The sequence below is a fragment of the Pseudoalteromonas sp. RWi3 genome, assembly GCF_054960735.1.
In genome coordinates, this window is sequence record NZ_JBHNYL010000003.1 from 57,672 (window position 1) to 115,342 (window position 57,671).

Below are 57,671 nucleotides of genomic sequence, written 5' to 3' on the forward strand. Positions count from 1 at the left end.
GTGCGTGAATTCTTAAATTGCCAAACGAGTAAACTATGCTTAAATTTATCGTCAAACTTCATCCTGAAATAGCTATTAAGAGCCGTTCAGTTCGTAAACGTTTTACAAAAGTGTTAGAAAATAACATTAAAATCGTGCTACGAAAGCTAGACGAGAAAGTGCAGGTTAAAAATAACTGGGATAATATTTCGGTTGTCACAAAAAGTGATAGTGCGCAGATGCGCCTTGACTTTATCGACGGTTTGCAACGAATTCCAGGCATCGTTCAGTTTATTGAAGTAACAGAAACCCAGTACGATAACCTTCATGATATTTACGAAATTGCGTATGACTTAATTGGCCACACCATTGCAGGCAAATCATTTTGCGTGCGTTGTAAACGCCAAGGTAAACATGAATTCACCTCTACAGATGTTGAACGCTATGTCGGAGGCGGGCTAAACCAGCATGTTGAAGGTGCTCGCGTACAACTTAGTCGCCCTGAAGTGACTATCCGCATCGAAATTAAAGATGATAAAGCCTACATTGTTACGCAAACTCACTTTGGTATGGCAGGCTTCCCATTACCTACGCAAGAGGATGTGCTATCACTTATGTCAGGTGGTTTTGATTCGGGTGTTGCTAGTTACCAAATGATCCGTAAAGGTGCGCGCACTCACTTCTTATTCTTCAACTTAGGTGGTGCCGCCCACGAGATTGGCGTAAAGCAAGCCAGCTACTACATTTGGAAGCAGTTTAGCTCTACACACAAGGTAAAGTTTGTTAGTGTAGACTTTGAGCCTGTGGTTGCTGAAATTCTTGAAAACGTTGAAAACAGCCAAATGGGTGTAGTGCTTAAGCGAATGATGATGCGTGCTGGTAGCAAAATAGCCGAGAAAATGGGTGTTCAAGCACTAGTCACCGGTGAAAGTATTGGTCAAGTTTCAAGTCAAACCTTGGCTAACTTAAGCGTGATTGATCGTGTAACAGAAACGCTAATTTTGCGCCCGCTCATTCAGCACGATAAACAAGAAATTATCAATATTGCACGTAAAATCGGCACAGCAGAAATGGCTGAAACTATGCCAGAGTATTGTGGTGTAATTTCTAAAAAGCCGACTGTTAAAGCAAAAGTACAAGTCATTGAAGCAGAAGAACAAAAGTTCGATTTTGATGTGCTTGATACCGTTGTTAGCAATGCACGTGTGATGGATATTCGTGATATCGATGTAGAAGCCAAGCAAGAACTTAAAGAGGCTGAATCAGTATCCGAGCTTCCCGCAGGAGCTGTTGTTTTAGATATTCGTTCACCAGAAGAAGAAGATGCAAATCCGTTAGAGATTGACGGTACTGAGGTTGTGCATTTACCCTTTTTCCGCTTAGCAACTAAGTTTGGGGATTTACCGCAAGATAAAGACTACTACTTGTATTGTGCAAAAGGGGTAATGAGTCAATTACAAGCCCTTATAATGCATGAAAACGGCTTTGCTAATGTAAAAGTCTATCGCCCATAACGAGTACAGCAACTTATTGTGAAAGCGCGAATTAATTCGCGCTTTTTTTATGCCTGATTACATCCAAGTAATATTGATTGTATGGTGTTTTTATACCGAACAACTCAGCTTGTTGGCAAATATAGCCGCACATAGCATCAATTTCAGTAGGGCGATTATGCATAATATCCTGATGCATGGATGAAAAGTTATTTGCAGTCGCACTCATTACCTTATAAGCGCTTTCTAATGAGTAAGGTAGTGTTACAGCAATGCCAAGTTTATTGGCTACTAAGCAAGCTTCGCTGAGTAAGTTGAAAATATCACTGTTGTATTTAGGTGAGTTAAGCTCTCCATTTTTCACATTATAAAATCCACTTAGTGGATTAATCGCTATATTTATTAATAATTTCTGCCAGCGAATAGTGTCAATCTGCTTGCTGTAGCTAAGGTCAGGAATTGCGCAAAGAGTTGATACCAATTCGCAATATTGTTGATCGGCAGGGCTATTATAGGCCCCTAAAATACTCTCGCCGTTTCCAGTATGTATCACCGTTGTTGAGTTTGCCTTGAAGCCCGCTAATCGTGTTGTTAAAAAATAAATAGGTTGGTTATTTAATGTGTTGTTCATAATAGGCGCTAAATCAGTCATCCCATTATGAGATAAAACCACTTTACATGCATCATTTAGGTAAGGGGATAATTGACTTAAAGCAATCTCAACTTGGTACGCTTTAACCGCAATAATAACAATGTCAATATTGGTTAAGCAGGCTAAGTGCTGATTATTGAGAGTTTTAATATTGATTAAATATTTGCCACTGCTGCCTTGATAATAATATTGCTTGCCTGACTTTTCGCTACGGGTGATTAAAGTTACATGGTTTGAAGTACTTAAAAAATAACTATATAACAGCCCTATAGCGCCATCACCCACAATAACAACATTACTCATGGCTCGGCTTTTTTCCAATATGAAATGCTAACTTGATAACAAAATAACTGGCGGCCCCAGCAAAGTCAGCAATAAAATCGGCCACAGAGGCTTGGCGGTAAGGGAGCATACCTTGCATTACTTCAATGGCAGCACCATATCCGGCAAGCAAAAATATTTGCACCCATAAAGGTAGTTTAAATGCTTTGTCCATTACGACAGCAAGGGCAAAAAAGATTCCAAAGTGAGCTACTTTATCAACATGCGGAAATAAGCTTGCAGCGCCTTTTATTTCTTTGGCAAATAAAAAAGTAAAGGCCACTATGCTGACTAAAAAGAGTACTTGATAAACACGCCGAGTCACAAAAAATCCTAAATTGGCTATAAATAGAGCCACAGTATATCAAACTAATTTTGCATCGCACCTGAACGATATGCAGAAATATGTAAAGATTTATAATTTTGGCGTTATAATCCCAAGCATATTAATTTTTTAAATCTTGTTAGGAGAGACGAATGCCTTCTTTTGATATTGTATCTGAAGTAGAAATGAACGAAGCACAAAATGCGGTTGATAATGCAAAACGTGAACTTGATACCCGCTTTGACTTTAGAGGCGTTGACGCATCAATTGAACTTAACGACAAAACCATCAAATTAAAAGCAGAAGCTGATTCACAAGTTCTACAGTTATTTGATATTTTAGCGAACAAAATTTCAAAACGTGGAATGGATGTATCAAGCCTTGAGTTGCAAGATATTTCGCGTGCAGGTAAAAACGTGTTTCGTAATGTCGCGCTTAAGCAAGGTATTGAAAAAGACGTAGCTAAAAAAGTGGTTAAAGCAATTAAAGACTCAAAAGTAAAAGTACAAGCCGCTATCCAAGGTGAAGAAGTACGTGTAACAGGCAAAAAGCGTGATGATTTGCAAGAAGCTATGCAAGTTGTTCGTAGTGCTGATTTAGGTCAACCATTCCAGTTTAAAAACTTTAGAGATTAAAAACTTAGCAGCGAGCACTGAGTTTATCCAGCTACACTGTTTATTTTTAAATATTATTGAAGCCAAATGACTTTTTGTTGTTTGGCTTTTGTATTTTTGTACTTATGCTTACTCGTAGCTCGAATATTTAGAAGTATAGCCGTCCATTGACATTTATCCGTAAAATCATCACAATAGCGACCTATTTTCAAGGTGCTTACTAAATACTAAGGTATAGGTTTCAAGGTATTGAAATTTTTAGTGAGATAATCGGGAAGTTGGTGCGTAGCCATGAAGACTATAATCCCAACACTGCCCCCGCAACGGTAATGCAAGTGCTAAGCACACGCTGAGTCCGGAGACCGGCCTTGGAGTAATTTACTATTTGCGTGTGCGGTGGGCACAGGCTTGGGGATATCATGCTAACTAAATCTACTCTAGGCGTAGCTATCGCAGCTGCGTTATCATTTTCAGTGTCTGCTGAACAACAACCTATTGAACATATTACGGTTTCTGCTAATAAGTTTGAACAAAACATTAATGATGTACTTGCCAGTGTCACGGTGATTGACCGTGCTGACATTGAATCAAGCTATGTACGTGACCTACCAAGCTTGTTATCTAAAGAAGCCGGTTTTCAAATCAATGCAAATGGCGGCTTTGGTCAAAATGCAGGGTTGTCTTTACGCGGCGCAAGCTCACGCCATACACTTATTTTAATTGATGGGGTTCGCACAGGTTCTGCTACGCTTGGCTATAAGAGTATTAATAATATTCCACTTAATAGCATTGAAAGAGTCGAGATAATAAAAGGTTCACGTGCAGCTGTTTATGGATCTGATGCGCTAGCGGGGGTAATAAACATTATCACCCGAAAAGCACAAAACACGACGATCGACCTTACTGTAGGTTCCGATTCTTATAAACAGTTACAGCTTGCAACCAGTGGGCAGGTTAGCGATGTTGATATTGCTTTAAATGCCGGTTATGAAAAAACCGATGGCTTTGACGTATTGCAAGGGTTGGCGCCTGATGAAGATGGTTTTGAAAATAAAAACATTGGCTTTAATATCGCATATCAAGATGAGTATTTAGGTACATTTTTAGCCCAGGGGCAGTATGCTCAAGGGGAGGCTAGCTATGACAGTGCTTATAGTCCCGCTGACAGTACCGTTGAGCAAGGTGAATTTGAGAATTATCAAACATCATTAGGCTGGAAAAAAACGTTTGAAAACAACAGCCACTCGATCGATATTGCCACTTCAAACGACAGCTCTGATGATTCAAGAGTGAGTTATACCGGCGATACGGTTGTTGATAAGTTTGAAACTGAGCGTGAGCAAATTGATTACAATGGTCAATATTTTTTAAATCAAGTTTTGACTTTGAGTGGTGGTTTAAACTGGTATAAAGACCAAATAAACACAAGTTCAGGCAGTTATTTAAAAGACAGCCGTGAAGTGTTTGCAGCTTTTGCTGGTGCTTATTACGATGATGAGCAGGTGCTTGCTAATTTAACGCTCCGTCAAGATGATGATCAGCAGTTTGGTAATGAAACAACTTACACAGCCGCTGTGGGTTACCATCTAAACGATATAGCAACGTTTAGAGTGAGCCAAAGCACAGGTTTTAAATCACCTTCGTTTAACGATCTTTACTACCCAGGTTCAGGCAATCCAGCCCTAACCCCTGAGACTTCTGATAACCAAGAGCTTGGTTTATCACTAAACGTGAAAGACATTAGCTTAGATGTGGCAATTTTTAGAAGTGACATTGAGAATAAAATTGCTTGGGCACCTAATGCAGCTGGTAAGTGGGTACCTACCAATATTAATCAAGCACGCCATGAAGGGGTTGAATTTAGCTTTATTCAACAGGTATTTGGCTTTGATCACGCATTCAATATGACTTACTTATCTGCTGATGATACACAAACGGGTGAATCGCTGACTTATGTTTCTAAGCAAAGTATAAATTGGTCGCTTAATAAAGCGTGGGGTGCATTTGATGCTGGCCTTGAAATGCAATACCGTGGTGATCGCCGTGGTAAATTAACTCAATTACCCTCTTATACGCTGTGGAATCTAGTGGGTCATTATCAAGCAACGGATAACTTAACTGTGTCGCTGCGTGTAGAGAATCTATTTGATAGAAGCTACAGCGCGGTTGATGCATATGGTAAAGATGTTGATGGCGATTATATAAATGACGAAATTTATTACTACAACACCGCAGAGCGTCGTGTGTTTGTTGGAGCCCAATACCAGTTCTAATAGTAAGGAAAATTAGCACTGAGTTTAAAGCTCGCCACCTACTTGGCGAGCTTTATTTACTTTAATTTATCAGCATAAAGTTGCTCAAACTTTTTAAGTTTAGGTGCAATCAATATACTGCAATATCCTTGGTTTGGATTTTCGTTGTAGTAATCTTGGTGGTATTGTTCTGCCGAGTAAAAATGACTCGCTGCGCTTACTTCGGTAACAATTGGTTCACTGATCTGTTTCTGCAATTCATTGATCATTGCAGTTACTTGTACGTGTTGCTGCTCATCATGATAATAAATTACGCTGCGATACTGGGTGCCAACATCGTTACCTTGACGGTTTAGTTGGGTAGCATCATGCAGAGTAAAAAACATCTCTAGTAACGTGTTGTAGCTTATTTGGTTTACATCAAATTCAAGCTGAACAACTTCTGCATGACCTGAGAGTCCAGTGCATATCTGTTTGTAAGTAGGGTTATCTGTTTCGCCACCAGTATAGCCAGAGCTTACGTTTATTACGCCTTTTACACGGCGAAAAGCAGCATCAATACACCAAAAACAGCCTCCACCAAACGTGGCTACTTCAATTTTTTTGCTCATTAGTTACTCCCAAAAACGTTAAATCGCTAACATGTTTTAGCCTAACAGAAGAACGGTGATAGCAGGGCTTTATTTCATGGATTAGATAGAGCAAGGAAAGGACAGAAGCGTTGCAGCATAGTGCTGCAACGCTATATGTGACTTACATTTCTTTAAGCGGCTTTTCAGCTTCTTGTTGATTAAGTTTTTGTTGTAAAAACTCTGGTGACTGAGTATTACGTGCAAGCGCAGAGTAAGCCGCAGGCACAATAAACAGAGTCAGTAAGGTCGCAACAATGACCCCTGTAAATACCACAACACCTATTACCATTCTACTTTCAGCGCCAGGGCCACTGGCTAACACTAACGGCACTGAACTCATAACCGTGGTTAATGAAGTCATGATGATAGGGCGTAAGCGCTGTGTTGCCGCTTGAACAATAGCCTCACTGAACTCAACGCCTTTATCTCGCAATTGGTTGGTGAATTCGACAATCAAAATACCATTTTTAGCACTGAGACCAATCAGCATGACAATACCAATTTGGCTATAAATATTAAGGGTTAAACCTGTATACCATAGTCCAAACAGCGCCCCTACCAAACCAAGAGGGACCGTTAGCATAATGACAAATGGGTGAACAAAGCTCTCAAATTGTGCTGCAAGCACCAAAAAGGTCACTGTTAATGCCAAAATGAATACATACGTCATGGCAGATGCGCCTTCATAAAACAGTTGAGATTCACCTTTATAATCTACGGCACCGTCTATGTCGTTCTCTTCTGCTGCGACTTTGTTTAAGAAATTAAGCGCTTCTTCTAAAGTGTAACCATCTGCTAAATTTGCACTCAAAGTAATAGAGCGCATGCGGTTGTAGCGGTTTAATCGTGATGCAGTCGCTTCTTCTTTTAGGCTAATAATACTATCTAGTGGGACTAACTCACCGCTACGCGATTTCAAATAGATATTTGAAATATCAGTAGGGTCGGTAAAGTCAGCTTTGGTTCCTTTTAGAATGACATCGTACTCCTCACCTCGGTCAATAAAGGTCGTCGCTCGACGTTGACCAAGCATGGTTTCAAGCGTACGGCCAATATCAGAAACGGATACACCGAGATCCGCAGCCTTATTTTTATCGATGTTGATCAAAAACTGCGGGAAGGTTTCTTTATAATCATGGTCAATACGAACTAAGCCTGGGTTCTTCTCTGCTCGTTCAATGATTCTGTCGCGCCAATCAGCTATCTGTGCGTAGTCATTGCCCTGTAATACAAACTCAATAGGGCGAGATGAGCCACCACCGCCAATGCCGCGGCGCATTATAGCAAAAGCGCGTACGTCAGTGACTTCTCTCATCTTGCCACTTATTTCACCCATCACCTCCCAAGTTGAACGCTTGCGCTCATCCCAGTCAGCCATGCCAATAATTGCAACACCACCATTGCCACCCCAGCCCGGAACTCGCACAAGTACGCGGCTTAGTTCGCCTGACTCAGAGTATGGTAAGAGGCGATCCTCTATCTTCGCCATATTGGCGGCGTTATTTTCATAACTAGCGCCTTCAGGGCCACTCATCATAATAAAAAAGGTGCCTCGGTCTTCTTTCGGCGTGAGCTCTGATGGCACTTGTTGATACAGCATAAAGCTTGCTAAACCAGCCAATACCATGGTTATTATTAAGCTCCACTTTCTTGCCATATTTGATCTCAGTGAATTACTGTAGGCATGTTCTATTTTGCCAAAAAGGAGATCCATTTTTTGGCTGAATTTACTCTCTTTTTCGGATGATTTGAGAACTTTTGAACATAATGCAGGGGAGAGCGTTAATGCAGTAATACTGGAAAAGAATACAGCTGCACTTACGGCCATAGCAAACTCAGTGAATAATGCACCAATACGGCCATCCATAAACACTAAAGGAACAAAAACAGAGATAAGCACTAAGGTTGTTGCAACAATCGCAAACCCTACTTCACGGGCACCACGATAAGCAGCTAAAAGTGGTGGTTCTCCTAGCTCAATTCTACGATGAATGTTTTCAAGCATAACAATCGCATCATCCACTACGAGTCCGATTGCTAGCACTAACGCTAACAGTGTGAGCAAGTTAATAGAGTAACCCATTGCGAGTAAAAACATAAAACTACCCACTAGCGCTACGGGGACCGTAATTGCAGGAATAAGCGTCGCGCGTATATTACCCAAGAAAAGATAAATAACTAATACGACCAATGCCATTGAAATTGCTAAAGTACGGTATACCTCATCAATTGACTCTTTGATGAAGATGGAAGAATCATAGCTGTCTTCAATCGTCGTACCTTCAGGCAGGTTACGCTTTATTTTTTCAAGTTCAGCGCGTGCGTTGTCAACCACGGTTAAGGTGTTTGCTTTTGCTTGCTTGACAATACCTAAACCAATCATGTTTCGGCCATTACCACGGAATAGGCTTTCATCATCGGCGGCTTCAAGGTGTACATCGGCCACTTCACCTAGGCGAACTAAGTAGCCATCTTCGCCTCGCTTGATGACTAGGTTTCTAAAATCTTGCTGGTCTTTGTAGCTACGCGCTGTGCGAACGGTGAAGTCGCGATCGATGGATTCAATCTCACCGGCTGGTAATTCAACGTTTTCAGTACGAAGCGTATTTTCTATATCACTTGAAGTAATACCTCGCGCTGCCATTGCTTGGCGGTTTAGCCACACTTTCATGGCATATTTACGTTCACCACCAACACGAACATTGGATACACCATCCACAACAGCTAAGCGGTCAACAATATAGCGTTGTGCATAATCTGAAAGCTGTAATGAGTCCATGGTTGTACTGTTAAGGACGAACCAAGCGATAGGGCTCTCATCACTGTTTGATTTTGACACTTCAGGCGGGCGCACTTGCTCTGGCAGACTATCTAGCGCACGAGCAACACGTTCTCTTACATCATTGGATGCAGCATCAATGTCGCGGCTAATATTAAACTCAATAGTGATATTAGAGCGGCCATTACGGCTCGATGAGTTAATACTTTTTATACCTTCAATACCTGAGATACGGTTTTCCAGTACTTGGGTTATTTTGGTTTCGATAATTTCAGCTGACGCCCCAGTGTAACTCGTGCTCACACTCACTATAGGTGATTCTATATCTGGGTATTCGCGCAGTGGTAGCATTGAAAATGCCACTAAACCGAAAGTCAGTAGTAATAAGTTAATAACGATCGCAAAGACAGGGCGTTTGACGCTGGTATCAGTAATTTTCACTGTTTACCCCTTTACTGTGACTTTGCTACCAGAACGAATTTTAATAATTCCTTCTGTTACGACCTGTTGACCATCATTGAGGCCTTCATCAATCGCTACCCAGCCGTTGTGTCGGCCGGTAACATGCACTTCTACTTTTGTAGCAACACCTTCGGTTATTTGGAATACGTAGTGTCTATCTTGCTGTGGGATAATGGCCTTTTCAGGCACCATTAGTGCTTTATTAGTGCTTAATTGTAAGGCAGTTTTTAAAAGCATACCTGGGCGTAATAAACCAGATTCATTAACAAAGCTCGCAGTGACTTCAATGCTGCGTGTGACAGAATCTATACGTGAACTTATGTGGGTTACTTGACCTGAAAATGTTTTATCGGGGTAAGCATCATTTTGTGTCATCACTTTCATACCAAGTCCCAGCTGGGCTAAGTATTTTTCTGGGACTTTAAAATCAACCTTAATAATACTGATGTCATCTAAACTGGTTAAAACCGTACTACTATTTACAAAGGCACCTACTGAAATAAGGCGTTTGCCTAAAACACCAGAAAACGGTGCAGTTATAGTCATTTCGGCGAGTTTAGTTTTTGCATTTTGCAGTTGTGTTTTGGTAGCATCAACGCGAGACAACTGTTCTTCAAGCAATGATTTAGCGGTGGCTTGAGAGCGAGAAAGTTCAGTTAACCTTGCAAGTTGGCGTTCCTCTTCGCGTAAATTAATAGCAAGCTCTTTGACTGTGAGTTGCTCTTGCTGAGATTGTAATTGGGCAAGTTTTTGCCCTTTATCAACGCGATCTCCGTCGGTAAAGTAAATGTCAGTTACGTAGTCGCTTTGCGCGCTGTTAATATAAACTGCTTGATTCGCACGGGCACTCCCGATAGCCTCGATAAGTATCGGGTTTTCTTGAGTGGTTACCGTATGAGCTGTTACTTTTGTTGCTGTTGCTTTGTAACCTAATTGTTCACCCTGACTGCTTGGCAAATAAAGGTACACACACAACCCGATCAACACAGTGATAATGAATGGAAATAATGCTTTGCCTGACTGCTTTAAATACATCTTATTTTTACCGAAAGATTAATTACCACTAGTGTACGAAATAACGGCGTAAAAAGACTGCCCGTGTATCTCAGAAATCTGTCAGTTAGCCGTAAAACCGCTCGCTGTCCCTTTTTTGAAAAGGATAAGTTACAACGATGAAGATGAAAACTGGTTGTGAACGATGTCGTAAAATTCGTAAATTAGTAATTTGGGCTATAATTATGTTTGTTTTTTATATGATTTATTATGATGGTTAAACACGCAATGTTATGTTTAAAGCTTCGCTCAGAGGGTTCAAAAAATGGAATTGAAATTCTGTTAGTTGGCTCATTTGGCCTTGTGTTTATTATGCTGGTCAATTTACTTCGTCCAGGTACGATTAGTATAATAGAAATATTTTTGGTGAGTGTGAGCCTTGTTGCTGTGTTTATTGGCTTTTTAAAGACACAAGAGCCATTTTACAGCTTAATTATTACCGAGCAGCTACTTACGTATCATCATAAGTATGGCTCATGGTCATTAAATAGAGAAAACCTACACCATAGCGGAATACCTAAAGCGGAGCATGGACTTGAATACCTTGAGTTAAATGCTGTAGGCATTAAACTTAGGGATACGGATGATTTTTTAATGGATATTTCACCGCGGCTAGCGGGTAAACTATTAATAGAACAACGCCACCTATTTATGCAGGTTGTTCAAAAACATTGCAAAAATGGCAATTGCCCATCAGAATGGTTGGTAGAAGACAATAATTATACATCTTTAAACGGTCGCAAATTTAATGGATTAATTGCAATGTTCGCAAATCGAATGCGACATTTGCAGCAATTAACAGGGTATGACTTGCTGTTGCCTGCCAGTGTATTAGATAGAAGTATTTGGGATTTTAGCCATGGCCTAAACAGTTGGCAGCAAAACCCCAAACTCTTTATTCAATCTCAGTTAAAAGGCTAAGAACGCCTAATTAGACGTCAGTAGGATAATGCGATGAGTCAAGATAGATCATTTATTAAAAGTGGAAGAAATACGATTATCCACAAAGAGAAAAAGCTCGATTTAGTGATCGTAAACTCTGAAACTCAACCTAAAATTAAAGTTACTCAAAATGGTTTAGAACCATTCAAAGAAGAACTGCCAAAAAATCGCCGCGAAGCAAAAGAGCGTTACCTTGATATGGTTTATATTAGTAGTGCAGATGTATTTGGCGAAGAAAAACGACTGCTATTCATACAAGCCTTGGATGGTCGAGAATACAAAGTAGATTACAGTAAAGTTGGCACAAAGCTATTCGTACGTATCCATCAAGATAGTTATATGTAATCTTCTGCATAACTGGCATTGTTGTTGCTTATTATCTGAGTAAAGAATGTAGCTTAAATAATCGCGCTACATAACTATATGAATGAAGATGAGGAAACATTGCATGAGAGTTCTTTTCACTATACTTCCAGTTGTTGCCTTGCTCAGTGCTTGTGGTGGCTCAGGTGGTGGGAATGATAATCCCGATGTGGCTGCATCGGTCAACGCAGGGATAGATCAGCAAGTTATTGAAAAGAGCGAATTTACTCTAACGGCGATAGGCTCACCTGCAAATGGAACGTTTTCTTGGCAAAGAATTAATGGGCCCGCTGTTGAAGGATTACCTGCTGATGGCGATGAACAAACCTTAACAGCGCCAGATGTAAAGACGGACAGCCAACTACTATTACGGGTTAACTACCAAACAGCAGACGGTCAGTTAGTCAGTGATGACGTTATGATTGATATTGTCTCGAATAACCAACTACCCGAGGCGGTTGTTACACAAATTGCGCCCGCAGAATTACCTTCAGATTATAAAGACACTATTACGTTGAGCGGTGCTGAGTCATCAGATCCCGATGAAAATGGTGCTATTAATAGTTACCGTTGGCAGCAAATCTCAGGTCCAACTGTCGCGGTCGATAGCTACAATAATGAGACCATCAGTTTTTCTCACCCTCTGTTAGATGTAAACACAACTTTAGTGTGGCAGCTAACCGTCATTGATGATGAAGGGGGAGAAGCGAGTATTCAATATAATCATAAATTAAACAGAACAGATAAAGTGGTTATTGCTAATGCGGGGGCTGATCAAACTGTAAATGAGGTTGAACTTGTCACGCTCGACGCAACTGCAAGTGAAACCGTCACCGAAACTTTCTCCTGTCATTGGGAACAAACTGTTGGCAGCGTTACTTTGGCAAATAAAGAACAATGTATTACATCGTTTACCGCACCAAAAACCGAATCTGTTAATACGTTTAGTTTTGAAGTAACTGTGACCGACAGTAAAGGTCGAACAGACACTGATGTCGTACAAATCAATATTGAGTCTAAACCATTAGGTCTGATTAATGATACTGGGGTAAATACGTGCTACAACAATACTCAACAAATAGCGTGCGACAGCCCAGACTTTCCTCGCCAAGATGCAGCCGTTGGTCGTGATAGTGTTGTTAATACGCATATCAACAAAGTAGGCGCTGGTGATTCCGCATTTGATTTTACTAAGTTAAACGAGTTTGCCGATGAACTTCCTGACAATGCGAGTAACTTTAGTTGCGTTCGAGATAATGTCACAGGGCTAATTTGGGAAGTTAAAAGTCCAAACACTGGCACTTTACCTAACGCAACTTCACTCAGAGAAGGGCAGAACCACTATACGTGGTATCTAAATGGAGAAACCGGCGTACAAGGTGGTAGTCAATTAGGTGCAACTACAACATGCTCTGCGACAACGAATTGTGGCTTACAAGTGTATGTCAATGCAGTTAATAACTCAGATTATTGTGGTGGAACCAATTGGCGAGTCCCTACTTATACCGAGCTAATGACTTTATTGGATTATTCTCAACATGGGCAATCTTTATTAATTGATAATGACTACTTTGTTAATACACCTACTCAGCACGCCTTTGTAAATCAACCGTTTTTACCTTATTGGACCTCGCAAACAGCGGCAGATGGCACCAGTTTATCGCAGGCTTATATAATAGATATGAGCGATGGTAATGATTTAGCTTATCCTAAGAGCGAAACAGCATTTGTGCGTTTAGTTAGAACAGCGGGGGCATCACAATGAAAATATTATTTGCAAGCATACTACTTTTAAGCCCAAGCTTTTTGGCTGCGCAAACGTGTTACAGCACGGTGCCTGAAACAACATCCACAGCGCGTTTTACACTTAACAATAATGGCACAGTGAGCGATAGCGTGACGGGATTAATGTGGCAAACGTGTAGTTACGGGCAAAGCTATGATGCTGATACCACTAGCTGTACAAATAGCGCAATTAAAACGACGTGGCAAGAGGCGCTTAGAGCATCTGTTAACGACCGCACCGCTAATCATGATGATTGGCAAGTACCGAATAATAAAGAGCTAGCAAGTATCCTAGAGCACAGTTGTGTAACCCCAAGTATTAATGAGGTTATTTTCAAAGGGAATAAAAGTGAAAACTATTGGACTAGTACATCGGGCGTTATTGACCCCGGCTTTGCTTGGGTATACACATTTGACAGAGGCCTTAACAGTTTACATGCTAAAACCTCTAACGTTTACCTTCGCTTGGTGCGATATGAGGACTAAACCTGATTTAAATGTTGTTTAAACATGTCTAATCGCGCTTGTTCTAGCGCGGTTTTTATATCAGCACCTTTAATACCTTGAGCAATAAACTGTTGCGGGCTAATTTTTTTAGCTGCTTCAGTAGCACTTACTAGAGTGTGTTGCCGTTTTAATGGCCCGCAATTGGCTATCTCTGCTGCTTTTAATAAAGCACTGAATCGTTCTGGTCGGCGCCATAGGTCAAGTTGATTACAAAGTGCCAGTAACTCACTGCTGTTAAGTTGTTCATCTTTAAGGGTTGCGAGGTGTTGCTGCAAGTAGAGTGCCATATCCCGAACATCATTTGGCAGCCGAATTGATGTCGCTAGTGTAATTATTGAATCACGGCATAAATCACTGGTGGCTTGACAAAATAGTAAGCTAGGCTCAGTCTCCTTTAGACTGTTTGCATACTCATAGCGGGCTTTGATTTGCTGGTATTTATCAGAGGTCCACGATGAAGCCAATGCGTTGCTGATAGAAGGAAGAACATTAAGGCTGCAAAGCGTTTGCAAAAACTCAGCAAAAGCGCCATCACTGAGCGACTTTTCACATTCAAGCCAAATACGTTCTGGTGTCAGAGTGCTCAGTTCACCTTGAGAAATCATGCTCTTTAATAGTGCTTTGGTCTCATCAGCAATAGTGAAACCAAGGTAATGATAACGAGCAGCAAAGCGGGCAACACGTAATATTCTAAGTGGGTCTTCACTAAATGCATCGGATACATGGCGAAGAATGCGGTTGTCTAAATCTAGTTTGCCGTTGTATGGATCAATTAAGCTGCCATCGTCAGCTTTTGCGATGGCATTAACTGTAAGGTCGCGTCGGCGCAGATCATCTTCAAGTGTAACATCTGCTGAAAACTCACAAGTAAACCCGGTATACCCTTTACCTTGTTTGCGTTCAGTACGAGCGAGTGCATATTCTTCTTTGGTTTTTGGGTGTAAAAAAACAGGAAAATCTTTACCAACTTGTACAAAGCCTTGCTGTAAAAGTTGATCTGGAGTTGCACCTACCACAACATAATCACGTTCTTTAATTTTACGCCCGAGCAGCTCATCACGCACTGCACCACCCACTAAATAAACTTCCATAGTCACGCCTAGAGTTAACCTGTTTAGGTTATTTTACGTTATTTAAGCAATAAAACGCTAACAAGGTTTTCACTTGTTGCTTTTTTTTGCCATTATAGGCGCAGATTTACTCAGTAAGGAAGTTCAGGGTGTATTTAAGCTATTTTGGCTTGTCGGAAAAACCGTTTTCAATAGCGCCAAATCCACAATATCTATTTTTAAGCGAGCGCCATAAAGAAGCATTAGCTCATCTTACCTATGGTTTGGGTGAAGCTGGTGGTTTTGTATTACTTACAGGTGAGGTAGGAACGGGTAAAACAACCCTAATTCGTAGCTTGCAAGAACAACTGCCTGAGAATACGCAAGTGGCAATGATCCATAACCCGGCATTATCACAGCTAGAGTTGTTAGCGAGTATTTGCGATGAGCTTGTCATTAATTATGATGGCGTCAATGCCACTTTAAAAACCTTAACAGATGCGATAAAAAAGCATCTAGAGGCTAATCATGAATCAGGTGGTCACACGATACTATTGATTGATGAAGCGCAGCTACTTGCACCAGATGTACTTGAACAACTGCGGTTATTGACCAACATAGAAACCAACCATAAAAAGTTACTGCAAATAGTGTTAGTTGGTCAACCAGAGCTACAAGAACTACTGAAGCGTAATGAATTAAGGCAATTAGCGCAGCGCATTACTGCTCGGTACCATTTGTTACCGCTGACCGAGGGGCAAACTATTGCTTACATCAAACATCGTTTATATGTTGCCGGTTGTGAACGTGCTATGTTCTCAGCGGATGCATTAAAAACTATTTATGCCGTGACAAAAGGTATTCCTCGTTTAGTTAACTTACTATGCGAGCGTTGCTTAATGGGCGCGTTTTCTAAACAGCTAATGGTGATAGACAGTGATATAGTAATGCGCTCAGCCGAAGAAGCGTTGCCGCCAAGCGTACTGCAAAGTGAAGTTAAAAATGAAACTAAAACCAGTAAGCTTTTAATACCTTTCGTTTTTATAACTGTGTTAGGCGCCGGTGTTGGCTTGTCGTTTATTTTTTAGTCGTGGTGAATTATGTCGTTTTTATTAGATGCATTAAAACAATCCGAGCATCATGATGAAGCATCTGCTTTTGATCAAAATGCTCAACAAATTAAACAACAACAAGAGCTAAAAAGGTATCGCTTAATCGCAATGTCACTTGCCATATTACTGGCTTTAGCGCTGACTTTAGTAGCAGGGTACTCAATTGGTAAGTGGTTTCAAGCTAAAAGTATTCAAACAGATAGCGCGTCGGAACTTAGTCTTAAAGAGACTGAGGCAACAGCTGAAAAAGTGATTCAGCCGAATGAAGAAGTTTCTAGCGTGCAAAAGAGCAGCGATACATTGCCTAAGAATGTACCGCAAGAAGTTCAAAATGCACCCGCACAGTTTACTCATTCACAGCAGCCTGTGATGGCCCAAGGCTACGCGAACCAATCTCAACAGTATCAATGGGTCCAAGTGCCTGTTAATGCTGTACCAACTTACTCGCAAGGGCAAACTGTTTTAGTCCAAACTCCAAATGGATATCAGCAAGTGATTAATGCCCCTACAGCTCAGTTTCAGCCGCAGCAGTATTCACAGCCACAGCAATACGCTCAACCTCAACAGTTTGCACAATCACAGCCAATAAATACACGCTCAGGAGATATTGATTTAAGCCAATATAAGGTGCTTGGAAAGCCTATTGAGCAGTCAAATTTAACGAACCAAATAGTACCGCAGCGCGACGATGAGTTAGAGACTGTGCCTAGTGAGCTTAAAAATGCGTTTGCCCAAGCAATTAAAGACACTGAAACAGTCACGACCAATCAAGTTACCCAAGCGACAAGAAACTCTTCTTATGCAGAGCCTATTGAGCTATTACCAGACGGCTTATTAGCTTTGCTACCTAATATTAAATATCAGGCACACATTTATTCATCGTCCGTTGAGAAGCGTTGGATCAAGCTTAACAACCGTGAACTGTATGAAGGTGATAGTTTAGATGATATTGAAGTGTTAGAGATAACCCCAGAACAAAGTGTATTAAGTTTCGATGGCTATCAATTTAGCATAAAAGCATTGCAAGATTGGCCAGAGTAATTGGTTTATTGCTGTAATCTTGCCGTAAAATTACGGCAAGATTGAATGTTTAAAAAACCGAACTAAGTCAATGTTGAAATCTTTTGGTTTAATGGCTGATTCTAATGCATCATGTGTTCGGCTATTCGCTAAATCAATATCTTCAACGCCGGTATAGCGTGCATGTTTAGCATGATAAAATATTTTAACCTGAGGCTTCAGGGGACTTGCAGGGTTACTTTTTGTCACCAAACCAACCTTTTGACTTGAGAGTTTGACCAATGTACCAACAGGGTGGATACCAATACATTGAATAAACTTGGTCAATAGCTCGCCATCAAAGCTATCAGGACAGCCATCTTTCAGTATTTTAAAGGCTTTAATGGGCTCCATGCCATCTTTATAAACTCGCTCAGCTGTAAGCGCGTCATATACATCAACAATCGATGCCATACGCACATACTGACTGATTTCGTCTGCGTGCTTTCCAAACGGGTAGCCACTGCCATCTAGGCGCTCGTGGTGAAAGCCTGCAATATCAACAGCAATGCCTGTTAAACCTGACTCTTCTAGAATTTGCTTACTATAAAGCGCATGATTTTGAATTGTTTTAAATTCTTGCTCAGTCAACCTTCCGGGTTTGTGAAGAATCTCATCAGGAATTTGTATTTTACCAATATCGTGCAGCAGGGCGCCTGTCGCTAGTTCTTCTATGAGCTCTTTTTCAAAATTTAAATGCTTGGCAAAAATACTTATTAAAACAGAAACATTAATTGAGTGCTCTAATAAATAACTGTCTTTTTCTCGCATCCGGGTAATACAGGCCAGCGCATCTTGGTTACGAAAAACCGAATCAATAAAGCCACTAGCAAGCTCTTTAAATGGCGCTACTTCAATTGTTTTTCCAGCTTTAATGTCAGTAAATGCTTTGCTCTGTAAGTCTTTAGCTTCACAATATAGTTTTTGGGCTTTGCCCATCTCTTGTTCAACAGAGTGAGTGGTATGCCATGGATCACGTTGTTTTGGTGGGGCACTAATAATCGGTGCGTCGTTTAGCTCTTTAGGTTGTTCTATGATGGTTTTATCAGGATCAATCTCGACCTCTAAAATACCCGCTTTTATTAACTTATCGATACCAGCCTGTGTTTTTACCCACCCTTGGTTTTTTATTTTAATATTACCTGACTGCTTCGTTACTTGTTGTACGAACATACCGGGTAGAAGTTGTTTTATAGGGATGGTTTTAAACATTACTTACTCAAAAAAATTCGCATATATTAAAGTTAGCAAACTTTTCATTGTATAAGTAGCAAAAAGGGCGCTAAAAAGCGCCCTTTAATACTTAGTTGTTGATTTTACTCGTCATCTTCAACCAAAGTCATTAGCGATGTGTTACCACCTGAGGCGGTAGTATCAATACTAATTGTCTTTTCTGTGATCAGACGTTTGATCAGCGTATCGTAATACTCTGAGCTTATCACAGGCAAGATTGCGCCTTTGCGTTGTGCAAGCTGCTGGCTAAAGTAGCCCAGGCGTGATGAACGTGCTGCAACCACTGCGCCCGCTAAATGTGGATGCGCCAAGATTGCTTGTAGCTGATTTGGCTTCGCAACTTGGAACACACCTTCAGCCACACCTGTTGAGATAAATTTGTCTTTAAACGCAACAGCTTCATCATAGAATAATTCTGATGCTACCGTAATTACAGTATTACCCGCCGCAAGTGCAGTGATAATTGAGATAGCCCAAAAGTTAAATGATGTACTTTTATCTGCGTAACACACTACACAACCACGCGCTTCAAGGTGCAGTGTATTTGATTCGCCTGTTGGCCCTGGTAACGTAGTATATTTACGCATGTGTTTTTCAAGGCGGTTTAGCTGAGCACGTGCATCGGCAAGTGTTAGTGCCAAATCGTCTGCAAGCTCGTCGATAATATCAACGGTAGCAACTTTTGCGAGTAACTGACGTACAGCCGAAACACGGTCGTTTAATGGTGTTGCTCGCCAGATTTTTTCATCGCGTAGTGAGTTTGCCATTAACTTATCAACTTGTTCGTTTGCACCCGAGTAGTGGTGTAAATCAAGCTCGTCTGGAGTTAGGTTTGTCATTTGCACATTATCTGGAGATGCCTTTTCTTTCACTAAACGTTGTAAGTAGTTAGGGCCACCGGCTTTTGGTCCAGTACCTGATAAGCCACGACCACCGAACGGTTGCACACCAACGATTGCACCAATCATATTACGGTTAACGTAAACATTACCCGCACGTGACATTTTAGCTAGGTACTCACAACGCTCTTCAATACGTGAGTGAATGCCCATTGTTAAGCCAAAGCCAGTGCCATTGATTTGATCAATTACACTATCAAGCTCAGTCCCTTTAAAGCGAATAATATGCACACATGGGCCAAATACTTCACGTTTCAGTACTGACAAATCTTTGATTTCATATAAGCGAGGTGCAAAGAAGTATGCGCCATTTTCACTGTTATCTGGAATGTCACATTGATAATGCAGTGTCGCGTTACCTTTTAAGTATTCAACATGGTCATTTAAGCTTTTCAGTGCTTTTTCGTCGATTACAGGACCAATATCAGTCGAAAGCAAAGATGGGTCGCCAACGTGCAACTCTTTAAGTGCACCTTTGATCATCTCAATTACGCCATCAGCAATGTCTTCTTGTAAAAATAATACACGAAGGGCTGAACAACGTTGACCGGCACTTTGGAAGCCTGAACTAATTACATCATCAACCACTTGTTCTGGTAGTGCAGTTGAATCAACGATCATACAGTTTTGACCACCAGTTTCTGCAATTAGCGGCACTTGAATATCGTTACGTGCAGCTAATGTTTGTGAAATGATAGTGCCTGTTTCTGTCGAGCCGGTGAACATAACAGCTTGAATACGCTCATCTGGTACGATTGTTTTACCGACTTCACTACCGCGGGCAATAACTGGTTGCACAACATATTCAGGAAGACCAACAGAGAGCATTAGTTCAATGGTGCGAAGCGCAATATAGCTTGTTTGCTCAGCAGGTTTTGCGATTACTGTGTTACCGGTTACGATGGCAGCCGCGACTTGTCCTAAGAAAATCGCAAGCGGGAAGTTCCACGGGCTGATACATAAGATCACACCACGGGCTTCAAAGCGCTCATCTTCGCTAAGCTCTTCTGCACGGGCTGCGTAGTAACGACAAAAATCAACGGCTTCACGTACTTCGTCAATTCCGTCTTGAGCAATTTTACCAGCTTCTTTAATACAAATAGCCACTAGCTCATCGTGATGGCGTTCTAAAATATCCGCAATACGACGTAATAAATTAGCACGCTCTTTAACTGGTGTTTGTGACCAAGACTCAAACGCAGTTTCGGCGTTTTCAAGTAAAGTGAGCATTTCATCGCTGTTTTGCAGTTTTACATGACCAATGACTTCTTTGTGATTGGCTGGATTTTTAACGGCTAATGAGCCCTCAGGCACATCACTTTCATCAATACGGTGTTCTTCAAACCACGAATCTAGGTTTTCTTTAAATGGCGTAATAACGTTAATGTCTGTTAAATCCATGCCTTTTGAATTAGCACGTTCTGCGCCATATAGATCAATTGGCATTTTGATTTGAGTATTGTACTTATTACGTAAGCCTTGCAGTGTTTCAACGGGATCTGGCAGTAATGCTTCTACTGGCTGAGTTGTATCAACAATGGCGTTTACGAATGACGAGTTAGCGCCATTTTCAAGTAAACGACGTACTAAGTAGGCAAGTAAGTCTTCGTGTTGACCAACAGGTGCATAAACACGGCATTGAATTTTTTCTTGCGTTACGATTTGGTCAAATAAAGATTCACCCATACCGTGTAAACGTTGGAATTCAAATCCATCATGATCGCCTTTAGCAACTTCTAAAATAGTCGCCGCAGTGTACGCGTTATGAGTGGCAAATTGTGGGTAAAGCACGTCACGGGCTTCAAGCATTTTAATTGCACATGCTTTATAGGAAACATCAGTCGTTGCTTTACGGGTAAATACTGGGTAGTGGTCTAAACCATCTTGTTGAGTGGTTTTGATTTCTGTATCCCAGTAAGCACCTTTCACTAAGCGTACCATGAGTTTACGCCCAACACGGGTAGCAAGATCAGTTAGCCATTCAATAACAAAAATCGCACGCTTTTGATAAGCCTGTACTGCTAAGCCAAAGCCATTCCAACCTGCTAGGTCTTCATCGCTAAATACAGCTTCAATAACATCGAGTGAAATATCTAAACGATCAGCTTCTTCAGCATCTACGGTAAAGCCGATATCATAACTTTTAGCAACAAGCGCCAGCTCTTTAAGCTTAGGCACAATCTCTTCCATTACACGTTCTTTATGAGTGAACTCATAGCGAGGGTGAATTGCAGAGAGTTTAACAGAAATACCCGGGCTCTTAATTGGGCCACGGCCATTTGCTGCTTTACCAATCGAGTGAATCGCATTTAAATAACTTTGATAATAACGCTCAGCATCTTTCATAGTGCGTGCGCCTTCACCTAGCATATCGTATGAATACACATAGCCTTTACGCTCGGTTTCTGCTGCACGTTCAATCGCTTCGTCAATGGTACGGCCCATAACGAATTGCTTACCCATGATCTTCATCGCAAAGTTCACAGACTTACGAATTACTGGCTCACCTAAACGGCCAATGGTTTTTTTCAACACGCCAAATTGCTGTTCTTTGGTTTTGTCTGTGTAGTTAACCATTTTACCGGTAACCAGAAGACCCCAAGATGATGCGTTAACAAACAAAGAGTCACTGCTACCTAAGTGTGAGCTCCAATCGCCTTTTGCTAATTTGTCACGGATTAGAGTTTCTTGAGTCGCTTTATCTGGCACACGAAGTAGGGCTTCAGCCAAACACATTAATACCACACCTTCTTCACTCGAAAGTGAGAATTCATTTAAAAGTGCATCAACACCGCTTTGACCATCTTGGTCTCTACGAATATTGTGAACTATTTGACGTGCACGCTCCCATGCACGACTACGGGCTTTAACGCCTACTTCGGCAAGGGGTAAAATATGATCAATCACTGCATTTTCATCAATGCGGTAAAAGTCACGGATTTTTTGTCGAATTGGACACGTTGTAGTCAAATCGCCGTTGAATAACATAAGTAACCTCAAAAGTGTGGAGTCTTGCAGCAAAAAAAGAGTGCTGCTCGATTATCATGTTGTTTAATGCGTGCATTCTAATTAAATTCCAGCAGAATATGCTGGTTAAATTTGCCGATTTACGATAATTTACAGGGCATACGTTAAACTTATCCGCATAAAATTCTGTTATGACAAGTCCCAATAGATTACGCCTGCTTGATCGTATCGATTTAGCAATTTTAGACGTTCTGCAAAAAAATGGCAGAATATCTAATGTGAACCTTGCAAAGCAGGTTAACTTAAGCCCGAGCCCTTGTCTTGACCGAGTAAAACGACTCGAGCAAGAAGGTTATATTGAGGGCTACTTTGCAAAGCTAAACGAAGCAAAACTAAACCAGAGTTTATTAGCGCATGTACAAGTGTCATTAGTAACATCGAATACGGCTGTATTTAAAGTGTTCCGTGAACATATCTTAAAAATAAATCAGGTTGTTGAGTGCGACATGGTCGCTGGTGGCTATGATTATCTTTTAAAAATACGGGTGTCTGATATGGACGAATACCGTCAAGTGTTAGGCGATTTAGTTGATATACCAGGTGTAGGTACACATCATACCTACATGGTTATTGAGAAAATAAAGCAAGACAATGGTCTAAAGCTCGATTAAATAAAAAAGCACCTATCGGTGCTTTTTTGATTGTATTGCTTATGCCCAACCGTCGTAACGTTTACGACGCGACAGTACTATCGTTAAAATAATCCCTAAAAACAATCCTATAAATGCGATAGCTCCTCCGTAGGTAAGTAGCTGACGTTTCTCTTTAGCACCGGCTTGTTGCTTTTGAGTGCGTTCTGCATTTAGAGTTGTTTGTAGCTTGGTGATTTGTTCTGACAGCATTAAATTTTGATCAGTTAGCGACTGGTTTTGTTCTTGTAGTTGTGGCAGTTCAATCTGCGTTTGACGAAGTTGCTCTTGCATCGACGTCATTTCTTCACTCAAAGTACGATACTGCTGGTGAATACCGGCTGATTTAGAAACAAACTTAGCCTCTACCCAGCCTTCGCGTTCTTTATCATCAATGACTTTGACGAAGCCGTTTTCTTCAGGTGAAAGTTGCGTAAGCTTAGTTCCAGCATCTACTGAGCCGATAATACGGTAGTTTTTACTCGCACCAGAATGCATAAACGTATAAAGATTATCAACAATATAAGCCGTATTTGTATTGTTTGTTGAATTTGCTTCTTCGGCGTGACTAACAAATGCAACAGCACTAAGAAGTAAAGCTAATAAAGAATGTTTAAACATTAATCTACCCTGTTAATGTAACCGTGATCGTTACGGCAATTTTTTTCGTTCTAAGTATAGAGATAGTATGGATTTAACACGCTAATAGCAAGGCTGATATTGTAATCACATAACAGTGAATAAATGAAATCTCGCTAAAAAATTTGCATTACCGCTTTGCTTTGTTTATTTTGAGCTCTTATTTATTTTAAAGGTAATCCTCAAGCCTAATGGATACTGAGATAGAACTTAAGTTTTTGGTGTCAGATGCCGTTGTTCCACTGATCCCCGCGTTAATTACTCAATTTGCAAAAACCGTTACAAACAAGCCTTCCCGTAGTTTGCAAAATGCTTACTATGACACTCCTAGTCGTGAGTTAAGAGCACTTGATATTGGTTTTAGAACACGTTGTGCAGATAATCAATGTGAGCAAACAATCAAACTGGCAGGAGAAGTTGTTGGAGGTTTACATCAACGCCCTGAATATAATTTGCCGATTGAAAGTAACCGCCCAGATATCACTGAATTTGACAGCGGGATTTGGCCTCACGGTATGCAAGTTAACGCAATAGCCACTAATTTATACCCAATATTCAGTACTAACTTTATCCGCCGTACTTGGTTAATTGAAACCGAAAGTGGAGCAAAAATTGAGGTCGTTTTAGATAAAGGTGAAGTTTCAGCTTCCGGTCGGGTTGAAATTATTTGTGAGCTTGAAATTGAACTGATGGAAGGCAGTCGTGATGAGTTGTTTGCGTTAGCCGATAAACTAGTCGCACAGGGTAATATTCGTCTTGGTTTGTATTCAAAAGCGGCCAGAGGTTATCGTTTAGCGGATGAAAAACCACTTAAACCTAGCAAATCAATCGGTTTTGTTTCACTGCCTAAAAAGGCAACGCAAGAGCAAGCGCTCATTGCCGCAATAGGCTTTGGTATTCGCTTTGTACAAAAGCATGAGCAGTGTTATTTTGACAAGCCCAGCTTAAAAACGCTTAAACGAGTTACTGATGGCATCAGTCTGATTCGTCACACGTTTTGGCTATTTGATGACATTGTAGATAAAAGTACCACAGAGTCATTAAGAGTAGAGCTTAAATGGTTGTTAAGCGAACTAGCGTGGGTTGAAAACGCTATTCAGCTTAAAACATATACATCTAAACGTCATGCTTACTACAAAAAAATTAATAGTGCGCCAGAGCTTACTCAAGTCATTAATGACCTTAAAGAGTTACAGCCGAGCATTGATGACATTAACAAACTCTTTCATAGCGCCCGCTATAATCGCTTACTTCTGAGTTTAACTACCTGGCTTGTAGATAAACAGTGGCGTAAAAGCTGGGGGCAAACCCAGTTTCAAGCTGCAGAACGCTCTGTTGATGAAATAGCGAATCGCTTATTTCAAAAAGATTGGCAGGATCTACACCAGTTGTTACCAGAGCAACAAACTCTCACTTGTAAAGACTATTTAAACCTGCGTGCCCGCCTTGAAAATAGCTTACTCAGTGGTAACTGTTTAGGTGCATTGTATGATAAAGAGGATCGCAGTGAGTTCCGTATTCCTTGGCTTGATATTTCTCACGGGATATATGAGCTGTGTACGCTCGATTATCTAAAGCAGTTATGTGCAGGACAAGAAGATGAAGAGCTTGCCAAAATTCAGCATTGGCTTGAAATGAAATCTGAGTTTTTGGTCAGTGCGATGGAGCAAAGTCGCCTAGCATCATTTAAGATTTCACCCTACTGGGAATAGCCCGGTACTGGCTGCAACAAAATGGAATGCCAATGTGCAAAATAGCCGGGTTATTAATCATACTATGTTGCTTTACAGTTTATTCTGCACAGCAAACATCATGGCAATTATGGAAGTCTCAAGAAGCGATCGATGTTTCCTTCAAGAAACATCAAAATGGTATTGTTGAAGTCAAAGGCTCGTTGCTTATAGAAAACAGCACTGCAAGCGACTTCATAGCCCTTTTAAGTGATACTGAGCGAGCGCCAAAGTGGGTCGAAAACGTTAGCCACGTTGAGGTGTTAGCGCGCCCAAGCGAAGCAGAAACCATCGTATATACGCAAATTAACTCGCCGTGGCCTATCAGAGATAGGGATATGGTGAGTTATTCCTGTTATAAACGGCTAAGTCCCACGCAAACGTTATTAACGATTAGTGCTTACCCAGGTTTTAAAGATGAAGTCGACTCTGTTGTACGCATCAGGGATTTAAAAGCGACTTGGTTACTCGAAGAAAATACTAGCCAAGGAAAGGTCAGTTTGACGCTCACCCACACAGTTTATGCTGACCCTGATGGTGCAATACCTCATTGGTTAAGCAATAAGGTAAGCTTAAAAAGTACACTCAAAACACTACAAACTTTACGCAGTGAGCTCGCTCAAGAGCTATATCGTGCTGCGCCTACTGTTATCAAAGAGGGTAATTGCTCTATATAGTGTTGTTTTTTTGTTACTTGTAAGTTAATTGCTTGTATTTATTACACTTTCTTACATATTAATACATGATCTAAATTGAATTTATGTCTTTTATTGGTAAAGTTCCTTTTTTAGGAATTTGCACTATAAGGACATAGGTTGTGTTTAATGTTATTTCAACGGCTTCTAGTCGTTGGTTTTCATTTGTGACAGAGTGTTGGCGTTTAGCAGCACTTTGGTTTGCAGGTGTATTGCTCTTCATGAGCTTTCGTATTTTCTTCTTAGTATATTTTTATGATCATATTGCAGCACCTTTAGATGCAACAGCTCTATACAATACCTTAAAGACTGGTTTTGCTTTTGACTCAGCTGCGAGTGGGGTGTGTTTTAGTATTCCTTTTTTACTCAACTGCATCTTTCAGCCAATGCGGCTGGGGCACTGGGTTTCAAAAATTCGTATTTATACTGCGAGAGTATTTTTTAGTGTAATGCTCTTATTATGCATTACCAGCGTCACCTATATTTCTGAGTATGGTACACAATTTAACTACTTTATGTTTGAAGGGCTACATGATGATCAGCAGGCCATCGCATTAACTGCAATAAAGCAATACAAACCTTGGGGAAGCCTTATAAGTTTAGTGCTTCTGCTGTTTATTGCGTTTAGATATTGCAAACATGTTGAACAAACTAGCCTTGGTTTTTTATCGCGCATTTATACTGCTTGTAAATGGAAACGCTCAATACTTGTTATTCTGATTACTGTGCTTTTTATCTGCGCTATTCGCGGCTCATTCGAATCCCGCCCGGCTTCGCGCAAGTGGTCAGCGGTGACTTCTGATGCGTTTGTAAATAACCTTGTGATTAACCCTTTTCGTAGCTTTGTGTATGCAATAAAAGACTATAACGAATTACAAAATCATGGAATAGATGGTAAAAACCCCTATTTGAGCTCAAATGCTGCACCACTCACTAATCCATTACTTGATTATCAGCAACACACAAAAGGAGCGCTTATTGACCCTCCATCACAGGTGTTTTTTATAATCATGGAAAGTTATGACTCGTGGCCTCTGCAGCAAAAGTATGCATCACTTAATGTGACTAATGAATTAAAAAACTTAGCTAGCAAGGGGATCTATTTAGATAATATGCTACCTGCTGCCAGCAGTACGATGAATTCACTTTCGAGTATTTTGTCTGGTATTCCATTTTCAGGTGTGAACATGAGCCGCATAGGCCCGCAACAACCTGCTAGTAAGCTTTCTTTTATTAATCAAATGGAGCGGCTTGGTTATACCAGTCAATTTTTTTATGGGGGATTACTCTCATGGCAAAATGTAGGTGAATATGTAGGATCGCAAGGTGTCGATAATATTTATTCCGCAACAGATGCTGGTGGTAAAGGCAGTGCGGGTGTATGGGGAATTGATGACGGTCAACTATTCGAACTAGCCGCGGCTAAAACCGAGCAGAAAAGTTTTAATGTAATTTTAAGCGGCAGTTATCATGGCCCGTTCAACTTAGATTTAGCGCAACTTGACTACCCATACGCATCTTATGATGATTACCCCGCAACAATACAATCGTTAGAAGGGGAATTATTAGACCCTTATGTGTTAGGGCATTTATGGTATGCAGATAAAATGCTGGGCGAGTTTGTGCGTAAAATGGAACAGCGTTACCCTGATGCACTTTTTGTGATCACGGGGGATCATTTTAGTCGTCGTTACCTACATAGCCGGCCTAATTTGTTTGAACTAACACACGTGCCAATGGTGATTTATGGGCAAGGAATTACACCTGATTTATTGTCATCGCAACACGTTGCAAGTCATATGGATATTGCGCCGACCTTACTTAATTTAATCGCGCCAAAAAATACAGCGTTTTATAGTATGGGCCAATCATTGTTAAGTGCTCAGGAACAGCGCACCGTTTTTGGTTTTCAAACTATTCGTCGCAATGAAAAACTCTGGAAGGGAGATTTAAAGGCGATTTACGAGTATTATAAGGTTAATGAACACGATAAAACTCAGTTAATGTCATTCAGTCCATCAGGGTTTGAATATATTGATGCTGATACAGAACAAGCTTATAATCGTTATATGGCCACTGCATGGCACTTGCTTATTCGTGGTATGGATTGAAACCTTGCTAGTAATACACCACAAAGTTAAAGCCGCTTTTAAAAGATAATAAAATGAATAAACCTGAAATAAATTTAGTTAATAAACCTAACGGCATTGGTATAGGCCGTATTATAAAAGCCACTCAGTGCTCTATAAAAGGGTTTAAAGCGGCTTTTAAAGAAGAGTCGGCCTTCAGAGCAGAGTTGGCATTAGGTGTAATTTTGTTGCCTTTATCGTTCTGGTTAGCGCAGTCTTTACAACATTGGGTGATACTCATTGTTAGCTTTTTATTTTTATTGATTGTTGAATTGCTTAACTCGGCTATTGAAGCATTAACGGACAGAGTGGGGGTTGAATATCATGTGCTATCAGGGCGCGCTAAGGACATAGCATCAGCAGCAGTAACCTTAGCTTTAATAGTCTTGTTTATAGTGTGGGGTGTTGCTGGATATGAAAAAATACTTACATTATAGGTTAGAAAGTTAGGTCAAACGTCACGGGCTTCGTAAGGCGGGCTTCGAATAGATCTTAGTACCTAGTCACTTTTAGCTATTATTTTATAATTACTTCTCTTCAGCGCAGCGTCTCTTAATCTCTTTGTGAATAAATTACTTTTAAATTTAATTGCGTGGAGTAGCGCATGCCTGATAGCAGCGAGTTTACCTCGCGACAAAAACGTAGAACATAATTTCTAGGCATAAAAAAAGCGCCAATTGGCGCTTTTTCTACATTCACACAAAGGCTGGAATTAAAGACCAGCTGCTGCGCGAAGTGCGTCTGCTTTATCTGTGCGTTCCCATGGGAATTCATCACGACCAAAGTGGCCGTAAGCCGCTGTTGGTAGATAAATTGGGCGCTCAAGATCTAGCATTTGAATTAAGCCGTAAGGGCGTAAGTCAAAGTGTTCACGAATAAGTTCGATTAAACGACTTTCTTCTAATTTGCTAGTGCCAAACGTTTCAACACTGATTGACGTAGGCTCTGCAACACCGATAGCGTAAGAAACCTGTAGCTCACACTTGTCAGCAAGACCAGCGGCAACCACGTTTTTAGCAACATAACGTGCAGCGTACGCAGCTGAACGGTCAACTTTTGATGGATCTTTACCAGAGAAAGCACCACCACCGTGACGTGCCATACCACCGTAGGTATCAACAATAATTTTACGACCTGTTAAACCACAGTCACCCATTGGGCCACCGATAACAAAACGGCCAGTTGGGTTGATAAAGAACTTCGTTGCGCTAGTAATTAGCTCAGCAGGAAGTACTGGCTTGATAATAGTTTCCATCACCGCTTCTACTAAGTCATTTTGTGAAATTTCTTCACTGTGCTGAGTAGAAAGAACAACCGCATCGATGCCAACAGGCTTACCATTTTCGTATGCAAACGTTACTTGTGATTTTGCATCAGGACGTAACCAGTTAAGCTCGCCACTTTTACGTACTTGCGCTTGGCGTTGAACTAAACGGTGAGAATACGTGATTGGTGCAGGCATTAGCACTTCAGTTTCGTTACATGCGTAACCAAACATTAAACCTTGGTCGCCAGCGCCTTGTTCTTCAGGGCTTGTACGGTCAACACCTTGGTTGATATCAGGTGACTGCTTACCGATTGTATTTAAAATAGCACACGAATCGGCATCAAAACCCATATCTGAATGAGTATAGCCAATTTCACGCACTGTTTTACGTGTGATTTCTTCGATATCAACCCATGCGCTAGTGGTGATTTCACCACCGACCATGACCATACCTGTTTTTACATAAGTTTCACACGCAACACGGGCATGAGAATCTTGCTCTAAGATGGCATCTAGTACCGCGTCAGAGATTTGATCCGCGATTTTATCCGGATGACCTTCAGAAACTGATTCAGAAGTAAATAAATGTTTTGCCATTGTATTTCTGCTCACAAATATTGCGCTTCACAAACGTCGGTAAGAGCGCTAAAAAATTAAGGGACGTATTTTATCTAAAACAAATATATTTTCATAGTAATTTTACGCCTAGACGTCTAAATAAAATTACTAATAACTTTTAGTTCTTAATAAACCTCCATTTTAGTCTAATTTATTAGGGGTTTTAATTGCACACTGCCCCTAGAATAAGTAAGAATGGGTGTTTCTAGTAAAACACACAATCAACCAGCGCAAATACAGTAAAGGTAGGAGAATTCATGCCGTCTCGCAAAGAACTTGCAAATGCTATTCGCGTCTTATCAATGGACGCAGTACAACAGGCCAAATCAGGCCACCCTGGAGCCCCTATGGGCATGGCAGATATCGCAGAAGTACTATGGCGCGATTATCTAAATCATAATCCAACTAATCCAGAGTGGGTAGACAGAGATCGATTTATACTCTCAAACGGCCACGGTTCAATGCTTATTTATTCTCTACTGCATTTAAGTGGTTATGACTTACCAATTGAGGAAATTAAAAACTTCCGTCAAATGCATTCAAAAACACCGGGTCATCCAGAATATGGTTATGCACCAGGTATCGAAACCACTACGGGCCCACTTGGTCAAGGGATCACAAATGCAGTCGGTATGGCGATTGCTGAAAAAGCATTAGCGGCTCAGTTTAACCGTGAAGGCCACGACATTGTTGATCACTTCACGTATACGTTCTTGGGCGATGGCTGCCTTATGGAAGGTATTTCTCACGAAGCATGTTCGCTTGCTGGTACTTTAGGCCTTGGCAAGTTAGTGGCATTTTGGGATGACAACGGTATTTCAATCGATGGTGAAGTCGAAGGCTGGTTCAGCGATGATACCCCAGCGCGCTTTAAAGCGTACGGCTGGCATGTAATCAGCGGTGTTGATGGCCATGATTCAGACGCTATTCGCACAGCAATCGAAGAAGCACGCAGCATCACAGACAAGCCAACACTAATTTGTTGTAAAACGGTGATTGGTTACGGTTCACCCAATAAATCAGGTAGCCACGATTGTCACGGTGCACCATTAGGTGAGGACGAAATTAAAGCAGCACGCGAGTTCCTTGGTTGGACTGGCGACGCATTTGACATTCCAGCTGACATTTACGCTCAGTGGGATGGCAAAGAAAAAGGTAAGCAACTTGAAGCAAGCTGGGATGAAAAGTTTGCAGCCTATGCAGCGGCACATCCTGAGCTAGCAGCAGAGTTTAAACGTCGTACAAGCGGCGAGTTGCCAGCTGATTGGAGCGAGAAATCACAAGCGTACATTGAGCAACTTGATGCAAATCCAGCAAATCCTGCATCACGTAAAGCATCACAAGATGCACTGAATGCATTTGGTCCTTTATTGCCAGAATTTATGGGCGGCTCTGCTGATTTAGCAGGTTCAAACCTAACAATTTGGAAAGGTTCTAAAGGCCTTGAAGCCAATGACGCAAGCGGTAACTACATCTACTACGGTGTGCGTGAGTTTGGTATGTCAGCAATTATGAATGGTATTGCGCTGCATAAAGGTTTTATCCCTTACGGTGCGACTTTCTTAATGTTTATGGAATACGCACGTAACGCTGTTCGTATGGCTGCATTAATGAAAGTGCCAAGCATTTTTGTTTATACCCATGATTCAATTGGATTAGGTGAAGATGGCCCAACTCACCAACCAGTAGAGCAAATTGCGAGCATGCGTTTAACGCCTAACCTAGTTAACTGGCGTCCGTGTGACCAAGTTGAGTCTGCAATTGCATGGCAACAAGCCATTGAGCGTAAAGACGGTCCAACGTCATTGATCTTTACTCGCCAAGGGCTTGCTCAACAAACTCGTTCAGCACAGCAATTAAGCGATGTGAAAAAAGGCGGTTACGTACTTAGCTGTGATGGTGAGCCTGAGCTTATCTTAATCGCAACCGGCTCTGAGGTGCAATTAGCACAAGACTCAGCGGCTGAATTACGTAAGCAAGGCAAAAAGGTACGCGTTGTATCAATGCCTTCAACAGATGTTTTTGATGCACAAGACGCAGCCTACAAAGAAAGTGTATTACCCGCTGCGGTTTCACGCCGCGTAGCAGTAGAAGCTGGTATCGCAGACTACTGGTACAAATATGTAGGCCTAAATGGCGCAGTCGTAGGTATGACGACCTTTGGTGAGTCAGCGCCAGCTAACGAGCTGTTTGAACACTTTGGTTTCACGGTAGAAAACATCGTAAACAAAGCTAACGCATTGTTTTAATATTTAACGATTAAAATTTAAAAGCCCGCACTGTGCTAAACGCAGCGCGGGCTTTTTTTATACAGAGCTGTAAGCCGTCAGTTTTTAATTTGAGGACAGTGCCAAGGAAAAATCGTAGGAGGGTGCTTTAGCCCCGATTTTTTTGATGTTGTGTTCTAGATTCTCTGTAATACCTTGTTGGCGTGAAACTTGTTTCTCGAGAAAAGTGAATTTGAGTTTTAAGCCGTTAGATATAAGGCTTAAAGGTGCATGTTAGGTAGCGGTGAGTTGCAAGCGTAAAGTTATTTTAAGGTATATGTTAAATTATGGTTTGTCATAATCAAGAAACAGTGGAGGACAATTTGACAAAGAGTGATCGGTAGCGATTAATAATAAGTCTAAATCTTTACAGAGTTGTAGTCCCAACTTTGACATTACTTTTAAGCATTCAATTTGCATGCATTTTTCTGCATAATTCTCGAAACGAGTTTCTGTTTCAATATATCTTATGTTGCCTACTACTAATGCCCAGTTGAGCCAGAGTTTAGATAAACATTGTTTGTACATTGTTTGGTTTCTATTAAATTTAGCTTTATCTGTTTTGTAAATATTTATTGCATCTTCAAACGCATTTTTTAAAGTTATTGATTGGCCAGGTTTATCTGTTTGAATAGTAAAATTCAAAGACTGAGTAACTAATTCGGTATAGTAGTCAATATTTTTGGATAGTTTTGCTATTTCCGCTCTCTCAATTAAATCTAATTGAATCTCATTTTGATGGTTTTGGAGGTTTAACTGTTTGTTTTGTATTTTTGTCTGCTTTGACATAAGAATAGTCTGCATAAAAATTACACTGAGCGTTAATATACTTAAAATAGGGGTGTAGACTCCTCCAAAAAATGACCCTAATTCAGACCACTGCGAAATATTAGAATAAAAACCAATTCCAAAATTTGATGTGAAGAGTATGATAGGTAACGCTAAAATGAAAATGATAAATAGAAAAAGGTAAACCTTCTTATTTTTGTAAATATCTGTCACTTTTCAATACCCCACTTTTTATTTTTAAATATTAATTTAACTTAATAGATCAATTTCGTTTTCGCAATCTATTGTTACCATTATTGAAAAGAGCTTTAGGATCACGTCTAGGCTTTTTCTTCTACCTGTTCAACCCTTAATCACTTGACGCGCTAAAGCACGACTTACACTGTTAGCCCGAAGCCCGAAGCCCGAAGCCCGAAGCTCGTGAGAATTTTTCACACCTTGTCCCTTGCAAGGTTTATGAGTATCAGGCACTGTGGTCGTTAATAAATTATAAAACAATAAACAGGAGTGAGGATGTCTCAGTTTGATAATGTAAGTGTTGTTAAAACAGCGAACGTGTACTTTGATGGTAAAGTTTCAAGCCGTACAGTGACTTTTGCAGATGGCAGCACCAAAACATTAGGCTTTATGCAAGCGGGTGAGTTTGAATTTGCGACCAGCAAAAAAGAGCTAATGGAACTTAATGGTGGCCAGTGGGAAGTTTTGCTCCCGGGTGAGAGCGAATGGAAAACCATGTCAGCGGGTGAATCATTTAATGTTGATGCTAACGTTACTTTCCAAGTAAAAGTGGCTGATTTTGCAGATTATTGCTGTTCGTATACTTAATATACAAAATTAAGTATCCAGCTAAAAGCCCCGAACTATGCGGGGTTTTGCATATATAATGCTCGCCAATTGATCTAAGTTATGGAGAGCAACAATTAATTGTCATATTTCTACTATTTCTCCTTGTGTTAATTCAAATAGCCCCCAATACTAGAGTTGAGGTAACAAAAAAAAGGATACCCTATGAAAATTAATCTTTCTGGTCACCATGTTGACGTTACTGACTCTATTAGAGAACACATCAACGAAAAGTTTTCAAAAATTGCGAGCCATTTTCCATCTCTGATCGCACTAGATATCATTCTTTCAAAAGAGCATCATAAGCTCCAAGCAGAAATTAGCACCATATACGAAGGCGCGCGTTTATCAGTTAAAGGTGAGAACGAAGTTCTATATCCAGCTATTGCAAGCGCGGCTAAAAAACTCGATGCGGCACTAAAGCATCGTAAAGGACAAATCAAAGCGAACCTACACGAAAAACCAGTGAGCACCACACCTGAAATTGCTCACGAAAAAGTTCAAGAAATGGACTTACGTTAATAATTAAAGACGCTAGGTTCTAGGTAACTAGGATCTAGCGAACCGTTTAATCTTCTACTTACTTTCTCACTTTCAATCCTCTGTAAAACGCTGTAACTTGCTTATTAATAAAAATAAAATGTAAGCATGAACATGCATTCAACAACATCAACTTGGCACACTCGTTTAAACGCATTAGGCCCCGGTATATTAATGGCAACGGCGGCAATTGGTGGCTCACATCTTGTTGCATCAACCCAAGCAGGCGCTATTTTTGGCTGGCAGCTTTTTTGGCTCATAGTGGTGGTTAACGTACTTAAATATCCGTTTTTTCGTTTTGGTATTGAATACACACTAGCCACTAAAAAAAGCCTAGTTGAAGGCTACCAAAGTAAAGGTCCGTGGTTTTTTTACAGCTTTATCGGTTTAAATATTATAGCTGCCATAGTGAATACGGCTGGCGTGTTATTACTCACCGCAAGCCTGCTGCATTATGCGCTGCCAATGAGTATTTCAGTAACCTTATTGTGCTGGTTGATACTCGCAGTATGTTTGATTATTTTGTTGCTTGGTCACTTTAAAGCACTTGATAACGTGGCTAAAGCGATTATGGGCTTACTCACTTTAGCTACAGTGATAGCGCTTGTTATTGCAGTTAGTAATGGCGCTATGAACGATGGAGCACTAGCATCTGTTGATTATATTGGCCCTTCGCCATATGAGCTTGCTATGCTGGGGTTTATGGTGGCGTTAATGGGGTGGATGCCCGCACCTATTGAAATTTCAGCGCTCAGCTCATTATGGCTTAAAGAAAAACAAAACCAGCAAACGGTAACACGTGCGCAAGGCTTGTTTGACTTTAATGTTGGCTATTGGCTAACCGCCGCATTAGCGCTGGTGTTTTTCTCGCTGGGTGTGCTAGTGCAATACGGCCAAAACAATGAAATTGCATTAGGCGGCGTGGCATTTGCAAAGCAGCTTATTGATATGTACGCCTTCACAATCGGCGAGTGGGCAAGGCCTTTGGTATCGGTTATCGCGTTTTTATGTATGTTTGGTACTACATTAACCGTGCTTGATGGCTACGCTCGCACACTAAACGAATCACATAAATTATTAGGTTTTAATCAAAGTAAACACAGCTTAAATATCTGGCTAATATTGCAATCACTCGCCGGTATGGCTGTGATCTTGTTTTTTAAATCAGCCCTCGGCCCCATGCTCACCTTTGCCATGACACTTGCGTTTGTAACGACTCCCATTTTTGCATGGCTTAATTTTAGTTTAGTGCGCTCAGAGCCCTGTATTCAACATTCTAAACGAGTACGTACTTTAAGTTGGGTTGGTTTGGCTTATTTGGTTGGTTTTGCATTGGTGTTTATAATTTGGAAATTAGCCGCTTAAAAAGTAATAAATAAAACCGTAATACAACGAGTAAAGAGAAATTCATGGACATTAAAACTGGCGAACTAGCACATCCAGATGTTATTACATTATTGCAAAGCCACCATAATGATACGCTACAGCATTCACCAGTAGAAAGCGTACACGCCCTTGATGTGAGCAAGCTCGCAGCGTCGAATATAAGTTTTATAGTTCATGGAAAAATAACAATTTAATGGGAGTTGGTGCATTAAAAGCGCTAAATGCGACCGAAGGCGAAATTAAATCAATGCGCACATCAAGTAACTATTTACGCCAAGGCATAGGCGCTAAATTACTCACGCATATTATTGAGCAAGCAACACTGCGTGGTTACAAAAAGCTAAGCTTAGAAACTGGCACTGCTGAGGCATTTTTACCTGCACAAAAGATCTATGGCGAATTTGGTTTTAAAGAGTGCGAGCCGTTTGGTGATTATGAGGTAGATCCGTACAGCTTGTTTATGAGTAAAGGGCTTTAGCTAGAGTAAGAGATACCTGCCGCCACTTGTTTAAAATATTTAATTGAATTTATACGCTATCTGCGTATACTTTGGTGTATGAAAAGCCTATTTGTTGAATCAAGCATATTCGAAAAGTACCGAGAGCAGTACTTGAGTGATGACGAGTATCGTTTATTTCAAGCAGATCTCATGGTTAACCCAAAACAGGGCGATGTGATTCAAGGAACAGGCGGCTTACGTAAAGTACGAGTTGCGAGCAAAGGAAAAGGTAAGCGTGGCGGTTCAAGAGTTATATATTATTACTTGGACGACAAAAGACGTTTTTATCTACTCACTATTTACAGTAAAAACGAAGTAACCGATCTAACAGCAGATCAGAAAAAGCAACTAAAAGAGTTCTTAGAGGTATGGCATAATGAGCAAACGTGATTTATTTTCAGAATTAACTACAGCACTTGATGATGCTAAAGCGCATTCACAAGGAAAGCTTACGTTACGTACTCATGCGGTAAATGATATCAACGATCTTGCTATCTCACCCGATGAAATAGTGAATATTCGAGAAACATTTAATATGTCGCGTGGTGTCTTTGCTAACATTTTACATACTTCAGCAAGAACGCTTGAAAACTGGGAACAAGGACGCAGCGCTCCTAATGGCCAAGCGATAACATTGTTAAAGCTTGTGCAGCGGCACCCTGAGACATTGAATCATATAGCTGAGTTGTAAAAATTTAATAATTAATATGTATGTGTTACTCGTTTTTTATTGAATCACAACAAGAAGAGTAAGGGATTATTTAAACTTAGTTTCAGGGAGTGAGTGAAAAAATCTTATCTTGAACATCATCTTGAATTGATGAAAAGTTAACATGAAGTTCAATTGTACCAAGGTATTTTATTACTTCCGTGAAACTAGCTTCATTGCTCATCTTCATAGTGATTATATTTAATGATGAATTAGGCGAAATACCTAATTCCGCTCCTATTTCCAGCTCCATATCTCCAAATAAGAGTAGTTTCTGTTGGAGATCTTTATGAGATAATTCACCGGCATCTGATAGTATCTTATATTTCAGATTTATAGCTGATCCTGTACCGTAGTTCTTTAGTTGGAAGTTATAAACATACTTTTCATTGTCTACGCTAATAAACCTTTCAATTACAGGTTTTATAGAGTTTTGATATATCCTTTTATTGTGCTGTAATCCTTGAAAAGCATAATAAAATGTGATGATTGCAACTAAGGTTGCAATTAAGTCACTGAGTTTTATTTCAAAAGAAAAGGTTTGCCCTACAATTATACCTGCAATAAATACTAAGCTAATCCCTAATAGAATCGCTTTATCAGATTTGCACATTTCTATCCTTTATTATTCGTTAATAGCATCAAGTGGCAATGTAAAATGAAGGACGAGTACGAAAAAGTTAGTCGTCACCATCAATGTCACTAAATGTATTTTTTCCTTCGTATTTTATAAAAAGTTTCGATTCCTCTAGTTTAGGTAAGTCCAAAATATCTTCATCATTTTCAGCTGCTCTTTTTGATAAAAGCTTATACTTTGGTGAAATAGTTTCGTAAAACGCTACGGTATTTTCCTCTATGCTTTTTATAAGCTCTACAGCTTAGTTTCCCCAGTTAACTAAAGATGAGCTAACTAATGCTGTATTTTTGTATTTTACTTGCTCTTTTTCTAAGTTTTCATACAGGCGACGTGCTTCTAAATAATCATGATACTTCGTTTTGTTTAATGACTTTATTTTCAAAAGCTCTTGCTGCAAAGACTCATCAGATAAGCCTTTTTCATAGGCGATTCTGTGAGCCTCATCAGCATCATTTTCTGAGTATCTCAGATCTTCATATAGTTCGAAAATTCGAACTTGAGATTTTCTAAGCTCGAAAGAGATACAATAAAAGGATGATATGTCTTTTAATAAACCAACACTCAAGTTGTATTTTTTTTCTTCAATCCAAGAATTTCTTACTTTCCAAGCTATACAGGCTAAAGCGATGGTGCCTAACATTATTGCAAAGGTACTGATAGAGGTTATCCAGTTAGCTAGGCTATCCTGTTTAAGTTTGCTCAGTAGTATATCCATAATTGAATTCGTTGAAATACCTGCGATGAATCCAATAAGTATGAGAAGAGTAGAAGCAACCCATTCATTTAAGTAAATATTCCTTTTCATTTTATCCCTTTTAACTCAGCTCTTTTATCGCTCTACTTATCCCATCTAAACTCAGCGGGTACATGCGGTTATTCATCAACTGCTTTATAAAATCAATTGATTGATAGTAACGCCAGTGTTCAACCGGTTGTGGGTTGAGCCAGGCAACTTTATCAAAGTGGTTGGTGATACGGTTCAACCAAGCACTGCCGGGCTCTTCGTTATAGTGTTCTACTGAGCCGCCGGGGTAGGCGATTTCATACGGACCCATGGTGGCGTCGCCAACAAATATCACTTTATAGTCGCTGGTGAATTTGTTGATTAACGTCATGGTGTCGATAACGTTTGCATGGCGGCGTTGGTTATCTTGCCACACGTGTTCGTATAAACAGTTATGAAAGTAGTAAAACTCTAAATGTTTAAACTCGCTGTGGGCGGCGCTAAATAGCTCTTCACAGGTATGAATGTAGTCATCCATTGAACCGCCAATATCAAACAGCATCAAGACTTTTACGGCATTGTGGCGCTCTGGTGCCATTTTTACATCCAGCATGCCGCCTTGTTTGGCGGTCGCGCGAATGGTCTCGTTTAAATCTAACGTGTCACTTGCGCCAGTGCGGGCAAATTTGCGCAGTTTTTTAAGAGCGAGTTTTATGGTGCGTGAGCCTATTTCGCGATCAGAGTCGAGATTTTTATATTCGCGTTTATCCCATACTTTTACAGCGCGGCGGTTACGGTTGCCGTCTTGGCCTATGCGCACGCCCTCAGGGTTATAACCATACGCGCCAAAGGGTGATGTACCACCCGTGCCAACCCATTTACTCCCGCCAGCATGGCGTTTTTGTTGTTCTTCTAGGCGCTCTTTCAGGGTTTTCATTAACTCATCAAGGCCGCCCATGGCTTTAAGCTGGGCTTTTTCTTCATCGCTTAGGTGTTTTTCAAACTCTTTGCGTAGCCAGTCATTGGGTAACTCATGTTGCTGCTTTAAGCTTTCGAGTAAGTCGAGGTCGGCAATACCGCTAAAGTAATCAGCAAAGGCTTTATCAAAACGGTCAAAGTGGGTTTCGTCTTTAACCATAATGGTACGGGCTAAATAGTAAAACCCGTCAACATCGGCAAATACCGCGCCTTTTTTTAGCGCGTTGATTAAATCAAGTAGCTCACGCATGCTCACCGGTAAGCGGTATTCACGCAGTTTGAAGAAAAACGCAATCAACATATTAACGGCGGCTCATAAAGGCAAGTTTTTCGATCAGGCTGATGTCTTGCTCGTTCTTTAAAAGCGCACCAAACATCGGCATTAAACCGCCTTTTTGAGTTTTATCGTGCAGCGTTTTTGCGTCGATGTCTTCGGCCATTAAAAGTTTAAGCCAATCGAGTAGCTCGCTAGTAGATGGTTTTTTCTTAATGCCGTTGACTTCACGCAGGCCAAAAAACACTTCCAGCGCTTGGCGCACTAAATCTTGTTTTACATCGGGGTGATGCACGTCAACAATTTGCTGCATTTCGTCGCTTGATGGAAAATCAATATAATGGAAAAAGCAGCGGCGTAAAAATGCATCAGGCAGTTCTTTTTCGTTATTTGAGGTGATGATCACAATAGGGCGCTGTTTAGCAACAACGCGCTCGCCAGTTTCATAAACATGAAACTCCATTTTATCCAGCTCAAGTAATAGGTCATTCGGGAATTCGATGTCGGCTTTGTCTATTTCATCAATTAATAATACCGGGCGTTTATTGTTCTGCTCGCCGTAGGTAAAGGCTTGCCAAAGTTTGCCTTTAACAATGTAATTGCCGATGTCGTGCACACGCTCATCACCCAATTGGCTATCACGCAGGCGTGAAACCGCGTCATATTCGTATAAGCCTTGCTGCGCTTTGGTGGTTGATTTAATGTGCCATTGAATAAGCGTAGTATCTAAACTTTTCGCCAGCTCTTCGGCCAGCATAGTTTTACCTGTGCCGGGTTCACCTTTTATCAGCAATGGTTTTTCAAGCAAAATAGCCGCATTAACCGCTTGTTTTAACGAGTTACTTGCTATGTAGTTATCTGTAGAATTAAATTGCACGGTAATACCTTATCTGGTCTGAGCAGTAATGATGTTTGTCATGATGCCATAACTATTCGGCCTCGCCAAGATAAGCAAAGCGTGGGATAGTTTTACCGTCTTTTTTTACCGTTTCTAAAAACATGCTTAGTGGCCGAGCCCACATGCCATGCTCACCATATAATGCTTGGTATATAACGAGTGGCTCTTGCGTTTCGCTGTGAGTTGCTACATAAAACACTTTGTATTTAGGGCCTTTGTAGTGTTGGTATATGCCTGATTTGAGGGGAAGTGCTTTTATTACTGTAGTCATGTTTTGATCTCTTGTATAATTTGCGCTTGCACTTTTAATGCTAACTAATTTGCTACTATTATGAACTATATACCGTTAGATGATTACAAAAAAGCGTGGGTTTTTCGCCATCAAGACGCCCCCGTTTCAGAGCAAGACCTTGCTTTAATAAAACCCATGAGCCATGAACGTGCGGCTGTTCTTTGGAGCACTATGGTGAGTCGAGAGCATGACCACCCTGATTTTTTTGATAAAACTGATTGGTGCGGCAAAGAAGACACTTTCACTGAGACTGTTCGTTGGGAAGATGCTTGGGAAGAAGGCACTGAACAACCACCTGAAGAAATTTTAGCTCACCTCGACTGGCAAGCAAATACTACTGTGTACTTTTGTATGGCGCGAGATAATATTATTGAAACCAGTTTTGATGTATTCAAACGTAATTGGCAAAACTTTATGTTTTTAGCTGATGGTAGTTTGTTATTAGGGAAGAAGCGCGATGCGGTCGTGCAATTTTTAGAAACTGGTGATGCAAAGCTGGGCAATAAGCCCGCATAGGCGCTTAAAAAGCAGTCAATACTGTGCTATAAAATAAACACCTAGGAGTATTGAGTAGAAGCGTTGACTGCGAGTAACCCCAACCAACAAGTTGATATTTGGCAATCTGATGCGCAGCGTGTGCTTTATGCCCAACTGTGTAATGCCTTTTACGCGAGGGAGATTGCCCGCTTAGTGACGGAACCAAGTGAGCAACGGTTACGTGCAATGTTGAAAAGCTTACCTTACTACATTGAACGCGCGGCTACGCGTGTGGTAAATGGTGAGACACCTTTTGTGCTCGATCCGCAAAATGGCAGTTGGCTTGATAAGCAAAAAGCTAAGCCCCCTACCCAAGATGACCTTGCAGACTTTTACTCTCTGAATAACAAGTTAGGCCTAATTGTGCCGTTATTAGTTATAAACGATAATCTGTCACGGGTTGCAATAGACAGCATCGACCAAGTAAGCGACAATAAACTTCATTGTAATGAACATGGTTGGTTTGATTACCAAGGAAAGCCTCTCGAGGGGCAAGTAGGACTGTTATTAAAGCCTTCAAAAGCAACAATGGCGGCGGCTTGTTGCGGCCACCAGTGGCGTTTTTATAAACGTAGTACACCGCGTATTTTGTCACTGAGAGAAATGCTGCTCGCGAGTAATATTAATTGGCGAAACTTAAAACGTCCCGTGTTCATTAAAAAGTGACCAGTAGCCATATTATGTGCATCTAATTTTATACTGGAAGAGCAACGTTCAAGGAGTATTTTATGCGAATGTTTCAATTTTTATTACTGTGTTTAGCACTATTTGTTCAGTATAAGTTGTGGTTTGGCCACAATGGTGTACAAGATTACAGTCGCTTGAAAACTGCTGTAAACTCCCATCAAGAAACCAATGCCAATTTAATTAAGCGCAATAAAGTACTTAAGGCCGATATCGAAGATTTAAAGCTTGGCCAAGAAGGTGTCGAAGAGCGCGCTCGTAACGAATTAGGAATGATAAAACCAGGTGAAACATTTATACGTGTTCTACCTGGACAACAATATAATGACCAATAAATATTCAATAGCTGCTGTAGTGCCCGCCGCTGGGGTTGGTAGTCGTATGCAACATACTGCGCCAAAACAATATATAACATTAGCGGGTAAAACTATTTTAGAGCACACACTGACAAAGCTTGCTGCGATTTCACAACTGACTCATATTGTGGTTGCTGTAAGTGATGATGACCCATTTTATGCGCAATTACCTTTCATCGATAGCAGAGTTTTACGTGCCAGTGGTGGTAAAGAACGCGCCGATTCAGTTTTAAGTGGTTTGTTAGCACTTGCTGACTCGCCACCTGACTGGGTGCTTGTGCATGATGCCGCAAGACCATTAGTTGATATTAACGATATCAATAATTTAATTGAGCGATGTGTTCATGCAGATGAGGGCGGTATTCTTGCTGCTAAAGTAAAAGACACCATTAAACGTGGCCACACACATAGCGAGCAAACAGTGCCACGGAATGATTTATGGCAAGCATTAACGCCTCAGCTTTTTAAATACACCGATTTAGTAAATGCCTTAACAGGTGCATTGGCTCAACAAGTTGCAATTACCGACGAGGCATCAGCCATTGAGTGGGCTAAAAAACCGGTTAAATTGGTTGCAGGGCGTAGCGATAATATAAAAATAACCACTCCAGAAGACTTAGATTTAGCTCATTTTTTACTCCAAAAACAACACAGCGAGAACGCATCATGATTAGAATTGGCCACGGCTTTGATGTTCATAAGTTTGGCGGCGAAGGCCCATTAACAATTTGTGGGGAAAAGATTGATTATCCTCAAGGGTTTTTAGCTCATTCAGATGGTGATGTTGCTATTCATGCATTATGTGATGCCATTTTAGGTTCGCTGGCAATGGGTGATATTGGCAAGCACTTTCCCGATACTGCTAGTGAATATGAAAATATTGATAGCCGTATTTTATTACGTCATGTAGTTGGTTTGGCTAAACAGCAAGGCTATGTACTTGGTAATACTGATGTAACGATTGTTGCTCAAGCACCTAAAATGCTGCCACATATTCAAGCTATGCGTAAAAACCTAGCGGCAGATTTAAACGCCGATATTAGCCAAGTAAATGTAAAAGCAACCACCACTGAAAAGCTCGGATTTGAAGGGCGTAAAGAAGGTATATCAAGTCATGCCGTAGTGATCATGAGTAAAGCAGTACTATGAGTGATTTAAATTACTTATATGGTAAACCTTTATCTCAGGCTGATTTTAAAACCACCGCTGAAGATTTTATGGTAGATGAAGACTTAGGTATTGAATTTACTGGCAGCGGCGAGCATGTGTGTTTACAGGTCGTAAAAAAAGGTGAAAACACACAATATGTAGCAAAGTTACTGGCGCAAAAAGCGGGGATTTCACCTCGTGATGTCAGTTACGCTGGTATGAAAGATCGCCACGGCGTTTGTAGCCAATGGTTTAGTGTGCCAGTGCCAATAAAAAAAGAAATTGATTTTACCGAGCTTAATAGTGACTCGATATTTATCGTTTCTCAGCAGCGACATAACCGTAAATTACGCACAGGGTGTCATAAAGGCAATAAATTTACCATTACCCTGCGCAATGTCACGCAGCCGTTAGATATTCTTTGTAGAATTAACGCAGTGCGTGCCGGTGTGCCTAATTACTTTGGTGAGCAACGCTTTGGTCACGACGGTCATAATCTTGATATGGCAAAACGCATGTTTGCAGGCGAGCGCATTCGTGATAAAAAACTGCGGGGGTTAATCATTTCTGCAGCACGCTCCTATGTGTTTAACCAAATTATTAATCTGCGAGTTGCAGAGCACGGTTTAGCTAAAACGATGCACCGTGAGGTGTTTATGCTCAGTGGCAGCAATGCGTTTTTTGAAGATGCAATCAGCGATGAAAATATAGCACGGCTTGCCTCTGGTGATATTATGATGTCGGCACCGATGGTAGGTAAAAGCGAAAAAGGCTTAACAGCACAAGAAAAAATATGGTTAGAACCTTATAAAGAGTGGTGCGATGGACTCGGTGAGTTAGGGCTTAAAAATGAGCGTAGAATGTTACGTTTAATACCGCAGGATTTGGCTGTTGAAACGCTCGATGAGCGTACGATTAAGTTAAGTTTTGGTTTACCTAAAGGGACGTTTGCAACAGCACTACTTCGCGAGCTGGTGGATTACACCGATGCAAGCCCTCGGGTACATAAAGAAAAGGATGCTTAAATGAAGATATTATTGAGTAATGATGATGGCGTTAATGCCAAAGGGATCGCTGTCCTTTATCAAGCGCTATCACACATTGCTGAGGTGACCTTAGTTGCACCTGATCGAAATTGCAGTGGGGCAAGTAACTCACTTACTTTAATGAACCCACTGCGTGCAACTACGCTTGATAATGGGTTTGTTTCGGTTAATGGTACCCCCACAGATTGCGTGCATTTAGGCGTTAACGAACTACTCAGTGAAAAGCCCGATCTCGTCGTTGCGGGTATCAACCATGGGGCTAATTTGGGTGATGATACTTTGTACTCAGGTACAGTTGCAGCAGCAACAGAGGGGCGGCATTTAGGTTTGCCTGCTGTTGCAGTATCACTGTGCTCTAAAGAAGGTAACCACTTCGAAACAGCCGCGGCAGTGACCGTGAGCATCATTAAAGAATTGGCGTCTCACCCATTACCAAAAGACCAGATCATAAATATTAATGTGCCTGATGTTCCTTTGAGCGAACTAAAAGGCGTGCAAGTGACCCGCTTGGGTGCGCGTCACAAAGCCGAAACCATGACGAAGCAGCAGGATCCATGGGGGCGTGATATCTATTGGTACGGTACCTTGGGTGCTGAGAGTGACGCAGGCGATGGCACGGATTTTTATGCAGTCAATAATGGTTATGCTTCTGTCACTCCTTTGAGTGTTGATATGACTGCAAAAGAAAGCTTACAAGCCGTGGGCGATTGGCTAAAAACAATGGAGATCAATGGTGCTGTCTAACTATTCTCGCAGCGCACAGGCTTTAGCCGACTTACTGGCCCGTGAAGGTGTTGAAGATAAACAGGTGCTTAATGCAATTGCTTCGATACCGCGCCATATGTTTATTGATGACGTGCTTAAGCATAAAGCCTATCAAAATACAGCGTTACCGATTGGACAAGGTCAAACGATTTCACAACCCTATATTGTTGCGCGAATGACCGAGCTGCTGCGATTGGCGGGGGTTCGTGATAAAGTACTCGAAATTGGTACAGGGTCAGGCTACCAAACTGCTGTACTTGCTAAAACGTTCACCACAGTGTGTTCTGTTGAACGTATTAAAGCATTGCAATGGCAAGCAAAACGTCGTTTACACAACCTTGATTTATATAATGTAACGATGAAGCATGGTGATGGTTGGCAAGGCTGGCAATCACAAGCACCATTTGAAGGGATTATTGTCACTGCTGCGGCATCACAGGTTCCTCAAGCATTACTTGACCAACTTGCTGATGGTGGGGTAATGATTGCCCCAATTGGTAATGAACAGCAACAACTTGTTATGGTTGTTAGAAAAGATAATAAATTTACTCAACACGTAATTGCACCAGTGAGATTTGTTCCACTTGTCCCTGGTGATATTGAATAGGAAACCACTTTGAAATTGTTTACTAAGTTATACGATATGGCCTTAGTGTGGGCGAAACATCGTCATGCTGAGCGTTATTTAGCGGGCATGAGCTTTGCTGAGTCTGTTTTTTTTCCAGTTCCACCTGATGTTATGTTAGCACCTATGGCGCTTGCACAGCCTAGCAAAGCGTGGCGTTTTGCCAGTTTCACCACTATCGCATCAGTTATTGGTGGCGTATTAGGTTACTTACTCGGATTTTGGCTATTTGAACCTGTTGTTGAGCCCTTTATTGCTCAAATGGGCTGGCAAGATAAGTTTAATGTTGCATTAGAATGGTTTAAAAATTATGGAGTATGGGTGGTATTTATTGCGGGTTTTTCACCTATACCCTATAAGGTGTTTACTGTAGGGGCAGGACTTTTACACATGGCATTTTTACCCTTTTTGCTTGCATCAGCCGTCGGCAGAGGTGCGCGTTTCTTTTTAGTGGCAGCACTGATGAAATGGGGCGGAGTGAAAATGGAACAGAAATTACGTCAATATGTTGAAGCACTTGGCTGGGGATTAGTCGCTTTAGTGGTTGTCGCTTACATTTTATTGCGTTAACCGCCAAAAGAGATAGTTTGAAGGATTGAGGGCAAAACACCGTGAATAAATACTTTTTATGCTATGTTGTTTTATTTATGAGTGTTTTGCTCAATGGTTGCTCGTCGCGTCAAGCACCGGCACCTGTGAGTAGTTTAGATACGAGCGTTGCGCCTTACACGGGCAGAATCAATATAGTTGGCGATAAATATACAGTAAAAAAAGGAGATACACTTTACTCTATTGCCTTTAGCGCACAACAAGATTTTCGGACCCTTGCAAAAAACAACGATATTCCAACTCCTTACATTATCCACCCAGGCCAAACAATAAACCTAAAAAAGGTACAAATTAAAAATAAAAAGCGTAAAAAATATACGAAACCGAGTAAAAAGTCTACAAAAGAAATACAAAAAAATAACAAAAAATTAAAGAAAGAGCTTGATCAGCCAAAACAACGAGAGTATGTTCAAAAACAAGGTAGTAAAAAAGTTAGCAATCTTAGTAGCTTGAATCCTAAAAAGGTACGCTGGTCTTGGCCTGCAAAAGGCAAAGTAACACAACGTTTTTCTACAAGGGAGAATGGCTATAAAGGACTACAAATAGCTAACAAAAAAGGTACATCTGTTTTCGCTGCAGCGCAAGGGACCGTTGTTTATGCAGGAAGTGCACTTCGTGGTTACGGTAATTTAATCATTTTGAAACATAATGATGATTACCTAAGTGCTTACGCACATAATTCGAAGTTGTTAGTTAAAGAAAAGCAGCATGTGAAAGCAGGGCAAAAAATAGCAGAGATTGGCAGCTCTGATTCTGATGTTACGGCATTGCGTTTTGAGATCCGTTATAGAGGAAAGGCTGTTAATCCCCAAAAATATTTGCCTTAGCTAACGGGTATAGACACCAGTGATCATACAATCACTTATTTGCTTGAGGGTACGCTAATGGGTAACACGGCAAACGTAAAAAAAACGAAATCCGCAGTTGACGATAAATTTGATGATGTAGCGGTTAAAGAGCCAACAGAATCGTTATTAGAAGAAGTTGATAAAGATGACGATATATTCGCGAAAGAGGAAGTGACTAAAAACTTAGATGCTACTCAATTATATTTAGGTGAAATTGGTTTTTCTCCATTATTGAGTGCTGAAGAAGAAGTATTTTTTGCCCGCAAAGCGTTAAAAGGCTGTGAAGCTTCCCGCAAACGCATGATTGAAAGTAACCTTCGCTTAGTTGTAAAAATTGCCCGCCGCTATAATAACCGGGGTTTAGCATTACTAGATTTAATTGAAGAAGGTAATCTAGGTTTAATCCGCGCTGTTGAAAAGTTTGACCCTGAACGTGGCTTTAGATTTTCAACATACGCCACGTGGTGGATACGCCAGACTATTGAACGCGCTATTATGAATCAAACTCGCACGATTCGCCTTCCTATTCATGTTGTTAAAGAATTAAATGTATACCTACGTACCGCGCGTGAATTAACTCAAAAGCTTGATCACGAGCCAACCGCTGAAGAAATTGCAGAGTGCTTAGATAGACCCGTTGAAGACGTAACTAAAATGCTGCGTTTAAATGAAAAGATCACATCGGTTGATACGCCTATTGGCGGCGAAAATGATAAAGCATTACTTGATATCATTGCAGATGAGAAAGGCTTTAGCCCAGAAGGCGAAGTGCAAAACAATGATATTAATAAGCATATTGTAGATTGGTTAGGTGAACTTAATCCTAAACAACGTGAAGTATTAGCACGTCGTTTTGGTTTGTTAGGCTATGAGCCATCAACACTTGAAGATGTTGGCCGTGAAATAGGTTTAACACGTGAGCGTGTAAGACAAATTCAGGTAGAAGCATTGCGCCGACTGAAAGATATTTTACAGCATGAAGGCTTAAGTACAGACAGTTTATTTGACCAGTTTTCGTAGCGTTTAAAACCTCACACTCATAGCAAAATTTTATAGCTGAAGAGATTACTCTTCAGCTTTTTATTGTATAAATCTTATAGCAGCGCTTTTAATTTATAGAGTAGATCTTGAGCTTGGCGTGGGCTTAAATTATCCAAATCAATTTCAGCCAGCTGCGTTTCTACCTCACTCGGCTCAATTTCAAACAATGATGCTTGCTGTGCATTTAAGTCAGCGGTTACAGGTTGATGGTTTTCAAGCATTTTTAGCTTTTGCTTTGCTTGTTTTATCACAGCTTTTGGAACACCGGCTAGCGCTGCGACTTGTAACCCAAAACTCTTGCTTGCAGCTCCATCTAATACGGTGTGCATAAACGCAATTGTATCGTTGTGTTCAATTGCGTCTAGGTGGACATTTACAAGTCCTGCTTGTTGCTCAGCAAGTTCCGTTAATTCAAAGTAGTGCGTAGCGAACAATGTTTTAGCTGCAATTTTTGATGCTAAGTGATCAGCTGTTGCATACGCAAGTGAAAGTCCATCGTAAGTACTTGTGCCACGACCAATTTCATCCATTAATACCAATGATTGCGCGGTTGCATTATTTAAAATCGTTGCCGTTTCGGTCATTTCTACCATAAAGGTTGAGCGTCCTGAGGCGAGATCGTCGCTTGCACCTATGCGGGTGAATATACGGTCAATGTTACCAATGTTGGCGCTGTCTGCGGGTACAAAAGAGCCAATGTGAGCCATTAATACAATTAAGGCAGTTTGACGCATATAGGTTGATTTACCGCCCATATTTGGCCCTGTGATGATCAACATTTTACGTTGGGCATTCAGTTCAACAGGATTAGCAATAAATGGGTCTTTCATCACTTGTTCAACCACCGGATGGCGACCTTGCTTGATGCTGATATCGTCATTATCACAAAGCTGTGGCTTTGCATAATTAAGGGCTATTGCGCGCTCAGCAAGATTGTTGAGTACATCTAAATCAGCTAATGCACCAGCCATTAACTGTAGTTGCTCTATATGTGGAGCAATAAATTCAAATAGTTGCTCGTATAGTTGCTTTTCAAGAGCCAGAGCTTTTGATTGGCTGCCTAGCACCTTATCTTCATGCTCTTTTAGCTCAGGAATTATATAGCGTTCGTTGTTTTTAAGCGTTTGACGACGAATATAATCTGCTGGCACTAAATGTGAGTTGGCGCGGCTTACTTCGATAAAAAAGCCGTGTACTTTGTTATAGCCAATTTTAAGGGTACTAATACCTGTGCGTTCACGTTCGCGCTGCTCTAATTGTTCAAGTACATCTGTGGCACCTTGACTCAATGCGCGCCATTCATCTAGTTCGCTGTTGTAGCCTGGGGCAATTACTCCTCCATCACGAATAAGTACGGGTGGATTATCAATGACTGCACGTTCTAATAAATCTTGTAGTTCAGGCAAGGTTGGGGAATCGGCAATAATCTGTGCAATGCGAGGATCGCTGGCGTCATTTAATAATGCATGTAATGGGCTCAATGCTTGTAATGCACTGCGTAGACGAGTTAGATCGCGTGGTCTTGCCGTCCATAGAGCTAACCGTGCAATAACGCGCTCTATATCGCCTATTTGTTTAAGCGATTCATGAAGCTCACCGCACAGCTGCGCATCCATGATTGCACTTATTGCGTTGAGGCGCGCATTAAGCTCTGGTTTTGAGCGAATAGGTGTATGAATACGGCGTTTTAATAAACGCGAACCCATCGCAGTTGCCGTTTTATCAAGCACTTGTGCAAGGGTATTTTCATATCCGCCTGATAAGTTGACTGTGAGCTCCAAGTTTTTACGGGTTGCTGCATCAAGGATCACAGCATGTTCATTATGCTCAAGAGTGATTGCACGAATATGGGGTAGGGCAATCCGCTGCGTGTCTTTAACGTATTGCATTAAGCAGCCCGCTGCGACAAGTGCAGCTTTGGCTTTATCAACACCAAAACCGACAAGGTCTTTAGTACCAAATTGGTCACACAGTAAATGTTGCGCGGTATCTAAATCGAACTCCCACTCAGGACGACGACGAATACCTTTTATATGTTCAATTAAGTGCAAATTTGCAAAGTCTTCGCTATACAGCAATTCGGCAGGGGCTAAACGTTGCAGTGTTGAGCTGAAGGCTTCGTCGGTATTTACTTCAACAATATTAAATCGACCAGAGTTGATGTCTAAATAAGCGATGCCGTAAACACCTTTCTTATTTTGCCATACACTGGTTAGTAAATTATCTTGGCGTTCTTGTAATAATGCTTCGTCAGAAATAGTACCGGGTGTAACAATACGGACCACTTTACGTTCTACAGGACCTTTACTGGTTGCTGGGTCACCAACTTGTTCACAAATAGCGACCGATTCGCCCATTTGCACTAATCGCGCAAGATAGTTTTCAACAGCATGATAAGGCACACCCGCCATTGGAATTGGGTTACCCCCGGCTTTTCCGCGGTGTGTTTGTGAAATGTCTAATAACTGCGCGGCTCGTTTTGCGTCATCGAAAAATAATTCATAAAAATCACCCATTCGGTAAAACAATAAAATATCACGATGTTCAGATTTTATTTTTAGATACTGCTGCATCATCGGAGTTTGTTGACTTATTGTGTGTGGTGCATAAAGATCAAACGACATGTATTTACCCAAAGGCTGAATATGGAGTTACATCAAGAGATTAAAACACTTGCTGCGCAATTAGGGGTTATTTTAACGGATAAATGCTTATGGATCACTACCGCTGAATCATGTACTGGAGGTGGTGTAAGTTATGCACTAACAGACACCCCTGGAAGCTCTGCCTATCTTGACCGTGCATTTGTCACTTACAGCAATCAAGCCAAGCACGATTTACTGGGCGTAAGTTTACAGACATTATCTGACTTTGGTGCAGTGAGTGAGCAAGTAGTTTTGGAAATGGCTGAAGGAGCTTGTAGAACAGCAAATGCTGATATTGCGATCGCTATTTCGGGGGTTGCTGGGCCAGGTGGTGGTAGTGTGGATAAACCAGTTGGTTTAGTTTGGTTTTGTATCAAAATTGCAGATAAACAGTATTCAAGCAAGCAAGTTTTTACTGGCGATAGAGCCAGTGTTAGAGCACAAGCTATTGTTTATGCGTTAAAAAGTGTTATTGATAAGATAAATTAATAAAATTAACTTGATACTGTGATTTCATACAGTATACTTGTCTGCATTAGCCGGATTTGGAGAACGAAATGAACGATAACAAACAAAAAGCGTTAGATGCTGCTTTATCACAAATTGAGCGTCAATTTGGTAAAGGCTCAATTATGAAATTGGGTGACAATAAGGCACTAGATATTGAAGCTGTATCTACAGGTTCACTAGGTATCGATATTGCTTTAGGTATAGGTGGTTTACCTATGGGACGTATTGTTGAAGTATATGGCCCTGAATCATCAGGTAAAACAACTTTAACGCTACAAGTTATCGCTCAAGCGCAAAAAGAAGGTAAAACCTGTGCATTCGTTGATGCTGAGCATGCACTTGACCCTGTTTATGCCCAAAAACTGGGTGTTAACATTGATGACCTTTTAGTATCGCAACCAGATACAGGTGAGCAAGCTCTAGAAATTTGTGACATGCTAGTACGTTCAAGTGCTGTTGATGTTGTGATTGTCGATTCTGTTGCAGCATTAACACCAAAGGCTGAGATTGAAGGCGACATGGGCGACTCGCACATGGGTTTACAAGCACGCTTAATGTCTCAAGCACTACGTAAGCTAACGGGTAACATTAAACGCTCAAACACATTATGTATTTTCATTAACCAAATTCGTATGAAAATAGGTGTAATGTTTGGTAACCCTGAAACAACAACCGGCGGTAATGCACTTAAATTCTACGCATCAGTGCGTTTAGACATTCGTCGTATTGGCTCTGTAAAAGAGGGCGATGAAGTTGTTGGTAATGAAACTCGCGTAAAAGTGGTTAAAAATAAAGTGGCACCACCATTTAAACAAGCTGAGTTCATCATTATGTATGGTGAAGGTATTTCTAAGCATGGCGAGCTTATCGATTTGGGTGTTAAACACAAAATTGTTGAAAAAGCCGGTGCATGGTACAGCTACAATGGCAGTAAAGTGGGCCAAGGTAAATCTAACTCAATTAAGTTCTTAAAAGAAAATACTGAAATTGCAGATGAGATTGAAGGCAAACTACGCGAACTGTTACTTCTTAAGGCTGAAATTAAGCCAGAAGATGGCGAAGATGCAGGCTTAATCGCTGAAGACGAGTTATAAAAGAGTAAGCGCGATTTGACCCGCACTTAACAACAAAAAGCCGCTAAAACTTAACTGTTTAGCGGCTTTTTGTTTAAACGCTCTCAAACTAAGCGCGTGTAAACTATATAGCGTTATAGCTGCCAGTTAACAGAGATTGAGTAGCTACGTGGCGCACCGTAATAACCCTGTGCCCAATACAAGCTATGAATGTACTTCTCGTTGGTTACATTGTTGAGGTTAAATGAAACACCCACATTATCAGTAATATCATAAGTTGCCATCAGGTTTAATATACCAAATGCATCTTGCTTAGTAACGGGTGTAACACCTTGTGAAGTAGCTGCCTGAATACGCTTGGTGTCATCTTGCCAACGATAGTTTAAACCCGCAGTTAAACCATCAACTTCAGGGACCTTGTAAGCAACAGCAAGTTTATATTGCGTTTCAGGGGTGTAATTTTTAACTAACTCATCACCCTCAATATTAATACTGCTATAGCTAAAGCTAGTACTCAGTGTTTCGCTAACTTTACCGCTTAACTCAACTTCAAAGCCGTCACTGTTTATACCTTCAGCGCCATAATAGCGAGTATCGTCTGGTGCTGAGCCTGGGATTGCAACAGCTAGGCCAACTTGTTTCGCGTCAAAATAAGCGAGTGTAACAAACAAATCGTTATCTAAAAGCTGGGCTTTTAAACCAATTTCACGGCTTTCACCAGTGATTGGGTTTAAGTAATCGCCAGTAGTATCTCGTTCAGTTTGTGGCACAAAAGTTTCTGTATAGCTGGCGTAAGCTGAAAAGTTTTCGTTGATGTCATAAACAGTGCCAAAATATGGAATCGTTTGATCACTGTCTTTGTCTTTGGCTGTACCATATGATTCACCTTCAGACTGCCAGTTTACTTGGCTAACACCCGCTAATAAACTCAATGAATCATTTGCACGAATACGTGTCGATACATAGGCTGAGCGTTGTCTGTTAGTGACATCAGCGCCAGTTAAACCATCGGTTAATGTAGGCACTGGAGCAATACCATCCCAACCACCAAGCTCTGGCATTGGCGGAAAGCCATTACCTGTTGTGTTGTCGTAAAGCGATTTGTCATAGTTGTCCATATCCGCTTGGTTTACACCAAATGATAGGTCGTGTTCCATACCAAATAAGTTAAATTTACCTGCAGCATAAAGATCAAAAATATCGTGCTTATCTTTGTGATCATACTCACTGGCGTAACCGGTTAGACCTAGGCCAGTTTCGCGGTCAGGTGTTCCAAATACGTAAAATAATTCAGAATCCTGCTCATTCACTAAATGCGCGTAACTTGCTTTTAAAAGCCAAGTATTGGCAATGCTTTGTTCTACAGATACAAATACTTGTTCTGTTGAATTATTCCAATATGACCAATCAGAAGCTGTGCTAGTTGAAGCATCAAAGTGTGTTGCAGTACCGTCACTGTAATAAAGAGGTAGCGCCCCCCAAAGTGGGCTATCAGCGTCTTTTTGTTGATTTACATAGTTTACGGATAAAACAGTGCTGGCAGATAATTGACCTTCATAGGCAAAATAATAAATAGTTTTATCTTGCTCGTAACGGTCTAAATATGAATCTGTTTTTTGTTTAGTAAAAGCAACACGTGCTGCATGGTCATCAGTAAGTGCAGTAGATGCATCAAGCTCTACACGTTTATTATTCCATGAGCCATACGATGCAGAGGCACTTACTTTTGTTTGATAGGTTGGCTTTTTTAGTACCATATTTACAGTGGCAGAGGGGTTACCTGCACCTGTCATTAAACCGTTAGCGCCACGAACGACTTCAACACTTTCAAAAATAGAGGTATCTAAAGTACCTTGAATTGCACCGCTCTCTTGCGGTGTGCCCATGCCATTAGTTTGAAAGTTTGTAATTTCAAAGCCGCGTGCTTTAAAGTAAGTGCGATCGGTTTCAATTTGCTCAACAGTTACGCCTGGTGTGGTTTCTAAAACCGCATTGATGTCATCAAGTGAAAAATCATCCATTAATGCACGAGAAATAACAGAAATTGACTGTGGGGTTTCTTTAATCGTTAGCCCTAGCTTGGTAGCCGATTGCGCATCTTCCGTTATGTAATTTTTATGGTGTTGCCCATAGACTGCTATTTTTTCAAGAGATTTATCTGAATCATCAGTGTTATTTTGAGTCGAGGCGTGGGCTAACCCACCCAAAGCGACTGAGGTGAAAATGGCAAGTTTTGATAATTGTAGAAATTGCGGAGCAGACATATTACATTCCATAAAGTTCAAATTAACGCGTAATTTAATCTAAACAATAATAGTTTGCAATTGTGTTTGTGTATTTTTAGTTTTATTTAACAAAATAAAAGCGACCATAGGCCGCTTTAGGATAGGACTAGGAAAGAATAGATAAATTTAAAATGCGTACTTAACAGAAAACTGTAAGCGCTTCATATCTCCGTCGCTTCCACTTTCTACTTCACGCTCAGCATGTTTGAATTCAGCCCCGAAAGTTAGTTTTTTAATCGGTGAATAAAGTAAGTTTGCGCTATAACTTTGGCTTGCTTTTGTTGGGTTGCCAGATACAGTTAATAAATCTTTGTTATTATCAGCTGAGAAGAAAGAGTATAAGAACGTTGAACGCCACTGGCTGTTCCAGTGCTGTTGGTAAGCAATAAAACCAGAGGTTGAATCAATGGCATCTAAGTCGTTATTACCATCGAGTACAGCGCCATGCGCTGCGTTTAAGCCAACATAACGGCCTAATCCTTGTCCCTGAGTTAGCATAAATTTAAGGTTATTTTTACCCATGTTAACTTTACCTGATGCGCTAACACCAAACGAAGTTTCATCAGCATCAACACCATTTTGTTTATATGTTAATTGGCGAGCAAGGCCTGTTACTACAAATTGGCCCCAATCAGCGTTCATTGTGTAGCGTGCAGTAAAGTCAGGTAGAGAGGCATCGTCAGTGGCAATTCGTGCACCACCTACATCTGTTATTGTGCTTTCTGGGTTTTCAATTGAGAATGAAAAATTACCTGATGTATACCGCGCTTGGGCTTGGCGCACAAACACGGTGCCTTCCGCCGGGCCAACAAAATCAAGTGTTTCAGGCAAAGCCCCAACATTTTGAAAGTTTGACCATGCTTGACCAAATAACCAGCCGTCATAGGTGATAAACGCTTGGCGAACACGAGGCGCGTATGAGTTACTGACTCGCTCATTGCCGCCTGGGGCTGAGGCAATAAAGTCGATTTCAATTTTAGTTTTTATTTCTTTGCCGTTATCAAGTTTGGTACCCGTACCAAAAAAGAAACGAGATTGACGGGCATGCATATCAAATACTGCATCACTGTCAACGCCAGAACCAACGGGGGTTGTGCCAGGTACATAAAAATCACGACCAATACTTCCACCCCCAGGTACGCCCTCTGAATAATCACTCCACATTGCATCAAGTTTGACATAACCACCGTAGTTTACATCGGTGCCACCAATCGATGCTGCTTGCGTCGTTGTACTAAGGGCGCATAAAACAGCGGTTGCAGTGAGTGATTTTATTAATGTTGCTTTTGTTGTCATGATTAATTTCCTATTCGATGCAGTTGTTATACTTTTAATGATGTCACTTTTGATGATGTACGCTTTTTACTCAATTACCTATTGGTCTATTAGACTAAGGTGGCACGCAGGTAGACTTGAAAAAACAGGGGAGTTAACCTTCATTACGGTGAATATCAATGCCATAGCTGCTATATACAGTGTGGTGGCTAAATTATAAAAAATAGTATTACAACTAAGGTCTAATACTTTCATTGACGCTGCTGGGTAATCCTTGGAGTAGGCCTTTGGCAAGTAATTAAAAATGGAGACGACTATGTCACAAAGTATCTATCCAGTTCCTGCAAATATCAAGAATGCAGCCTTAGTTGATAACGATAAATATAACACACTTTACAAGCAATCTATTGATGATCCTGAAGGTTTTTGGTCAGAACACGGCAAACGCCTTGATTGGTCTACTCCTTATACTAAGGTAAAAAATACCTCTTTTGATAAAGGTCATATCAGTATCAAATGGTACGAAGATGGTGAGTTAAATGCTTCATACAACTGCATCGATCGCCATCTTGCAACAAAAGCAGATAAAACAGCATTAATTTGGGAAGGCGATAACCCAGGAAATTGCGAGCACATTAGCTATCAGAAATTGCATGATGAAGTGGCAAAGTTTGCCAATGGTCTTAAAAAATTAGGCGTTAAAAAAGGTGATCGTATAGCTATCTATATGCCAATGTCGCCGCAAGCCGTTTATGCAATGCAAGCATGTGCTCGATTAGGCGCTATTCACTCAGTTGTGTTTGGTGGCTTTTCGCCATCAGCAATTGCAGATCGTATTAAAGACTCTGGTGCTAAAATTGTAATTACGTCAGATGAAGGCCGCCGTGCAGGAAACACAGTACCGTTAAAGGCAAATGTAGACGAAGCCGTTGCACAAGAGTCTGTAACAACCATTGAGCATGTTGTTGTGCATCAACTAACCGGTGGTGAAGTTGATTGGAACGAGCACGATGTATGGTGGCATGAATTGGTAGCTGATGTACCTGCACAGTGCGAACCTGAACCAATGAATGCAGAAGACCCATTATTTATACTTTATACGTCGGGCTCAACTGGCCAACCTAAAGGTGTAGTTCACACAA

At 40.9% G+C, this 57,671-nt stretch carries 53 protein-coding genes, 1 pseudogene and 1 riboswitch (1 of these 55 only partly in view); of the genes and pseudogenes, 35 read left to right on the forward strand and 19 right to left on the reverse strand.

Going from position 1 to position 57,671, the window contains the following annotated elements:
• The first annotated feature begins 35 nt into the window (after positions 1 to 35).
• Complete coding sequence (thiI, locus tag ACFI4Z_RS06080) at positions 36 to 1,493, forward strand: tRNA uracil 4-sulfurtransferase ThiI (protein ID WP_099295030.1); 1,458 nt, start codon at positions 36 to 38, stop codon at positions 1,491 to 1,493.
• A 31-nt stretch (positions 1,494 to 1,524) separates the two neighbouring features.
• On the opposite strand, the gene ACFI4Z_RS06085 is transcribed toward thiI, so the two are convergent.
• Together ACFI4Z_RS06085 and ACFI4Z_RS06090 are read right to left on the reverse strand one after the other, a co-directional pair.
• Positions 1,525 to 2,427 carry a ketopantoate reductase family protein gene (locus ACFI4Z_RS06085; RefSeq protein WP_462669802.1) on the reverse strand — a complete coding sequence of 301 codons (903 nt, stop codon included), beginning with the start codon at positions 2,425 to 2,427 and terminating at the stop codon, positions 1,525 to 1,527.
• Positions 2,420 to 2,770 carry a VanZ family protein gene (locus tag ACFI4Z_RS06090; protein WP_099295028.1) on the reverse strand — a complete coding sequence of 117 codons (351 nt, stop codon included), beginning with the start codon at positions 2,768 to 2,770 and terminating at the stop codon, positions 2,420 to 2,422. The genes ACFI4Z_RS06085 and ACFI4Z_RS06090 overlap by 8 nt, the downstream gene beginning before the upstream one ends.
• A 152-nt stretch (positions 2,771 to 2,922) precedes the next feature.
• Here ACFI4Z_RS06090 and ACFI4Z_RS06095 point away from each other — a divergent pair, with 152 nt between their 5' ends.
• Positions 2,923 to 3,405, forward strand: a complete 483-nt coding sequence (locus ACFI4Z_RS06095; RefSeq protein ID WP_462669803.1) for a YajQ family cyclic di-GMP-binding protein — start codon at positions 2,923 to 2,925, stop codon at positions 3,403 to 3,405.
• 206 nt (positions 3,406 to 3,611) lie between these two features.
• Positions 3,612 to 3,769: riboswitch (cobalamin riboswitch) on the forward strand.
• Positions 3,770 to 3,803: 34 nt separating this feature from the next.
• Complete coding sequence (locus ACFI4Z_RS06100) at positions 3,804 to 5,657, forward strand: TonB-dependent receptor domain-containing protein (RefSeq protein ID WP_462669804.1); 1,854 nt, start codon at positions 3,804 to 3,806, stop codon at positions 5,655 to 5,657.
• Positions 5,658 to 5,713: 56 nt separating this feature from the next.
• On the opposite strand, the gene msrA is transcribed toward ACFI4Z_RS06100, so the two are convergent.
• The 3 genes from msrA to ACFI4Z_RS06115 all read right to left on the reverse strand — a co-directional run bounded on the left by msrA (position 5,714) and on the right by ACFI4Z_RS06115 (position 10,544).
• Positions 5,714 to 6,247 carry a peptide-methionine (S)-S-oxide reductase MsrA gene (msrA, locus tag ACFI4Z_RS06105; RefSeq protein WP_462669805.1) on the reverse strand — a complete coding sequence of 178 codons (534 nt, stop codon included), beginning with the start codon at positions 6,245 to 6,247 and terminating at the stop codon, positions 5,714 to 5,716.
• Positions 6,248 to 6,389: 142 nt separating this feature from the next.
• Positions 6,390 to 9,488 carry an efflux RND transporter permease subunit gene (locus tag ACFI4Z_RS06110; protein ID WP_462669806.1) on the reverse strand — a complete coding sequence of 1,033 codons (3,099 nt, stop codon included), beginning with the start codon at positions 9,486 to 9,488 and terminating at the stop codon, positions 6,390 to 6,392.
• Between the two features lie 3 nt (positions 9,489 to 9,491).
• A complete protein-coding gene (locus tag ACFI4Z_RS06115) occupies positions 9,492 to 10,544 on the reverse strand; it encodes an efflux RND transporter periplasmic adaptor subunit (protein ID WP_462669807.1) in 1,053 nt (350 codons plus the stop codon).
• A gap of 231 nt (positions 10,545 to 10,775) precedes the next feature.
• On the opposite strand from ACFI4Z_RS06115, the gene ACFI4Z_RS06120 reads away from it, so the two are divergent.
• The 4 genes from ACFI4Z_RS06120 to ACFI4Z_RS06135 all read left to right on the forward strand — a co-directional run bounded on the left by ACFI4Z_RS06120 (position 10,776) and on the right by ACFI4Z_RS06135 (position 14,138).
• Positions 10,776 to 11,483, forward strand: coding sequence for a DUF2982 domain-containing protein (locus ACFI4Z_RS06120; RefSeq protein ID WP_462670009.1), 708 nt, complete (start codon positions 10,776 to 10,778; stop codon positions 11,481 to 11,483).
• A gap of 33 nt (positions 11,484 to 11,516) precedes the next feature.
• Positions 11,517 to 11,849: a hypothetical protein gene (locus tag ACFI4Z_RS06125; RefSeq protein ID WP_394192459.1), complete on the forward strand. Its 333-nt coding sequence runs from the start codon at positions 11,517 to 11,519 to the stop codon at positions 11,847 to 11,849.
• 103 nt (positions 11,850 to 11,952) lie between these two features.
• Positions 11,953 to 13,632, forward strand: coding sequence for an Lcl C-terminal domain-containing protein (locus tag ACFI4Z_RS06130; protein ID WP_462669808.1), 1,680 nt, complete (start codon positions 11,953 to 11,955; stop codon positions 13,630 to 13,632).
• Positions 13,629 to 14,138: an Lcl C-terminal domain-containing protein gene (locus ACFI4Z_RS06135; RefSeq protein WP_462669809.1), complete on the forward strand. Its 510-nt coding sequence runs from the start codon at positions 13,629 to 13,631 to the stop codon at positions 14,136 to 14,138. Before ACFI4Z_RS06130 ends, ACFI4Z_RS06135 begins: the two co-directional genes overlap by 4 nt.
• Here the strand turns inward: ACFI4Z_RS06135 and ACFI4Z_RS06140 are convergent.
• Positions 14,135 to 15,250 carry a tRNA nucleotidyltransferase gene (locus tag ACFI4Z_RS06140; RefSeq protein ID WP_462669810.1) on the reverse strand — a complete coding sequence of 372 codons (1,116 nt, stop codon included), beginning with the start codon at positions 15,248 to 15,250 and terminating at the stop codon, positions 14,135 to 14,137. The genes ACFI4Z_RS06135 and ACFI4Z_RS06140 overlap by 4 nt on opposite strands.
• Positions 15,251 to 15,378: 128 nt before the next feature.
• On the opposite strand from ACFI4Z_RS06140, the gene ACFI4Z_RS06145 reads away from it, so the two are divergent.
• Both ACFI4Z_RS06145 and ACFI4Z_RS06150 read left to right on the forward strand, forming a co-directional pair.
• Positions 15,379 to 16,296 carry an ExeA family protein gene (locus ACFI4Z_RS06145; RefSeq protein ID WP_462669811.1) on the forward strand — a complete coding sequence of 306 codons (918 nt, stop codon included), beginning with the start codon at positions 15,379 to 15,381 and terminating at the stop codon, positions 16,294 to 16,296.
• Positions 16,297 to 16,308: 12 nt separating this feature from the next.
• Positions 16,309 to 17,361: a general secretion pathway protein GspB gene (locus ACFI4Z_RS06150; protein WP_462669812.1), complete on the forward strand. Its 1,053-nt coding sequence runs from the start codon at positions 16,309 to 16,311 to the stop codon at positions 17,359 to 17,361.
• A gap of 30 nt (positions 17,362 to 17,391) precedes the next feature.
• Here ACFI4Z_RS06150 and ACFI4Z_RS06155 read toward each other — a convergent pair whose 3' ends face one another.
• The gene (locus ACFI4Z_RS06155; RefSeq protein WP_462669813.1) at positions 17,392 to 18,591 is read right to left on the reverse strand and encodes an HD-GYP domain-containing protein; all 1,200 of its coding nucleotides are present in this window, start codon (positions 18,589 to 18,591) and stop codon (positions 17,392 to 17,394) included.
• Between the two features lie 104 nt (positions 18,592 to 18,695).
• Positions 18,696 to 22,499, reverse strand: a complete 3,804-nt coding sequence (gene putA, locus ACFI4Z_RS06160; RefSeq protein WP_462669814.1) for a bifunctional proline dehydrogenase/L-glutamate gamma-semialdehyde dehydrogenase PutA — start codon at positions 22,497 to 22,499, stop codon at positions 18,696 to 18,698.
• Between the two features lie 170 nt (positions 22,500 to 22,669).
• On the opposite strand from putA, the gene ACFI4Z_RS06165 reads away from it, so the two are divergent.
• A complete protein-coding gene (locus ACFI4Z_RS06165) occupies positions 22,670 to 23,149 on the forward strand; it encodes a winged helix-turn-helix transcriptional regulator (RefSeq protein WP_462669815.1) in 480 nt (159 codons plus the stop codon).
• A gap of 39 nt (positions 23,150 to 23,188) precedes the next feature.
• On the opposite strand, the gene ACFI4Z_RS06170 is transcribed toward ACFI4Z_RS06165, so the two are convergent.
• The gene (locus ACFI4Z_RS06170; RefSeq protein WP_462669816.1) at positions 23,189 to 23,788 is read right to left on the reverse strand and encodes a TIGR04211 family SH3 domain-containing protein; all 600 of its coding nucleotides are present in this window, start codon (positions 23,786 to 23,788) and stop codon (positions 23,189 to 23,191) included.
• Between the two features lie 209 nt (positions 23,789 to 23,997).
• Here ACFI4Z_RS06170 and ACFI4Z_RS06175 point away from each other — a divergent pair, with 209 nt between their 5' ends.
• From ACFI4Z_RS06175 to ACFI4Z_RS06190, 4 genes are all read left to right on the forward strand, one after another.
• Positions 23,998 to 25,518, forward strand: a complete 1,521-nt coding sequence (locus tag ACFI4Z_RS06175) for a CYTH and CHAD domain-containing protein (RefSeq protein ID WP_462669817.1) — start codon at positions 23,998 to 24,000, stop codon at positions 25,516 to 25,518.
• A gap of 32 nt (positions 25,519 to 25,550) precedes the next feature.
• Positions 25,551 to 26,213, forward strand: a complete 663-nt coding sequence (locus tag ACFI4Z_RS06180; protein WP_462669818.1) for an START domain-containing protein — start codon at positions 25,551 to 25,553, stop codon at positions 26,211 to 26,213.
• A 140-nt stretch (positions 26,214 to 26,353) separates the two neighbouring features.
• Positions 26,354 to 28,342 carry an LTA synthase family protein gene (locus tag ACFI4Z_RS06185; RefSeq protein WP_462669819.1) on the forward strand — a complete coding sequence of 663 codons (1,989 nt, stop codon included), beginning with the start codon at positions 26,354 to 26,356 and terminating at the stop codon, positions 28,340 to 28,342.
• A 53-nt stretch (positions 28,343 to 28,395) separates the two neighbouring features.
• Complete coding sequence (locus tag ACFI4Z_RS06190; RefSeq protein ID WP_462669820.1) at positions 28,396 to 28,797, forward strand: diacylglycerol kinase; 402 nt, start codon at positions 28,396 to 28,398, stop codon at positions 28,795 to 28,797.
• A 275-nt stretch (positions 28,798 to 29,072) separates the two neighbouring features.
• Here the strand turns inward: ACFI4Z_RS06190 and metK are convergent, their stop codons facing one another.
• Positions 29,073 to 30,224 carry a methionine adenosyltransferase gene (metK, locus tag ACFI4Z_RS06195; protein WP_099295010.1) on the reverse strand — a complete coding sequence of 384 codons (1,152 nt, stop codon included), beginning with the start codon at positions 30,222 to 30,224 and terminating at the stop codon, positions 29,073 to 29,075.
• Between the two features lie 278 nt (positions 30,225 to 30,502).
• Between metK and tkt the strand changes: the two genes are divergently transcribed.
• Entirely contained in the window at positions 30,503 to 32,494 is a 1,992-nt protein-coding gene (tkt, locus tag ACFI4Z_RS06200) for a transketolase (protein WP_462669821.1), read from the forward strand.
• Between the two features lie 303 nt (positions 32,495 to 32,797).
• On the opposite strand, the gene ACFI4Z_RS06205 is transcribed toward tkt, so the two are convergent.
• Positions 32,798 to 33,514, reverse strand: a complete 717-nt coding sequence (locus tag ACFI4Z_RS06205) for a hypothetical protein (protein ID WP_462669822.1) — start codon at positions 33,512 to 33,514, stop codon at positions 32,798 to 32,800.
• A 300-nt stretch (positions 33,515 to 33,814) separates the two neighbouring features.
• On the opposite strand from ACFI4Z_RS06205, the gene ppnP reads away from it, so the two are divergent.
• From ppnP to ACFI4Z_RS06235, 6 genes and pseudogenes are all read left to right on the forward strand, one after another.
• Entirely contained in the window at positions 33,815 to 34,126 is a 312-nt protein-coding gene (gene ppnP / locus ACFI4Z_RS06210; RefSeq protein WP_462669823.1) for a pyrimidine/purine nucleoside phosphorylase, read from the forward strand.
• A gap of 183 nt (positions 34,127 to 34,309) precedes the next feature.
• Positions 34,310 to 34,666 (forward strand): ribosome hibernation-promoting factor, HPF/YfiA family, encoded by a 357-nt coding sequence (gene hpf, locus ACFI4Z_RS06215; protein WP_394192441.1) that lies wholly within the window; start codon positions 34,310 to 34,312, stop codon positions 34,664 to 34,666.
• Between the two features lie 132 nt (positions 34,667 to 34,798).
• Positions 34,799 to 36,049, forward strand: a complete 1,251-nt coding sequence (locus tag ACFI4Z_RS06220) for an NRAMP family divalent metal transporter (RefSeq protein ID WP_462669824.1) — start codon at positions 34,799 to 34,801, stop codon at positions 36,047 to 36,049.
• A gap of 44 nt (positions 36,050 to 36,093) precedes the next feature.
• Positions 36,094 to 36,548 (forward strand): annotated as a pseudogene (locus ACFI4Z_RS06225) (GNAT family N-acetyltransferase).
• Positions 36,549 to 36,626: 78 nt separating this feature from the next.
• Positions 36,627 to 36,959: a type II toxin-antitoxin system RelE/ParE family toxin gene (locus ACFI4Z_RS06230; RefSeq protein ID WP_462669825.1), complete on the forward strand. Its 333-nt coding sequence runs from the start codon at positions 36,627 to 36,629 to the stop codon at positions 36,957 to 36,959.
• On the forward strand, positions 36,946 to 37,260 hold the full coding sequence (locus tag ACFI4Z_RS06235; RefSeq protein WP_004586175.1) for a helix-turn-helix domain-containing protein: 315 nt from the start codon (positions 36,946 to 36,948) through the stop codon (positions 37,258 to 37,260). Before ACFI4Z_RS06230 ends, ACFI4Z_RS06235 begins: the two co-directional genes overlap by 14 nt.
• 82 nt (positions 37,261 to 37,342) lie before the next feature.
• On the opposite strand, the gene ACFI4Z_RS06240 is transcribed toward ACFI4Z_RS06235, so the two are convergent.
• From ACFI4Z_RS06240 to ACFI4Z_RS06260, 5 genes are all read right to left on the reverse strand, one after another.
• Positions 37,343 to 37,891, reverse strand: a complete 549-nt coding sequence (locus ACFI4Z_RS06240; RefSeq protein ID WP_462669826.1) for a hypothetical protein — start codon at positions 37,889 to 37,891, stop codon at positions 37,343 to 37,345.
• Between the two features lie 265 nt (positions 37,892 to 38,156).
• Positions 38,157 to 38,720 carry a hypothetical protein gene (locus tag ACFI4Z_RS06245; protein WP_462669827.1) on the reverse strand — a complete coding sequence of 188 codons (564 nt, stop codon included), beginning with the start codon at positions 38,718 to 38,720 and terminating at the stop codon, positions 38,157 to 38,159.
• A 10-nt stretch (positions 38,721 to 38,730) separates the two neighbouring features.
• Positions 38,731 to 39,918: a vWA domain-containing protein gene (locus tag ACFI4Z_RS06250; protein WP_462669828.1), complete on the reverse strand. Its 1,188-nt coding sequence runs from the start codon at positions 39,916 to 39,918 to the stop codon at positions 38,731 to 38,733.
• A gap of 1 nt (position 39,919) precedes the next feature.
• Complete coding sequence (locus ACFI4Z_RS06255) at positions 39,920 to 40,768, reverse strand: AAA family ATPase (RefSeq protein WP_462669829.1); 849 nt, start codon at positions 40,766 to 40,768, stop codon at positions 39,920 to 39,922.
• A 52-nt stretch (positions 40,769 to 40,820) separates the two neighbouring features.
• Complete coding sequence (locus ACFI4Z_RS06260; RefSeq protein WP_462669830.1) at positions 40,821 to 41,060, reverse strand: DUF1653 domain-containing protein; 240 nt, start codon at positions 41,058 to 41,060, stop codon at positions 40,821 to 40,823.
• Between the two features lie 60 nt (positions 41,061 to 41,120).
• On the opposite strand from ACFI4Z_RS06260, the gene ACFI4Z_RS06265 reads away from it, so the two are divergent.
• The 11 genes from ACFI4Z_RS06265 (at position 41,121) to rpoS (ending at position 48,720) form a co-directional block, all read left to right on the forward strand.
• The gene (locus ACFI4Z_RS06265) at positions 41,121 to 41,597 is read left to right on the forward strand and encodes a DUF2947 domain-containing protein (protein WP_462669831.1); all 477 of its coding nucleotides are present in this window, start codon (positions 41,121 to 41,123) and stop codon (positions 41,595 to 41,597) included.
• Between the two features lie 63 nt (positions 41,598 to 41,660).
• Positions 41,661 to 42,284, forward strand: coding sequence for a hypothetical protein (locus tag ACFI4Z_RS06270; RefSeq protein ID WP_462669832.1), 624 nt, complete (start codon positions 41,661 to 41,663; stop codon positions 42,282 to 42,284).
• A 62-nt stretch (positions 42,285 to 42,346) separates the two neighbouring features.
• Entirely contained in the window at positions 42,347 to 42,637 is a 291-nt protein-coding gene (gene ftsB, locus ACFI4Z_RS06275) for a cell division protein FtsB (RefSeq protein WP_462669833.1), read from the forward strand.
• Positions 42,627 to 43,328 (forward strand): 2-C-methyl-D-erythritol 4-phosphate cytidylyltransferase, encoded by a 702-nt coding sequence (ispD, locus tag ACFI4Z_RS06280; protein ID WP_462669834.1) that lies wholly within the window; start codon positions 42,627 to 42,629, stop codon positions 43,326 to 43,328. The genes ftsB and ispD overlap by 11 nt, the downstream gene beginning before the upstream one ends.
• Positions 43,325 to 43,807 carry a 2-C-methyl-D-erythritol 2,4-cyclodiphosphate synthase gene (gene ispF / locus ACFI4Z_RS06285; RefSeq protein WP_462669835.1) on the forward strand — a complete coding sequence of 161 codons (483 nt, stop codon included), beginning with the start codon at positions 43,325 to 43,327 and terminating at the stop codon, positions 43,805 to 43,807. Before ispD ends, ispF begins: the two co-directional genes overlap by 4 nt.
• Positions 43,804 to 44,832 carry a tRNA pseudouridine(13) synthase TruD gene (gene truD / locus ACFI4Z_RS06290; protein ID WP_462669836.1) on the forward strand — a complete coding sequence of 343 codons (1,029 nt, stop codon included), beginning with the start codon at positions 43,804 to 43,806 and terminating at the stop codon, positions 44,830 to 44,832. The genes ispF and truD overlap by 4 nt, the downstream gene beginning before the upstream one ends.
• Entirely contained in the window at positions 44,833 to 45,597 is a 765-nt protein-coding gene (surE, locus tag ACFI4Z_RS06295) for a 5'/3'-nucleotidase SurE (protein WP_462669837.1), read from the forward strand. It abuts the gene before it with no gap.
• On the forward strand, positions 45,587 to 46,225 hold the full coding sequence (locus ACFI4Z_RS06300; RefSeq protein ID WP_462670010.1) for a protein-L-isoaspartate(D-aspartate) O-methyltransferase: 639 nt from the start codon (positions 45,587 to 45,589) through the stop codon (positions 46,223 to 46,225). The genes surE and ACFI4Z_RS06300 overlap by 11 nt, the downstream gene beginning before the upstream one ends.
• 9 nt (positions 46,226 to 46,234) lie before the next feature.
• On the forward strand, positions 46,235 to 46,813 hold the full coding sequence (locus ACFI4Z_RS06305) for a YqaA family protein (protein WP_462669838.1): 579 nt from the start codon (positions 46,235 to 46,237) through the stop codon (positions 46,811 to 46,813).
• 41 nt (positions 46,814 to 46,854) lie between these two features.
• Positions 46,855 to 47,679 carry a peptidoglycan DD-metalloendopeptidase family protein gene (locus ACFI4Z_RS06310; RefSeq protein WP_462669839.1) on the forward strand — a complete coding sequence of 275 codons (825 nt, stop codon included), beginning with the start codon at positions 46,855 to 46,857 and terminating at the stop codon, positions 47,677 to 47,679.
• A 57-nt stretch (positions 47,680 to 47,736) separates the two neighbouring features.
• The gene (rpoS, locus tag ACFI4Z_RS06315; RefSeq protein WP_462669840.1) at positions 47,737 to 48,720 is read left to right on the forward strand and encodes an RNA polymerase sigma factor RpoS; all 984 of its coding nucleotides are present in this window, start codon (positions 47,737 to 47,739) and stop codon (positions 48,718 to 48,720) included.
• A gap of 74 nt (positions 48,721 to 48,794) precedes the next feature.
• On the opposite strand, the gene mutS is transcribed toward rpoS, so the two are convergent.
• A complete protein-coding gene (mutS, locus tag ACFI4Z_RS06320; RefSeq protein ID WP_462669841.1) occupies positions 48,795 to 51,365 on the reverse strand; it encodes a DNA mismatch repair protein MutS in 2,571 nt (856 codons plus the stop codon).
• Between the two features lie 21 nt (positions 51,366 to 51,386).
• Between mutS and ACFI4Z_RS06325 the strand changes: the two genes are divergently transcribed.
• Together ACFI4Z_RS06325 and recA are read left to right on the forward strand one after the other, a co-directional pair.
• Complete coding sequence (locus ACFI4Z_RS06325) at positions 51,387 to 51,875, forward strand: CinA family protein (protein ID WP_462669842.1); 489 nt, start codon at positions 51,387 to 51,389, stop codon at positions 51,873 to 51,875.
• Positions 51,876 to 51,943: 68 nt separating this feature from the next.
• Positions 51,944 to 52,990, forward strand: a complete 1,047-nt coding sequence (gene recA, locus ACFI4Z_RS06330) for a recombinase RecA (RefSeq protein WP_099294986.1) — start codon at positions 51,944 to 51,946, stop codon at positions 52,988 to 52,990.
• Positions 52,991 to 53,103: 113 nt separating this feature from the next.
• Here recA and ACFI4Z_RS06335 read toward each other — a convergent pair whose 3' ends face one another.
• Entirely contained in the window at positions 53,104 to 55,233 is a 2,130-nt protein-coding gene (locus ACFI4Z_RS06335) for a TonB-dependent siderophore receptor (protein WP_462669843.1), read from the reverse strand.
• 147 nt (positions 55,234 to 55,380) lie between these two features.
• A complete protein-coding gene (locus ACFI4Z_RS06340; RefSeq protein ID WP_462669844.1) occupies positions 55,381 to 56,550 on the reverse strand; it encodes a DcaP family trimeric outer membrane transporter in 1,170 nt (389 codons plus the stop codon).
• 295 nt (positions 56,551 to 56,845) lie between these two features.
• On the opposite strand from ACFI4Z_RS06340, the gene acs reads away from it, so the two are divergent.
• On the forward strand, positions 56,846 to 57,671 hold the 5' portion of the coding sequence (gene acs / locus ACFI4Z_RS06345; protein WP_462669845.1) for an acetate--CoA ligase. It continues 1,115 nt past the right edge of the window; the window shows 826 of its 1,941 coding nt (coding positions 1–826); it begins with the start codon at positions 56,846 to 56,848; its stop codon lies beyond the right edge, outside the window.

Coding starts and splice junctions, on each gene's coding strand:
- thiI (WP_099295030.1), top strand. CDS start 36: ATGCTTAAATTTATCGTCAAACTTCATCCTGAAATAGCTATTAAGAGC.
- ACFI4Z_RS06085 (WP_462669802.1), bottom strand. CDS start 2,427: ATGAGTAATGTTGTTATTGTGGGTGATGGCGCTATAGGGCTGTTATAT.
- ACFI4Z_RS06095 (WP_462669803.1), top strand. CDS start 2,923: ATGCCTTCTTTTGATATTGTATCTGAAGTAGAAATGAACGAAGCACAA.
- ACFI4Z_RS06100 (WP_462669804.1), top strand. CDS start 3,804: ATGCTAACTAAATCTACTCTAGGCGTAGCTATCGCAGCTGCGTTATCA.
- msrA (WP_462669805.1), bottom strand. CDS start 6,247: ATGAGCAAAAAAATTGAAGTAGCCACGTTTGGTGGAGGCTGTTTTTGG.
- ACFI4Z_RS06115 (WP_462669807.1), bottom strand. CDS start 10,544: ATGTATTTAAAGCAGTCAGGCAAAGCATTATTTCCATTCATTATCACT.
- ACFI4Z_RS06120 (WP_462670009.1), top strand. CDS start 10,776: ATGGTTAAACACGCAATGTTATGTTTAAAGCTTCGCTCAGAGGGTTCA.
- ACFI4Z_RS06125 (WP_394192459.1), top strand. CDS start 11,517: ATGAGTCAAGATAGATCATTTATTAAAAGTGGAAGAAATACGATTATC.
- ACFI4Z_RS06130 (WP_462669808.1), top strand. CDS start 11,953: ATGAGAGTTCTTTTCACTATACTTCCAGTTGTTGCCTTGCTCAGTGCT.
- ACFI4Z_RS06135 (WP_462669809.1), top strand. CDS start 13,629: ATGAAAATATTATTTGCAAGCATACTACTTTTAAGCCCAAGCTTTTTG.
- ACFI4Z_RS06140 (WP_462669810.1), bottom strand. CDS start 15,250: ATGGAAGTTTATTTAGTGGGTGGTGCAGTGCGTGATGAGCTGCTCGGG.
- ACFI4Z_RS06150 (WP_462669812.1), top strand. CDS start 16,309: ATGTCGTTTTTATTAGATGCATTAAAACAATCCGAGCATCATGATGAA.
- ACFI4Z_RS06155 (WP_462669813.1), bottom strand. CDS start 18,591: ATGTTTAAAACCATCCCTATAAAACAACTTCTACCCGGTATGTTCGTA.
- putA (WP_462669814.1), bottom strand. CDS start 22,499: ATGTTATTCAACGGCGATTTGACTACAACGTGTCCAATTCGACAAAAA.
- ACFI4Z_RS06165 (WP_462669815.1), top strand. CDS start 22,670: ATGACAAGTCCCAATAGATTACGCCTGCTTGATCGTATCGATTTAGCA.
- ACFI4Z_RS06170 (WP_462669816.1), bottom strand. CDS start 23,788: ATGTTTAAACATTCTTTATTAGCTTTACTTCTTAGTGCTGTTGCATTT.
- ACFI4Z_RS06175 (WP_462669817.1), top strand. CDS start 23,998: ATGGATACTGAGATAGAACTTAAGTTTTTGGTGTCAGATGCCGTTGTT.
- ACFI4Z_RS06180 (WP_462669818.1), top strand. CDS start 25,551: ATGTGCAAAATAGCCGGGTTATTAATCATACTATGTTGCTTTACAGTT.
- ACFI4Z_RS06190 (WP_462669820.1), top strand. CDS start 28,396: ATGAATAAACCTGAAATAAATTTAGTTAATAAACCTAACGGCATTGGT.
- metK (WP_099295010.1), bottom strand. CDS start 30,224: ATGGCAAAACATTTATTTACTTCTGAATCAGTTTCTGAAGGTCATCCG.
- tkt (WP_462669821.1), top strand. CDS start 30,503: ATGCCGTCTCGCAAAGAACTTGCAAATGCTATTCGCGTCTTATCAATG.
- ppnP (WP_462669823.1), top strand. CDS start 33,815: ATGTCTCAGTTTGATAATGTAAGTGTTGTTAAAACAGCGAACGTGTAC.
- hpf (WP_394192441.1), top strand. CDS start 34,310: ATGAAAATTAATCTTTCTGGTCACCATGTTGACGTTACTGACTCTATT.
- ACFI4Z_RS06220 (WP_462669824.1), top strand. CDS start 34,799: ATGCATTCAACAACATCAACTTGGCACACTCGTTTAAACGCATTAGGC.
- ACFI4Z_RS06230 (WP_462669825.1), top strand. CDS start 36,627: ATGAAAAGCCTATTTGTTGAATCAAGCATATTCGAAAAGTACCGAGAG.
- ACFI4Z_RS06235 (WP_004586175.1), top strand. CDS start 36,946: ATGAGCAAACGTGATTTATTTTCAGAATTAACTACAGCACTTGATGAT.
- ACFI4Z_RS06240 (WP_462669826.1), bottom strand. CDS start 37,891: ATGTGCAAATCTGATAAAGCGATTCTATTAGGGATTAGCTTAGTATTT.
- ACFI4Z_RS06245 (WP_462669827.1), bottom strand. CDS start 38,720: ATGAAAAGGAATATTTACTTAAATGAATGGGTTGCTTCTACTCTTCTC.
- ACFI4Z_RS06250 (WP_462669828.1), bottom strand. CDS start 39,918: ATGTTGATTGCGTTTTTCTTCAAACTGCGTGAATACCGCTTACCGGTG.
- ACFI4Z_RS06260 (WP_462669830.1), bottom strand. CDS start 41,060: ATGACTACAGTAATAAAAGCACTTCCCCTCAAATCAGGCATATACCAA.
- ACFI4Z_RS06265 (WP_462669831.1), top strand. CDS start 41,121: ATGAACTATATACCGTTAGATGATTACAAAAAAGCGTGGGTTTTTCGC.
- ftsB (WP_462669833.1), top strand. CDS start 42,347: ATGCGAATGTTTCAATTTTTATTACTGTGTTTAGCACTATTTGTTCAG.
- ispD (WP_462669834.1), top strand. CDS start 42,627: ATGACCAATAAATATTCAATAGCTGCTGTAGTGCCCGCCGCTGGGGTT.
- ispF (WP_462669835.1), top strand. CDS start 43,325: ATGATTAGAATTGGCCACGGCTTTGATGTTCATAAGTTTGGCGGCGAA.
- truD (WP_462669836.1), top strand. CDS start 43,804: ATGAGTGATTTAAATTACTTATATGGTAAACCTTTATCTCAGGCTGAT.
- surE (WP_462669837.1), top strand. CDS start 44,833: ATGAAGATATTATTGAGTAATGATGATGGCGTTAATGCCAAAGGGATC.
- rpoS (WP_462669840.1), top strand. CDS start 47,737: ATGGGTAACACGGCAAACGTAAAAAAAACGAAATCCGCAGTTGACGAT.
- mutS (WP_462669841.1), bottom strand. CDS start 51,365: ATGTCGTTTGATCTTTATGCACCACACACAATAAGTCAACAAACTCCG.
- ACFI4Z_RS06325 (WP_462669842.1), top strand. CDS start 51,387: ATGGAGTTACATCAAGAGATTAAAACACTTGCTGCGCAATTAGGGGTT.
- recA (WP_099294986.1), top strand. CDS start 51,944: ATGAACGATAACAAACAAAAAGCGTTAGATGCTGCTTTATCACAAATT.
- ACFI4Z_RS06335 (WP_462669843.1), bottom strand. CDS start 55,233: ATGTCTGCTCCGCAATTTCTACAATTATCAAAACTTGCCATTTTCACC.
- ACFI4Z_RS06340 (WP_462669844.1), bottom strand. CDS start 56,550: ATGACAACAAAAGCAACATTAATAAAATCACTCACTGCAACCGCTGTT.